Here is a 41,646-nt window from a genome sequence, read left to right as displayed (position 1 = left end):
GTAATATTCATACATTACAAACAAATCGTTCAAAGATGTCTGGGTATCATTTGAATAGTTTTCACATACCTTCCAATCGTCCATAAATTGGTCTTCCTTCTGCTTTTTCAATTCTCCGTCACCAATATATTTTTTTTGAATCTGACCTATTAAGAAACTCTTAATTAAGTCCGCATTGGACAAATCCAATCCTCTATCGTTTAGGACTTGAAATAATTTAATAGCAAATGCCACTGACTGACAATCAATCCTAATAATTTTTACACTATTAAAAAGATAATTTATCAATCCACCCGCATCATCTTTACCTAAATCTTTTAATTTGTTGGTAAAGAAATGTGCTGTATTTATAAACTTATGTTTTGGTTCGTCCTTTCTTAAATCTTGTTTTGTTGGTTTTTTTAGATTGGTGGTGTCACCATTTAATACAATAGAATCAAAATCACTTTGATGGTTAGAATGGGTGCGTAACCTCAATCTTTCAAATCTATCATTAAATCTAATTGAACTACCTATAACTTTATTGTCAATAGCAAATGGGTCAGAATCTAATAAATCTTCATTTATGTTTGGGAACAAATCTCTGTAAACGCAAAGTAAGATGGTTAATGTTGTTAACCTTTGTTGACCATCTACAATATCTAAATAACTTGTGCTGTCCTCCGATTTAGCAGTAATTACCGAACCCAAAAAATAATTTGGGTCATTCTCTTTAGCTTCCAATAAATCATCCCATAACTTTTCAAGTTGGTCATCACCCCAAGAATAGGGTCTTTGGTATCTTGGTATTTGATATAAACTATCCGTATTCCCGAATAATTGTTTAATGGTTAAACTACTTGGTCTAAAAATATCTTCCATAATTTTTACTCAATTTCAATTTTATCAATTTCTTTCATCAATCTGTCGGTCTCGGTTAACGCAACGATAATCTTCATATAATGTCTTATGTCGTCTATTTGAAGTTCTCTATCTTTTCGGTCTTTTAACCATTTTTGTGCCGGTTGATAACCTCCAATATAAAAGTTCCACGCAACTTCCGGGACATCCTCAAAACATTGTGTTTCGTTGATGTAAACATTACTATTTTCATATTTGGTTTTACCGACAACATTAGTTCCGGTGTGTGGATATTTGGAGATTGGTTTGTCCACCACCGCACTTTCTAATAAATGGATTTGTCTAATCTCACCACCCAACTTAACCAATTTCCAAAATGTATCTTTATTTTTTGGATAGGGAACTCGCGGAAAATCTATTTTTAGAAACTCCTTATATTTCTCTCGGTAGGTTGGACAATGTAATACAGCATAGATGTAATCCAAAATATCAATTGGAGCAAAAGTATCTTTGGTCATCTCTTTCTCGGTAGTAAAGGTTAACCCAATTTTTCCGGATATTTCTTTAACAATATCAGTATTAAGATTAGGAGTTCTTTCTGATGATATGTCTATGGTTTGTTGTCCGTTTTTGTCGGGGTATTTGTATAATGGAAAAGTTGAGGTTATTTCACTTGTTCTATTAGAAACATACGAACTTTCTATTATTTTATTAGATATAAAGGCGTGAAAATAATTATCTCCTGTTTTGAATTGTTTACAAAGTGACAATCCCAAATTCTCTCCTTTGAGAAAATTATACATAATTTTTTCTCTTGCTCGTTCAACAATTTTCATATCGTAGTAAATATACCTATCGTCAAACAAACGATAAGAAATTGATTTTATCAATGATTTATCGGCTTCAATTGAGTAGAAATTTTCAACATTTGAAATTAAATCATCTTTTTTGTAATTTATTAAAATCGCATCTTTAGCCGTTGCTATTCCTACATTATTTATGGAAAATAAATCGCTAATTAAAAAACCTTTAGAATACTGATTCTGAGCCTCAAAATCTTTATTAACAAAGAAAAAATTAGGAGAAACATTGGGAAGTTCTTTATATTTTATTGAGCCAATAGTGTTTTCAGTCAATAAATTATATTTGAACTCTCGTTTGCCATATAAATCAAAATGAAATACTTTCCCTAATTCACTTGGTTTTTTCTTTCCGGTTTTTACAAACAAGTTTATAGAAACTCCCTGCATAATATCAAATACATTTACATCAGGACTTCCGTCAGGTGCGGTTTCTTTTTTCTTGCTATTTCCGTGAAGGTCTATTGTGTATATCTTATCATAGGTTTTAAGTAAGTTCCAACGCATCCCTCTAAAAGTAGGATTATCTAAAAACCCGTGTGGGTTAATAAATGCCAAAACTCCTTGTCCGTTTTTTTCAATGTAATGTTGTCCATATCTTAAAAACTTTACATAGTCATCATTTATCCATTTTGGGTTTCTTTCCTGAAGTTTTTGAACTCCACCCGGCTCTTTTTTATAATCTTCCATCAACTTCATAATCCACTCTCCCTTATTAGCACTTTCTCCACTATAAGGTGGATTCCCAATAATACACATAACAGGTGTGTCCCTTTTTACCTCATTGGCTTGGTCTGCTTCATCAGAAAGTAAATTTCCCCATAAAGTTCCTGAATCAGGGTGTGGTTCTTCTAATGAGTTGGTAAGAAAAACTCGTAGTCGTTGGTCTTTTGTTGGAACATAACCTGTTTCGGTTAACAACATATCTAATTTTAGATGTGCCATCGCATAGGATGCCATCAACAACTCAAATCCGTTGACACGAGGAATCAAATCATCCTCCACATACTTACTCCAAATCCCTTGCATACCTTCATACTTCTTATGAATATGTTTGATGGTCTCCGCAAGAAAAGTTCCTGTTCCGGTTGCAGGGTCTAATATCTGAACCTTGTGAACTTCTTTTTCAATTTGTTTCCCTTGATAATTAACTTTGATTTTCTTCTTACTTGAATCAGCCAATCCTTCCGGTAAATCAAATTCTGTTTTTAGTATATCATCCACAGCACGCACAATAAAATTAACTACCGGTTGAGGTGTATACCAAACCCCTCTTGCTTTGCGAAGTGCTGGATTGTATGCCCCCAAGAATGTTTCATAAAAGTGAACTACGGGGTCTTCTTGTTTGGTTGACTTACCAAAGTTTTTCATAATGGTAGCAACATCAGAAGCAAGAAAAACATTCACTAATTCATCAATTATCCATACCAACCTTGTATCTAAATCTTCATCGGCAATATCCTTAAATAACTTTCTTAAAAATGGGTTACTCTTTGGAATTAACTTGACCGCTTCTTCCCTTGAAAAGTTTTGTAGTGTTGGGTCGTGGTAACGAGCCGCAAACATTCCATAGGCAATTGTTTGTGAATATAGGTCAGAGAAGGATTTATTATCAATATCAGATATCAACATCTTTTGAAAAGATAACATTTGTCTTTTCAAATTTGACAAATTTTCATTTTCATCATCCTCATTCAATGACTTTTCAATAATGTCAGCCATTAAACGAGCCTTACCCGCCATCATCTCCGCAAGTCGTGTTGGGGACTTTATAGATTGTGAAATAGTTTCACAAAAATTCTTAAACAATTGGGTAAATTGGTCATAGTTTTCAGGTTGTGGAACGATAGAACCATTTTCAACTTTACCAATGGATATTTTAGTTGTAAAAATACCATCTCTATAAAAATGAAAATCTATATAATCGGTTATAATCAAGTTAGCAAGACCTGTTTTATATCGGTCAAATTGTTCTTGATTACCGGTTTTCTTTTTTCCTTCAAGGTCTTTGTCACCAACATCTTTAGCTTCAATAAATCCAACAGGTATATCGCCACGAGTGATAATATAATCGGGTGCACCACAAGATTGTCTTTTAGGTTCGTTAGTCGCACGAATATCGGTAACTAAAGATTCTAACAAGTGCTGTAAATCACCACGAAATGTATGCTCCGTTGCATTTCCTAACCTAAATCGTTGATTTATGGTTTCAATATATTGATGTAAAGTCATAATTGTAATACTAAAAAGACAAATATAATACAAAAAAAACTTTTAATTATTTGACTTTTTTATCTTAATCATCTACTTATTGTAAAGAGAGAAATACTTCATACGAGATAGTCATCATAAAGTGGTCGGTTATTTTAATCATTAAGATTAAAAATCCTTTACAAATAGTATCTCAAAGTCATTTTGTATCAAATAAACTTTAATAATTAAAGATAGATTTATTATGCTAACTAATGAATGGTATACAAAGATTGAAATATTAAAATTATATCCTATTTCATCATCAACTTACAAACAAAGAATTAAAAATATTGACCCCACCAAAACTAAATTTATAACATCTAAATCAGGTTCACCAACTCGTTACATACATCATTCTGTGTTAGATGAATTATTTAGAAAAAGAAGACGATTGAGTAAAAAGGAACATAACCAAACAATTAAATGGGTTAGAAATCATTATTGGAGTTATTTTGGAGATGTAGTGCCCGGAAGTTCAAATGTAGATGACCTAAAAAATAAGATGAGACATTTATTTGGTGAACTTAAAAACTTACAGATGGAAAAGAATCAATTAACTCTATTCTATGCAATTGAAAAGAATACGGAAGACAAATACTACCACACACACTTTTTAATTGATTGTGCAGAAGATATGCTCGTTGCAGAGGACATTGTAGACAAACTTGAACTTATATGTGACCCCAATTCATATAAAGAGGGACGAATTTACCTCAAAGAGTATGACTTGACTTATGAAAAGGGTGGTGCAATATATAACTCAAAGGAGAAGAGATATTTTTATGAGGTGTTGGGGTGAACTAAACATAAATAACATAATATCAATGACTTAAAAAAGACCAATTGAACCTTTATATTTTTTTGCTAAATTGCGAGGATTATTAAAAATACAATTATGGGTTTATTGGTTACACTTAACGAAGAGGGTTTTCAAACCTTAAAAAAAGATAGGGAAGTTATTATAAACAAAATTAAAGAACTTGAGTTGGTTCTAAACGAACTTGACCCGGCATATAAAATACTTCAACCATTTTACGAACCGAAGATTGATATTTCATTAAGTGACATACAGGAGGAAAATGTTTATGTGGGAAGTGTGTTTGTTGTTCCCGGTGACAAAGCGGTGAAAAGACGAATAAAATTCGTCATAAACTCTGTTAGTCAATACAAAGACATAAATGACGAAAGATTATTGGAGGATGCCAAAAAAATCGCAAGAGATGAACTAATTAAATTCTACCCAACATATTTTGAATAGATTATGAGATTAGAAATAAAACAAATTTCAGAAGTTCGCCCAAATCCATTCATAGAGGAGTTTTACGGCAAATTTTCGTTGCAAAAGTTTGAAGACATTCAATTATATAAAAACATTGAAGAAAGAGGTATTGACCAACCAATAAAAATAACAAAATCAGGTCTTATTATATCCGGTAACAGAAGATATTATTGTGCTAAATTTTCCACTCGTTTTGACACCATTCCTGTCTTAATAGAAGATATTGAGGATTATGAGGTGACCGAGTATATGATTGTTTCACTACAACTTCAAAGAACAAAAACAGAGATTCAGGTAGCGAAAGAGTATATGATAATCGGGGAGTATTATAATATTAGTAGAGGTAAAGGAGATAAAGAAGGAAAACAAAAAAGAGATGAGTTATTAGCTAACACCAATTGTAAAGGTAGCACAATAAAAAGAGTATTGACATCCTTTAAGTTAGTAAAAGAATTGGACAACAAAATAGATGATGATTCTGCTTGGGAAAAATTAGAAGAATTAAATAAATCAAAATCTATTTCCGCAATTGAAACTTATCTAAAAAATATTGTTGGTGAAAAGAAGAATGAAAAAAAAGTAAAAAAACTTAAATTAAATAATCACGATTCATTTAAGATATATACAAGAAGTTGTGAGGACTTATCTGATATTGTTGAAGACCAAACAATTGATTGTGTCTGTTCGTCACCACCCTATCCAAATTCCATCAGAACATATTCGGAAGATGGAAAGAGTGTAAAAAAGGGAGTTAAAAAAAGTAATCTTAAACAATTAGGACAAGAAGATACAATCAAAGAATACATAGACAAAATGGTTGTATATGTTAGAGAATGTATAAGAACATTAAAACCCACCGGTAGTATATGGATTAACATTATGGATGTCCGAAAAAATGGAAATTACTTAAATGTCCCGGAGAAACTATTGTTAGCCCTTGAGAAAGAACATTTAATTACTGCACAGAAGGTGATTTGGTTCAAGAATAACCCTCCATACGACAATAACAATTTATTTCAACCATCTATGGAACATATATTTCATTTTGTTCTTGATGCTAAAAAATATAAGTGGAGAGATAATTGGTTTAATGAAGCAGACGAATTTTTAGGACGAATTACCTATGGAAATAAAGATAAAAAAAGAAAATTCAGGAATGTATTTTTCTATGAAACTAACAAGGATGAAAGAAATGAGAATGACGGAGCCGGTATGGTTAATAGTTTGATTGAAACCAATGTAATCAATAATTCCTATCTAAAAAAGTTACTTTCAAGTAAAGGACTGACACTCCTCCACAATGCTTTGTTTGATTTTGAGATTCCAATGATTTGTATTTTATCAACAACCGATAAGGGGGACTCGGTTATGGATATCTTTAGTGGTCTTGGAACATCGGGTTTGATAGCATATTGTGCCCAATGTAAATATTTTGGAATAGAGCAATCAGGTGTGTATTCAGCACAATCATATATAAGGTTTGAGGACTTTTTAGAAAAAAATCCCAAAATTCAAAGAATTGAGAATATTGAGTAGTTACTGACCACACCCGCAATCCTTAATCTTTATCTTTAAGTTTTTCTTTAATGATAAATTTATTTCATTGGCATCCTTCATATCAGACAGAAACTTATTATCGTCATTAAGTTCTAACGAAGTGGTTATTGCTTTAATTAGGTAGTTAATAATATCCTCGTTGTTATTGTAATCTTTTATGTTTATCGTAAAAGATAGGTTGGAGTTTTTTTGTTTTTTCATTTTGGTTTTATTTATAAATATTACAAACCAAAAACTACTCCTAAACAAGTCAAAAATATTTCCATTATTTGAATTTATAGTGATGTAAATAAAAATATCATTATCCAATATTGAATGCCTTAATTGTTGAAGATTTCAAAAAATTTAATTTTTTTTTAGTTTTTTTACAATAAAGTGTATATTGCAATCAATTCTAAATAAATTTTTTATGAAAAAACTATGTCTATTTTTTTGTATTGTTTTTTTAACAATATCTTGTCAAAAATCCGGAGAAACTTTAGAAGGCAAATTATATAATTCAGGATATATCTATATTCAATTTCAAATGAACGGACAATATGAAACATTTCAAAAAGCTTCACGAGATGATTTTGCAAGAGGTTGTCAAGGAGAGGGAACTTGGACTTTTCAAGGTAACAAAATTACTATAAACCCTAACAATAGTGGATGTGATTTCAATAGAAATATTGCAGGGCAATACACATTAGAAGACAATAAATTATCAAACTCAACAAACACTTTTTTCAGTAGTTATGGTAAATAAAATAATGAAAATATTCTTTTTATGTTTTACATTCTTATTTTTTAGTTGTAAAAATAAAATTAGTTCCGCACAGGAAGGAATGGATTTGATTCGTAACACCGAATGGGAACATCCCTATGATTTATCTGAAATGGGGTTGGGAAGTGTTAGCACTTACACTTTTTTTAGTTCAGACAACCTATGCTATACATATGACAAAAAAGGCGGTTATAAAAATCTTCCCAAATCTGATGGCTTAAAATATGAAATCTATTTTGAAGAGGGAAAACATAATGTGGTTCAAATTTGTGTCAATGGATGTAATAATCCGAATACATATTATTTAGAATCCGGAGACAAATTAGTTTATGTTCAATTTGGGGAAACATTAAGAACAGAACCATTAAAAAAAGTAAATTAAATATATATAAGATATGGAAAACAAAGAAAATGGAAATTCAATAACAAGATGGTGGTCTGGCGCAAGCCCAAAACAAAAAAAAAGTGTTAGTATTTTTGGCGTTTTATTTCTATTGTTAATTATAGGAGCTATGGCTGATAATAAAGAAAAACAAGGTGCTTGTGATTGTGTAGATTTACTTTTGAAAAAAGACAATCCTAATTCATATACAGGTATGACTAATGAAGAGTATAGAAAATGGGACAAATGCTACAAAATATATGCGGGTGCTGCTGGTGCAATTATTCAATGTGAGAAGAATAAAAACAATAAATAATACTAAACCTGTTCTTAAATAATTTTAATTGTTAAACCATTAAAAATATTATAAAAACACTTTTACTTAAAAACCGGAGTAAGGAAATAGAGTAAGGAAAAGTGATAAAAACGAACAATATCCAATAATGTGTGCCGTAATTATTGAGGATTTCAAAGGTTTAATTATTTTCATAACCCTGAGGTCGGGAGTTCAAATCTCCCTCTCGCTACTGGATTTTATTAACAGTCTGATTTCATCAGGCTGTTTTTTTTTGGATATAACCACGCAACTCTCAATTATTTACTCTCCTTACGTCGATGAAAAGTTAAAAACAGAAATTCATTTTTATTTGTAAGAATTTTATTATTTATTTTTCATTTAAATGCTTTTTATCGATTTTTAATGCTTTTTATCGATAATTTAGAAAGCCGTTTCTATATTTGTGGTGTCAAATCAAAATGAAAACAAAAAACTAACGTCTACTGTCATGAAAACAATACTATTCCTGACGTTTAAAAGGTTAACCCTTTTGATAGCATTACTAGTCACAACACTAGTGATAGCACAGACTAGAACAGATATTATTAACACCACTGGTAGCGGGTCTTTTACCGTACCACCAGGGGTTACTTCGGTAACAATAGAATCCTGGGGTGCAGGTGGTGGTGGTGGAAATAGCAACAGCTCTAGTACCAATGGAGGTACAGGTGGTGGCGGAGGTGCTTATGCCCGAGGGGTTCACACCGTAACTCCAAATACTACCTATTTCTATTTTGTAGGAAGCGGTGGCGCGGGTGCACTAGCAAATTCTACTGCAAATGCGGGGAATGGTCAAAATTCTTGGTTCAATGCTACAGGAACTAATGCTGTACCTACCAATAATACTTCAGGAACTCTCGGCAATGGAGGAGGCAGAGGAAATAACAATACAACAACTGCTCCATCCAACCGTGGATTAGCATCGAGTAGTTTCGGTAACCAAGCCACATCTAACGGTAATAATGGTGCTGCAGGTTCAGGTAGTGGCGGAGGAAATGGAGGAAACGGGGCTAACAGCGGTGGTGCTGGTGGTGCTGGATCAACAGATGATAATGGAAGTGATGGCGCTATACCCGGTGGCGGTGGCGGTGGAAGTAATGATAATGCTTCTTACCGGGGTGGAAATGGTGGCAACGGACAAATACGAATTACCTATGCGACCCCAAATTTGGTTGTACGAGGAAATGGAAATGTAATTGCTAATGGGGCTAGTATCCCTGCCATTGCCAATCATACTTTTTTTGGTAGTACCGATATAGTAAATGGAACTCTAAGCCGAACCTACACCATTCAGAATACAGCGAGTCAAGCTGGACTAATCATTTCAGGGTTGACTATTACTGGAGTGAATGCCGGTGATTTTTCAGTAACAACAGCACCAACCACAATAGTGAATAGCGGGAATAGTACAACATTTACAATTACGTTCAACCCTAGCGCTTTTGGAGTTCGCAACGCAACTGTAACGTTCAACACGAACGACCCAAACTTTACTTCCTTTAGTTATAATATTCAAGGAAACGGAATGAACGATGCTGATGGAGACATAATCGATGCTGGAAGTGATTTAGATGACGATAATGATGGCATTCGCGATATTGATGAATGTAGAGCCTGCACTATGGACCCTTTTCAAAATGGGAGTTTTGAGACGCCTGTTATAGCTGCCAACTCATTTTCTTTTGTACCCACTGCTAATGTAACAGGATGGCAAACCAGTGCTGAAAATGTGATAGAAATATGGAGTACCGGATTTAACGGTGTACCTGCTGCAGCTGGAAATCAATTTGCGGAGTTAAATGCCAATGTCCCTGGTGTACTATACCAAACTTTTTGTTTGAATGGCGCGGGTGGAACAATTAACTGGTCAATTCGTCACCGTGGTCGAAGCGGAACTGATACGGCTTTCGTGAAATTTGGCTCTTCGTTGGCCAATGCCCTAGCCTCTTCACCCATTGTTACAATGGTTTCGGGAAACACCTCATGGGCAACCTACTCGGGGACCTACATTATTCCATCGGGCATGCGCCAAATTGTTTTAACTTTCCAAGCGGGTCCAACCGCTTCTGGCGATCAATCGGTAGGAAACTTCATTGACGATATTCTAATTACTATTAACCAAACTTGTATTGACTCCGACGGAGATGGAGTAGCTGATTTGAATGATTTAGATTCCGACAATGATGGTATTCCTGATATTGAAGAAAATCGATTCCATAATTTGAGTAACCAAACAGGGACTATGGACAAAACAGACTCTGCCCGATGGATGGATGCTAACAACAATGGAATTAACGATTACATTGAATCAATGATTTCAGGCAGTACCTATGTGGTATTAAATTCAGATGGCGATTCAGTACCTAACTATATTGATTTGGATAGCGATAACGACTCACTATTTGACACCGATGAAGCGGGCATCCTTTTTGGAGATGGTGATATCGACGGCAATGGAAGTGGAGATTATACCGATGCCGATGGGGATGGAATCATGGACATCCATGATAATCTAACCGGATTTGGGGTAAGTGCCAAAGCGTATGCCCAAGATACTGACAATAATGGAGTCGGGGACTATTTGCAATTGGACTCTAATGCAGATAGTGTATTTGATATCACCCATGGAATTTATGCCTCTTTAGATACCAATATTGATGGCCGAATTGATGGATGGGCCGATGGCGATACGGATGGTCTTATAGATACTTTCGACACTAACTCTAGTCTTTGGGGTTCACCGCGCAATTTGGACCAAAAGCTGTATTTATCTTTTGATGGACGAAATGATTTTGCAGAAGACACGCCAATTTTAGGGGGTCTATCTAACCTAACCTTAATGGCATGGATATCCTTAAATCCTGCTTTCTCTGGAACAGGGGTAGTTGTAGGTCAAAATAACTGTTACATTCGAGTGAGTGCTACCCGACAATTACAAGTGGTTATTAACGGAAATGCTTATGCGTATACTAATGTTGCAACTTTAGACACAAGTCGTTGGTATCATGTAGGTATTACATTGGGCGCTGGCACCTTAACTATTTTTGTGAATGGCGACCCCCAAACCTTCAGTGTTTCAGGCTCCATCAATGCCGATACGAGCAATTTGACTTTGGGTAGAAATCCAGGAGCAAGCAATATGTTTTTCTTTGGAAAAATGGATGAAGTAAGGGTATTTAACACCAACTTATCCACTTCCCAATTCCAACGCATCATCAACCAAGAAATTTTTAACAATAGTTCACAAGTTCGTGGAACATTTATCCCTTTAAATGTAGGATCACTCAACTATGCCACTTTGCTTCGTTACTATCGAATGGATACTTATCGTGGGGATATTGCCGACAACTATACAACACCAACCATAGACACAGGATCAGGTTTACGCTTATTCAATGTAAAAGCTGTTGCACCACAAGAAGCTCCTATGCCCTATGTGACCATTCGTTCTGGAAGTTTAGCGACAGCTGTTAATGACCCTTCTCGCGATATTAATGGTAATGATGTACTCAATTTTGATTGGAATATCGTGGATGTGCGACACAATATCACAGAGACTACCAATAGTACTGACCTTGGAATGGTCATCAATCCCGGAGTACGTATGACCATGAACAACGATACGCGTTTGCAAAATGCTTGGTATTTAAAAATTGATGGCGTTTTGGATTTAGAAGGACGCTCGCAATTGATTCAAACCAATGCAAGTGAACTAGATGTTACTAGTGCCGGTGCCATTGAACGCGACCAACAAGGAACGAGCAATCAATTTAATTACAATTATTGGAGTTCGCCGGTGAGCGCTATCAATACCACTTTCAACAACGGTACTTTTACCGTAAACAGTATATTGAAAGACGGGACCACGGCTACCCCACAAAATATTACATGGACCAATGGCTTAAATGGCTCACCTACAGCACCGATTACCCTAAGTAACTACTGGATATTCAAGTTTCAAAACCTAACTAATAGTTATGCCAACTGGCAATCGGTAGGTGCCAACGGATCATTGAATACCGGAGAAGGATTTACCTTAAAAGGAAGTGGCGCGGTAAGTGCAAATCAAAACCTAACCTTTGTAGGGAAACCCAATAATGGAACCATTACAATTCCTATTGCACCAAGTAATTTAAATCTAACAGGAAACCCGTATCCTTCGGCTATTGATGCTAATTTGTTTATATCAACCAACAGTAGTAGCACAACGGGAACGCTTTATTTCTGGGAACATGCCGGAAGTAATAACACCCACAACTTAACAGGTTATCAAGGAGGATATTCAGTACGCAATATGACGGGGGGTGTTGGGCCTTTAGCACCTGCAGGCATCAATGGAGTTGGTACAAGTACCAAAATTCCAGGAAGAATTATTCCTGTAGGACAAGGTTTCTTTGTGGCAGGATCGACAACAGGTGGAAATATTACCTTCCAAAATAGTCACCGTACTTTCATAAGAGAGGACAATGCAACTTCCAATACATTATTCCGTCATGGAAATGCAACGCAAAACTATGTTGGAAATAATGAAGAAGACACCGTTGTAGCCGATCAATACGCACGTTTGCGTTTGGGAATGACCTCCAAAGACAATTACCACCGTAATATCTTACTAGGTTTTATGGAAGATTTAGCTTCTCATGATTATGATTATGGGTATGACGCTGAAACTATTGACAACCAAAACAACGATGTATATTTTGTAGCCCACAACAAACGTTTGGTGATACAAGGAGTGGATTATTTTGATATCAATACGATGTATCCTCTGGGAGTAAAAGCCTATGTAACGGGTGAAATCAAATTTATGATTGATGCAGTTGAGAATCTACCTACTACCCAACGTTATTATATCTTGGACAATCAAGATGGTGTTTTCCATGACATTACCGACCAACCCTTTGTAGTGGAAGTGCCACAAGGCAATACGGATAATCGTTTTGTGTTGACCTTCAAAAACACCACAGCTTTAAATACCGATGATCATGCGCTACAAAATGGAGTGCAAATGGTTTATACCAACAACAACACACAATTGACAATTAAAAATTATGTAGTAGACGCTACAATACATACTGTGGTCCTTTATAATATGCTGGGACAAGAAGTAATGTCATACAAGGTGACGGGACAAGATCAAACCCAAATCCAAATTCCTGTTCGCGGAATCAGCGCAGGAACGTACATTGCCAAAGCCATTTCAGACCAAGGAACCACCTCGAAAAAGATTGTTTTTAATTAGGGTTTAAACAATTTTGATTTGACGACGCGAAAAGCCACACCTGATCAGTGTGGCTTTTCCATTTTAAAATAAAAAAATCACGTCAATACAACGTGATTTTTAATATAAAGATAATGCGGTTTATAAAGTCGTAAGTTGCTCCCATGAACAGGCTAACACTTCTCCCGTAGCTATATTTTTAACGGAATATATCGCATTTTCAATCGATCGAATGACATAAAGAACTCCGCGCTTTTCAGCATATTTGAATTGCTTATCCCACTTGGCTGCATCCGGATATAGTTCAGCACTAATTCCTTGTCGACGCAAAGCGGTAATGGCGTGCATCGCTTCTTCGACCTCCTTGTTGCCTAAGTTTAAAAATAAAAAATGGGGAGCCGTACGAAGCGTTTCTGGAAAGAGATTCAATTCTTCCAAGACCAAATAAATTCGGTCTAACCCAAAAGAAATCCCAACGCCACTGACATTTTTCAATCCGAAAATTCCAGTCAAATCGTCATAGCGACCACCACCACCGATGGAACCCATTTGAACCCCTTTGGGAGCGGCCACCTCAACAATAGCACCGGTATAATAGTTTAAACCACGGGCCAAGGTTACATCCAATTCTAATGTAGCTTGCTGTAATCCTAACTTTTCAACTTGTTCGCCAATAAAACGCAGCTCCTCTACGCCTTTTAATCCAATTTCAGACATTTGTAATAGCGTTTCTAGTTGGGTCAATTTCTCCGAAAATGTACCCGTAAACGAGAACAGCGGTTGTACTTTATCGAGCGCAGCGGCGGGAATACCCTTGGCCAACATCTCGTCTTTCACTCCGGTCTCTCCTATTTTATCTAATTTGTCTAGAGCTACCGTAAAATCAATCAATTTATCGGAAGCGCCGATCACTTCGGCAATTCCCGACAACACTTTGCGGTTGTTGAGTTTTAAGGTCACCCCTTGCAAACCCAAATCGTGAAATACCGCATCATACAGTTGCAACAACTCTACTTCTTGCCACAAGGAGGTCGAACCTACCACATCGGCATCGCATTGGTAAAACTCGCGAAAACGTCCTTTTTGCGGTTTATCAGCACGCCATACGGGTTGGATTTGGTATCGCTTGAAGGGTAATGCCAACTCGTTTTGGTGCATGACCACATAGCGCGCAAAAGGCACGGTTAAGTCATAACGCAAGGCCTTATCGGAAATTTTGGCGGTAAACTGATTGAGTTCTACCCGTTGCTCGAGCGAAATAGTTTCTGCCGAATTCGATAGTAAAGCCTCTAAAGATTCGGGGAGTTGAATTCGATTTTTATCGTAGAAATAATTTCCGCTGTTGAGAATTTTAAAAATCAAGCGATCGCCTTCGTCGCCATATTTGCCCATAAGGGTTGATGCATTTTCAAACGAAGGTGTTTCAATGGGTTGGTAACCAAAACATTCAAAATGACGTCGCATGACATTCATAATGTAATTGCGTTTGGTCACTTCATTGGATGAAAGATCGCGTGTTCCCGTGGGAAGTCCAGGTTTTTGTGCCATAAGGGTAGGTTATTTTCATAGAAACCGTTGCAAATATCGGACATTTCGCAAACGTAAACCAAGGACTGTTTCAACATTTTTGGGAATGCTCATCGGGGCACCGATGCGTTAGGGATTGCGGCATTGTTGAAGCTCGCCCGAGGTAACGAGGGCAGCGACTGCCAAAAGCCCGGCCAACGCCCAAAAAATCTGAATCATTCCTGTAACAAAATGGCAGCCTCGTCTACTTATGGAATACCATGAATGGAGTTTTTCGCGAAAATATAAAGATTGCATTGGGGGCTATTCGCTCGCAATTGTTACGCACCGTGCTGACGATTTTGATCATTGCCTTAGGGATTATGGCTTTAGTGGGCATTTTGACCGTGGTGGCCGCTTTGGACAATACATTGAATTCGAAATTTGCCGCCATGGGATCGAATACGTTTAATATCAACCAATACGAATTTACTTCGCGACGGCGTGGTGGCGGTGAAATCGAGAAAATAAATCCGATCATCTCCTACCCCAATGCCAAAGCTTTTAAAGAAAAATACGACTATCCAGCAACCCAAACGTCTATTTATTTTACAGCGACAGCCAAGGCGGAGGTGAAATATGAAAACGAAAAAACCGAGCCAGCCATTTCGGTTTTGGGTGTGGATGAGTTTTATGTTCCCAACACGGGTTCGGAAGTGATTCAAGGACGGAATTTCAATGTTTTTGATATCACCAACAATGCATATGTATGCTTGCTAGGCAATGATTTTGTGAAAGAAGGGTTACTGAAAGACGTGACCAATCCGATTGACAAAATCATTACCATTCGCGGGGCTAAGTTTCGCGTCATTGGGATTCTCAAAGAAAAAGGGTCTACGTTTGGCAACAATCAGGACCAACGCGTGATGATCCCGATACAGATCGCCCGATCGCTGTTTTCGGCACCTAATATCAATTATACCTTGAGTACGATGGTAATGCGCCAAGAAATTTTGGATGCGGCCATTGACCACGCGCGTTTAACGATGCGACGTGTACGTCATTTGAATCCGGTGGAGGACAATAATTTTGGAATTTCACGCAGTGATGATTTGGTGCAACGTATTGCTGAGACGACAGGAACCTTGAATATCTCGGCTTTTGTGATTGGTTTGGTGACCATTTTGGGATCGTCGATTGCCTTGATGAACATCATGATTGTTTCGGTCACCGAGCGTACGCGTGAAATTGGCGTACGGAAATCGCTTGGGGCCAAACGAAGTACGATTGCCTGGCAATTTTTTATGGAAACCCTTGTCATTGGGCAGTTGGGTGGATTAGTAGGAATGCTTTTGGGTATAGGAATTGGCTATCTTTTTGCTTCCTTCTTTGATTTTGCATTTACGATTCCATGGATGGCCATGATTGCAGCCTTTATTACCAGCTTTATTGTAGCGATTGTTTCCGGATTGTATCCGGCTTTGAAAGCCTCCAAACTCGATCCAGTAGAGGCGCTTCGTTACGAATAGTCAGCGTTCGCAACGCAGCATCCGATCATTTCCAAACAAATCCTTACGTAAGATAACCGACGTAAATCCGAGTTGCTCCATAAGTTGCTTGGTTTCGACTCCTAAGTATTGATTTATTTCAAAGTATAGCTTCCCTCCTTTTTTTAAATGGTTGAGCGCAAACTGTCCAATATGACGGTAAAATAATAAGGCATCTTCATCTTCGACAAATAAGGCCAAATGGGGTTCGTGTTTTAATACATTAGGTTGAATCTCGTGTTTTTCCAACTGCCGAACATAAGGAGGATTGGACACAATAATATCAAAAAATTGATTGTTGAATCGAGTCGCCATGGCAGTAGAATCCAAAGCATTTTCATGCATGAACTGCACGTTTACCGCATTGTACTTGGCGTTTCGTTGGGCAATGGCCAATGCTTCGGAAGAAATATCAATGGCTGCGACGCTTGCCTTCGGACGATTTTTGGCAATGGCAATAGGAATACACCCAGTTCCCGTACCGATATCGAGTATTGCGCTGGTACAATTGGGGGCATCATTGAGTATCCATGCCACTAGTTCCTCCGTTTCGGGACGCGGAATTAAAGTAGCGGGCGTCACTTCAAATTGTAAATCATAAAAAAAGGTGGTTCCAATAATATACTGTATGGGTTCAAACTGTTGTAAGGCTTGGAATGCCGCTTGCCAACGTTCGGGTTGCGTTGTAGTTAAATCGGGAGTTAGCACCAAATCAATACGTTTTTTAGACTCATAAGCTTCGAGCAATAATTCAAAGAAACGACGCGCTTCTTCAGCATCATACAGCAAACTCAGTTGCGCTTCAAATTGTGCTTTCAATTGACGTAATTCCATAATTAAAGTGATTTTATCATCCATACAGGACAGCTGATGTGGCCGGTACTTCCCATGGGTGCATCCAAATAGGTAAATCCCATTTTTTGGTATACGTGTTGAGCAGCTTTCATTTGGGGTAGCGTTTCTAAATAACAGTATTGAAAGCCCCGTTGAGCCGCCGCTTCTAAACATTGTTGAATCATTTGTTGGCCCACGCCTTTACCGCGAACTTCAGGAAGGAAATACATTTTTTGCAATTCGCAAGTCTCCAAGGCTCCTTCATCGAGAGGGGCTATTCCGCCACCGCCCAGTATACGGCCTTCGGATTCTATAACAAAGTACACGGACTTGGGAGCTTGATACGATTCGAATAAGTAATCCAACTGTGGATCGGCGTAGGCAGTTCCGGTGCGTGGATAACCTTCCTGTTCAAAAACGGCACGAATCACGTTCGCAATAGGTGCGTTATCGTCGGGTTGAATTTTACGTATCGATATGGATTTCATTTGCGGGGTAATCGTATTTTTGTGGGGTGAAGATACATGAAAAATACATGCAACGGTGCTTGCAATTGGCAGAAAATGGCGTGGGGACCACCTATCCGAATCCAATGGTGGGCAGCGTGATTGTGCATAACGACAGGATTATTGGCGAAGGTTGGCATCGCAAAGCAGGTGAACCTCATGCCGAAGTGATGGCGGTACGGTCGGTTAAAAATCCGAAACTCTTGAAGGAAGCTACAATTTATGTGAGTTTGGAACCGTGTAGTCACTTTGGAAAAACGCCTCCTTGTAGTGATTTAATTTTGGAAAAAGGGATCCCGACCGTGGTGGTGGGGACTGTAGATCCTTTTGCAGCCGTGGCGGGTCGTGGGATTCAAAAACTCCGTGAAGCAGGACGAACTGTGGTGGTAGGGGTGTTGGAACGCGAATGCCAATGGCTGAATCGTCGTTTTTTTACCTTTCACAACGAGCAGCGTCCCTATATTATATTGAAGTGGGCTCAAACGGCCGACGGTTTTATAGCGCCTTTGCAAAAAGAGACCCAAAAGCCCGTTTGGATTTCGAATACCTATGCCCGCCAAAAAGTGCATCAATGGCGCAGTGAAGAGCAAGCGATTTTGGTGGGAACTAAAACGGTATTGGATGACAATCCACAGTTGGACACCCGTGACTGGCATGGAAATGCTCCGACTCGTATCGTTTTGGATCGCGAGGGAAAAATCGACCGTTCCTATCGCATTATGGATGGAACACAACCTACTTTGGTGATCACGGAGGCTAAAAAAAGTTTGTTGGACAACCGAGTTGCGTATCAAAATTGTATATTTGATAGTTCACTCCCCCAACAAATTGCTAGAATTTTATACCAAAAAGGACTGCAATCAATAATAATAGAAGGGGGTTCAAAAACCCTACAGCTTTTTATTGATGCGGGGGTATGGGATGAAGCTCGGGTTTTTGAAAGTGCGGAACTATGGGGTCAAGGCATCCCTGCACCACGTTTTGAAGCCCATTCCGCTCGAAGTGAAAAAATAGAGGACAATAACCTAAATTGGTATTACCGTTATGATTAACGCAATCATTTTTGACTTTGGCGATATCTTCATCAATTTGGAGAAAGAAGCGCAAATTGAAGCATTTAAAAAACTAGGGTTAGACGCACCCAATGACGACTTAATTGCACAAAATGATTTGTTTGAAAAAGGAAAAATCACCGAACAGCAGTTTTTGGAATCCTTTCAGCGCTTCATTCCCAAAGCCACTTTGTTGGAAATTCGAGAAGCTTGGAATACGATTATTGGGGAATTTCCTTTGGAACGATTGGAGTTTTTACAAATGATTTCAAAAAAGTACCGGTTGTTTTTGCTGACCAATACCGATGAAATTCACATCAGTCGGTTTGAACATAAAGTGGGGATGTCTTTTTACACCGATTTTTACAATTGTTTTGAAAAGGTGTTCTATTCCTACGAAATGGGCATGCGCAAACCCGAACCCGAAATATTTACGCATATCCTGAACAAATATGACCTGTCGCCCAAACGCACTTTGTTTATCGATGACAAAAAGGTCAATACCGACGCCGCAGAAGCCCTGGGATTGTATGTATGGAACTTACAAGTAGGTCAAGAAGATGTGACCGAGTTGTTTCAGCATAAGGAGTTTCCGTTGTAGGGATTAGTGATTAGTGATTAGTGACTAGTGACTAGACATTGGATTTTAAACATTAAAAAATTTCTTTTTTATTAATGTTTACACTTCATTAAACCCATTCCACTTTTACACACTGCCTCATTACCTCATTGACTCATTTACAAATTGCTTCATTTGCACATAACCCGCGTTAGGGAATGAGGGAATGTTGGAGCTCGCCTAAGGCACGAGGGCAGCGACTCCCGAAAGCCCGGGCCGGAGGTAACGCCCAAAATCGAAAGAATCTTATTATTTTTACGGTCTAAATTTTTTTGATCTTTGAAGGATACCTATCGTACTATTGCCGCGTCGACTATACCGGTTCTTTTTAAAGAAAAACAGAGTAAGTTTTTGGGCTATGCGTTTCCCGTTGCAACTGAAGCAGACGTAAAAATGCATTTGGAACGGCTTCGAAAGGAACATGTGGGAGCGGTTCATTTTTGTTATGCGTATCAATTGGGAGCAGAGACAATACAGTATCGCGCCAACGATGATGGAGAACCTTCTAACTCAGCTGGGATGCCTATTTATGGACAGTTGTTGTCGTTTGATCTTACCAATGTTTTGGTTGTGGTGGTTCGGTATTATGGGGGCATTAAATTGGGCGTTGGGGGACTCATCGCAGCGTACCGAACGACAGCACAACTCGCCTTGGAAACGGCACGTATTGAAGAACGCACAATTGATGTTCAATTTAAAATTAGTTTCGACTATCCGATGCTCAACAAAGTCATGCGTTTGGTCAAAGAACAGCAATTATCAATTATCCATCAGTCGCATGCATTGCAATGTGAACTAATTGTAGCAACCCGTAAAAAGAATGTTGAAAAATTACAGGGAGCGCTTGCGGCTTGGCATGAAATTTTATGGGAATTGATCGATTAAGAAATGGGTTCAATAATAGCCAAAACTTCGGCGGGTGGCACCACGGGACGACCCGTTTTCACATCAACAAAAACCAAGATAAAATGTGCAGTTGTTAATAACTCATCGGATTCACTGCGAATTTCGCAATCAAATTCAATCTTCACTCCTTTATATTGCCGTAATCGCGTAATGACTGTGAGAAGATCGTCGTAGCGCGCTGGTTTTTTATAGTTAATGTGCATGGAAACAATGGGCAAAGCCACACCGCTCTCTTCCAGTGCTTTATAAGAAATCCCTTGATTTCTAAGCCATTCCACGCGACCGATTTCAAAATACGGGACATAACTCCCATGATATACTACGCCCATTTGATCGGTTTCACTGTAACGAACGCGAATTTGTATTTCGTTTAATTTCATCTATATTTTTATGCTGTTAATCTATGATTTCAATTTTCTTTACAACAATATTTTCAAAAAATCAATAGGCTTTAATTTTTTTTTAACCAAAATTGTTCACATATTTGTTAACCCAAAATCAGGGAATATTTTCCCACTTTTCCTCAGCAACAGAACCTTTAACTAAAGTATTAATTTTAACAGATTTATGAGTAAAACTGCGCAATCAGTATGGGAAAATTGTCTGTCTTTTATCAAGGACAATATTCAAGAGCAAGCTTACAAAACTTGGTTTGAACCGATCAAATCCGTTGAACTTACTGATAATGCGTTGTACATTCAAGTTCCTAGTAAATTCTTTTACGAATGGCTAGAGGAACACTATGTAAAGCTGTTAAAAGTTGCCCTTACCCGTGAGCTTGGGAAAAACGCAAAGTTACTGTATAAAATTAAGATGGAAAACACCTACGGCAACAAACAGCCGTTTACAGAACAGTTGCCTAGCGCTCACCGCAGCCCGATTAAATCGCAGAATGTGGATGCTCCGTATAAAAACTTGAATCCTGAACTCAAAAATCCGTTTGTGATTCCGGGCATTCGCAATGTAAAAATCGAGTCGCAATTAAATCCGAATTACAGTTTTGACAACTTTTTGGAGGGCGATTCCAATCGTTTGGCGCGCTCGGCTGGTTTGGCAGTTGCCAACAAACCTGGGGGAACATCTTTCAATCCCTTGTTAATTTTCGGTGGTGTTGGATTGGGAAAAACCCATTTGGCCCATGCGATTGGCGTAGAAATCAAGGACAAGTATCCAGAAAAAACAGTATTATACATTTCGGCCGAAGTGTTCACCCAACAATATATTGATTCGGTAAAAAAGAACAACCGTAATGATTTTATCCATTTTTATCAATTAATTGATGTTTTAATCATTGATGATGTTCAATTTTTATCGGGTAAATCGGGAACACAAGATGTGTTTTTCCATATTTTCAACTACTTGCACCAGAATGGCAAACAAGTGATTTTGACTTCGGACAAGGCGCCTGTCGATATGCAAGATATTGAGCAACGCTTGTTGTCGCGATTTAAGTGGGGACTCTCTGCAGAGCTTCACCAACCCGATTATGAAACGCGTGTTTCGATTTTGCGCAACATTTTATACCGCGACGGCGTAGAAATGCCCAATGAGATCGTGGAATACGTTGCCCAAAATATTAAATCCAACGTACGTGAATTGGAAGGGGCCATTATTTCACTCATCGCACAATCGTCTTTCAACAAAAAAGAGGTTACCCTCGACTTGGCGAAAAGCATTGTAGAGAAGTTTGTGAAAAATGTGAAACGCGAGATTTCTATCGACTATATCCAAAAAGTAGTTTCCGATTATTTCCAACTCGACATTGACACGTTACAGTCCAAAACACGTAAACGTCACGTGGTGCAAGCGCGCCAATTAGCCATGTTTTTTGCTAAAAAATTTACTAAGGCTTCGTTAGCTAACATTGGAGCTCAAATCGGAGATCGCGATCACGCTACGGTTTTACATGCCTGTAAAACAGTCGACAACCTTGTGGCTACCGACAAACAGTTTAAAAAGTTTGTGGAAGATATCAACAAAAAGTTGTCGTTGTAGTTGGGTTTCGTACTTTTGTGCGAAACTCTTAGCCTAGTATCATGTCCGTAAAAATTTTGATGGTTTGCTTAGGAAACATCTGTCGTTCTCCATTAGCAGAGGGTCTTTTAGCCTCTAAATTACCGCAAGATCTATTCTTCGTGGACTCGGCGGGTACGGGAAATTATCATGTGGGACGTCAACCCGATGCGCGATCCATAGCCACTGCTGAGAAAAATGGGATCTCTATTGCGCAACAACGCGCCCGACAATTTACCTCTCGCGACTTTGACATCTTTGATTTTATTTTCGTTATGGACAATTCCAATTACGACGATGTGATTGCCTTGGCAAAAAACGAATCCCACAAACAAAAAGTCGATTTGATTCTCAACACCTTGTTTCCCGGCGACAATGTCGATGTTCCCGATCCGTACTACGGTTTGCAAAATGGTTTCGATATGGTGTATGAAATGCTTGACGAAGCCACAGACATTATTGCGCAACGTTTATTGGAAAAATCGAGCTAATGGAATCAAATCCCAAAGGCAAACTCTACCTCATCCCTATTCCCCTCGGCGACAACAACCCCATGGAAGTATTGCCTTTCACGGTACAACGGGTAATAGAAACCTTAGATCATTATGTGGTTGAAAACGAGAAAACAGCCCGGCGATTTATCAAAAAAATTGCCCCTGAAAAATCGCAACCTTCTTTACACCTTCGCACCTTAAACAAACATACTGAAGTTCAAGAACACCGCAGCATGATTCAACCTTGTTTGGAAGGAATATCCGTAGGTTTGATGAGTGAAGCCGGTTGCCCAGGCGTAGCAGATCCAGGGGCGGTAATCGTGAAATTAGCGCATGAATTAGGCATACAAGTGATTCCCTTGGTGGGACCATCCTCAATTTTACTTGCTTTAATGTCCAGTGGTATGAATGGCCAAAGTTTTGCTTTCAACGGGTATTTACCGATTGATAAAAGTGAAAAGAAAACTACCTTAAAAAACTGGGAACGTCTTTCTCTGGAACGCAATCAGTCGCAATTGTTTATCGAAACACCGTATCGAAACAACAAACTCATGGAAGATTTAATACAAACCTTGCATCCCAACACCTTACTTTGTGTAGCAACTGATATTACGCTTCCTACCGAATACATCAAAACTTTACGAATCGCGGACTGGAAACGAAGTAAAGTAGACTTAGACAAACGACCGACGTTATTCATACTTCATAAAAACACATAAAAAAACCTCCCTTTTGGAGGTTTGTTTTTTAATCTACTTTCGGATTTTTCTCGGCTTTAATCTGGTGAGTTTCATATCCTGCAAACCGTTTCATATAAGTCTTCACCGAGGTTCCATAGCCATCGCGGCATTTGCGTTTCCCTTGCGATTCTAAGAAACGACGTACCGAACCTGGCCCTCCCAAATGAGCTGCCGCTAAAATACCTGACTCGGTAATATAGACCCCATCAATGGTTTTTCCACGATAGTATTTGATTTCCTCTTGCAATATCCATTTGTGTTTTTTCAATAAGACTACAAAGGCTTTTTCCTGCATTTCAGGACTACGCATAAATACAGAAGGATTATGAACCCCAATAGCGGCTAATGTTTGTTTCCCAAATTGATATTTTCCCATAAATCCTTTAGAATTTACCTTTCGGTAATTGCCTTGTGATTCCTTAAAAGCAAGTGCTTCACGGAAACCAATAAAATATTTTCCCGTAAAAGGGATGGCATTGTGGGTATAATCTGAGGGGTTTAAAGAAGGATATTGATACAACAACTCCTCGTCTTCACTAATGTGAAACCAATCGTGTTCTTCAACATCGAGCGGTTTAAATGCGGAACTAATAAATCCAATAACAAGTAAAATGGTAAGGTAATACGTCCATTTTCTGATCATAAAGTGTGTTTTCCAAGCCCTGTCACCACTTGATTAGCGGGGGCAAATATATGAACTTTTTTAATATAAAACTTGAATATCAGGCAGTTAATTAATCCTTAAAAGTAAATCCAATGCCCAATCCACTTTCCGGAGGCTTGATATTCAAGGGTTGGCGCTGGAATTTTCACCACATTAAAGAGTGAAAAAAGGGTCTTTAAAAGTCTATTATTTGTGCGTATTTTGGTTAGATTAATATCCAAACTAAGATAAAACTGCCGCTGACGCATATCATTGGCTCCTTCTAAAAGCGCTACTGACTCACTCCGTCCGGCGAGCATTCCGTCGGCTCCATATCCAAAGGCAATGTTAAGCCAAGGTGGAATTTTTGTGGATTTAAAAAAATCGGCTAGCGTAAACGACAACCAGTACGTTTGTCCATTATAATCTTTGAGCAGTTGCTCTTGAAAACTTGCTCCTAAAATAGTGGGGCGTTGCGACGCAAAATGGGTTTGTTGGAAGGAAAACTTGGGAACAATTCGCTGCTCCTTCCACAGCAATTCTTGCCCCACATACAAAGCCGTTCCTGACGTATTGGCAATAACATCACCCCAGGAGGCACCCCATTCGGCAGAAAACCCATCAAAAACCTCCACAACCGTCATAAAAGCTAAAGCGGAGGCAGAACCATAGAGCAACTGACTTTTGGACGACATGCCTGCCCAGCGAAACGATTCGGCGCCCAATCGACTTAAATGGTAACAGGAAAACACATGACCTGCTTTATCCATTTGTAGCCAATCATCATTGTCATTTATGAAATGAAATTGCGATTGGGGATACGCTTTGTACCATAATTGATGGAGACCAACCAATGCCGACGTTGCTAATCCAGCGGTAGAAAGAACAACGGCATTTCTACGCGGAATATGTAAGGTGTCCGATGGTTTTAGAAATGAAAACGGTTCCTGTTGTGCATAAAGACTCCCTGAAAAGAGTCCAATAAATAAAAGCAACCACCGAAACATTCCTAGCGAATTGTACCCGTTGAATTAATCCAGTCGGCGTAACGTTTTGCATTGACTTGATGCTCTGCATAGGAAGACGCAAATTCATGATAACCAAAACGATCGACACTTGCACAGAAGAAGATAAAATTGTGTTTTTCAGGATGTAAGACCGCATCAATGGCGGAGATGTCAGGCATGGCAATCGGGCCAGGAGGTAATCCTGGAAACACATAGGTATTGTAGGGTGAGTCTAACGATAAATCGGCAAATAAAACCCTTTTAATCACTTGCGTAAAATCATTGGACTGTAACTTCAACGCATAAATAACTGTGGGATCCGCTTGCAATGGCATTCCTTGATTAAGACGATTCAAATAGGCACCAGCAACGCGAGGACGTTCATCTTTTTTAACGGTTTCTTTGTGTACAATGGAGGCAAGCGTAATCACTTCAACTGGAGACATCCCAAGTTTTTCAGCCTTAGCTACCCGATCGGCATTCCAAAAACGCTTGTATTCTTGGAGCATTTTATCGCGAAATTTCTCCGCCGAAACATTCCAATAAAATTCATACGAATTGGGAATGAACATCGCCATCACATTTTCTTTGGTAAAACCATTTTCTTTTAAAAATACACTATCCCGAAACACCTTCATAAGTTGGGTCGTATCGGGTTCAATCTGCTGACTAAAACGCACACACAAATCCTCCAAACGTTCTTGGTTGTTGAAGGTTAGTTTTACGGGTCTGTTGTGACGTAAAGCGGCCACCAAACCGAAGTTCCCCATTCCTTTCTCCAATAAAAACCGGCCGGGCTTCACATTTTTGTCGTAACGACGAAGCGCCGCCATATTTTCAAAACCGCCCATACCGTTGATGTAGGGCGCCATTATTTTTTTGACATCTTCAAAGGTAGACCCTGTAGGAATAGTAACCCATTTCTCATTTTCATTGAAAGTAGTATTGGAAGCAAAAAAACGCAGGTAACCCGCTATTCCTATAAGCAAAGCCAAACCTCCAAGGATGTAAAGTAGTTTTTTCTTATTCGCAAACATGTTCGTTGTTTTTGTTTTGAATCAATTGATAAAGTGCTTCATCCAAATACTGCCCGTTTCGATAAATCCAATCTTTTTTCAGGCCAATTTTTTGAAAGCCAAATGTAGTAAAAAGAGCTATGCTTGCGGTATTTTCTACGCTAATATTTGCATAGACTTGATGCAATTGTAGGTAATGAAAAGCATACTTGATCAATAACTCCAAGGCTTCTTTTCCTAGGCCCTTACCGCGATCATCTTCATTTTTGATAAGGATGCCAATTCCTGCACGTCGATGCACTGGGTCAAAATCGAAAAGATCAATCAAGCCAATAGCCGTCTCCGATTCCTGCAAACAAATGGCTAAACGAAGCTGTTTGACTTCAAAAATATCTTGATGCGCGTTTTCTAAATATTGCCGAATCAAAAACCGACTATAGGGCGTGAGGGTATGACTCACCTCCCAAATGGATTCGTCATTTTCAATAGCATATAAAAATTCTAAATCCTCAGGCTCTAAGGCACGTAGATAAACTGAATGTCCGCGTAATGTTTGCATCAGAGTTCTATTTTTCCTTCAAAAACAAAAGCAGCCGGTCCGATTAAATGCACTTGGGTGTATTTTCCATCCACTACCGTAAAGGAAACTTGTAGCTTCCCTCCTTCTACTTCTAAATCAATCCAAAAGGCATTCGTTTTTCCCAGCGCTTGCATGGCAATGGCAACGGCTGTAGCACCCGTTCCGCAAGACAGCGTTTCATCTTCTACTCCCCGTTCATAGGTTCGCAATCGAAAATGATTATCGCTCAATGGTTGCACAAAATTGACATTACTGCCCGCCTGTCCGTACAATTTTGAATACCGAATGGCTGCCCCTTCTTTTTTTACATCAAGCTGATTCAAATCGTCGACCAAGGTTACATGATGCGGCGAACCCGTGTTGAGAAAAACATAATCGGGTTGAAACGAAATTTCGTTTACATCTATCATTTGTAGTGAGACCACATCTGAATCGGAAATCGTTGCATGATGCAAACCATCAACAGCCAAAAAAGTAGCTTTCTCTTGTATAATGCCCAACTTTTTGGCAAAAGCGGTCAAACAACGCCCTCCGTTTCCACACATGCTACTCTCTTGTCCGTCGGCATTGTAATACACCATTTTAAAATCGACCTTTTCGGCAGACGAGTCGGTCAAATTTTCACTTTCTAACAGAATCAACCCATCGGCTCCAATGCCAAAGCGACGGTCGCACATATATTGGATGGTTTTGGTATCATTTTTGGGAAACGTGAGTTGACGGTTGTCAATCATTATAAAGTCGTTTCCTGTGCCGTGGTATTTGTAAAAGGGAATAGTCATTTTTATACGAACCTAAAGTACAAAGTTACAAATATTAAAGGCACGCCAAACAATGTTAAACGAGCGTTAAAGGAAAAATGACCACGTAATAATTTTATAATTTTGAGGTTAAATTGTATATAAAAATTTGATGTATGAAACGATATAGTGTGTTATTATTCCTAGCCTTTTTTAGTGGAGCGACCACTTTGGTAGGGTATAAACTATTTTTTGAATCCAATCGCAATGGGAATTCGATTGTGACTATGGCGCCTCAATATGGAGCACGAAATGTGGCCTTGGGAGCTGAAAATATAGATTTCACATCGGCTGCCGATCAAGCGGTACATACCGTAGTTCACGTTAAAAATGTTTCGGTTCGTACTGTTTACGACCCGATTCGTGAATTTTTTTATGGCTCGCGCGGCGGCATTCAACAAGAGCAAATCGGCACCGGTTCGGGCGTAATTATTTCGCAAGATGGTTATATTGTGACCAATAACCATGTCATCAAAGACGCCAATCAACTTGAGGTGACCTTAAACAATAAAAAGGTATACAAGGCGAAGTTAATTGGAACCGATTCTAAAATGGACATCGCTTTGTTAAAAATTGATGCCGATGAGAAACTCCCCTATGCTACCTTTGCTGATTCAGATCAAGTTCGTGTAGGGGAATGGGTGTTGGCGGTAGGAAATCCGTACAATCTAACCTCAACCGTAACAGCGGGTATTGTATCGGCAAAAGCGCGTAATTTGGACACCAATGGCATTCAATCCTTTATTCAAACAGATGCTGCGGTGAATCCTGGAAATAGTGGCGGTGCTTTGGTCAATACGCGTGGCGAGTTGATTGGAATCAATACGATGATTTCGTCCCCTACAGGAAGTTATGCGGGATACTCTTTTGCCGTACCTTCCAACATTACCCGAAAAATCATTGAAGACATCATGGAATTTGGGAATGTACAACGCGGTGTTTTGGGCGCCGTTGGAAATGAACTGAATGGGGTTCGTGCCAAAGAGTTGGGCATCAAGCAAACAGAAGGTTATTACATTACCAATGTGATTGAAAATTCGGGGGCGTCCAAAGCAGGCATCAAAAAAGGCGATGTTATTGTAAAATTGGACAACCAAAAGATAACTACGTATCCTGAGTTGACGGGTTATTTGAATACCAAACGACCCAACGACAAAATCAATGTTACGGTTATTCGAGAAGGTCAAACAAAGGTTATTCCAGTTACCTTAGTTAAAAACGATGTAATCAATACAGAATTTAGAGGTTTGGAATTGGAAAATCTATCGGCAGCCGATAAAAAAAGATACAACATTGAATCGGGAGTGCGGATTAAAAATGTGACCAATGAGCGATTACTACCGTACAAAGACGAACTGATTGGTAGTATTATTTTGAGTATTGATAATACGAACGCGGCCGATGTAGAGGCAGTATCCAAAATGCTCGGAAACAAAGATGACCGCGAAGGCGCTAGTATCCGTTTACTTACCAAAAATGGTCAGATTTTACGCTTTATTATTTAACAAAAATCTCGAAGACAAAACAATAGCCATTCGAATGTACGGGTGGCTATTTTTTTTGAAAAAAATGTTTCAAATAATTTTACGAAAACGTTATCGTTAATTACTTTTGCACCAAATTCAAAAAAACACAACTCCACTTTATCTTTTCAATCATGACAACAAACCAACAGTACGAAAAGGAACTTGCTTTTCAAGTTGACCGAAGAAAAGCAGCCATCGACATCATCAAAATTGTGAGTGATTTATGGTATGATAAATCCATAGAGTTAATCTTCTTCCGCAATCCTTTGTTGAATCGAAATGTTAGCGATGTAATGAACTTGCATGAATATGCGGGGGAATTCATTCAAAAACCGATTAATGTTTTTGATACTGTTGAAATTGCAAAAGCCTTATCTAATCTTGATTTACCGCCATCGCGAATTGACATTGGGAAGCTTACTTTCGAATTTCATTTAGAGACTAATACCGTTCACGATCCACGTGCTTTTGTGATTGATCGTCTAAAAGACTCCAAAAAATCACAGGAAATCAAACCTAAAGATGTGGTGTTGTATGGTTTTGGCCGTATTGGTCGTTTACTCGCTCGAGAAATGATGAGTAAAATTGGTAAAGGCGAGCAATTGCGTTTACGCGCCATCGTAACCCGTGATCGCAACGATGCGCAGTCGTTGGAAAAAAGAGCTTCATTGTTGCGTTATGACTCAGTACATGGCGATTTTGAAGGATCTGTTTCTGCCGATATCGATAATAATGCACTTGTTATCAATGGAACAACGGTACATATCATCACAGCCTCAGGTCCCGAGGAAATTGATTATACCCAATTCGGGATTGAAGATGCTTTAGTCATTGATAATACGGGGGCGTTTACTACAGAGGAAGCGTTAAAAAGACATTTGATATCCAAAGGCGTTGAAAAAGTATTGCTTACAGCGCCTGGAAAAGGTGTGCCCAATATTGTTCACGGAGTAAATCACAACGATTACAATCCGGATGAAGTTAAAATTTATTCCGCAGCGTCGTGTACCACTAATGCAATCACACCCGTTTTGAAAGCCATTGAAGATACCCTTGGTGTAGTGAAAGGACATTTAGAAACAATACATGCCTACACCAACGATCAGAATTTGGTAGATAACATGCACAAAAAATACCGTCGCGGAAGAGCAGCGGCTCTCAATATGGTGATTACCGAAACGGGAGCAGGAAGTGCTGTCGCAAAAGCCTTACCGAGTTTGGCTGAAAAACTGACTTCCAATGCGATTCGCGTTCCCGTGCCCAATGGCTCGTTGGTCGTATTGAATTTGGAAGTGGGAAAAACCACTACCGTTGAAGAAGTCAACAATATCATGCGGAAGTATGCCTTAGAAGGCGAATTAGTGGAGCAAATTAAATACTCGCTCAATAACGAATTGGTGTCTTCTGATATTGTAGGCACTTCAGCCCCATCAATTTATGACAGCAACGCTACAATCGTTTCAGGAGATGGAAAAAATATTGTGTTGTATGTGTGGTATGACAACGAATATGGATACAGTCATCAGGTTATACGCCTAGCAAAATACATTTCTAAAGTACGACGCTATACGTACTATTAATAGTTATTAATTCGTAAAAAAAAGTCCAGTGCTCCTTAAGCACTGGACTTTTTTTTGAAATAATCCGAAAAATACTACAATTCAACGCATTGTTGTTTCTTTTTTTATAAATTTTCTTACATTCGCTTTTAGATAGACCCCAAACTACTAATGTATGAAACAATGCACCACCCTAATGCTGCTGTTGTTTGCTTCATTGGCAACAGCACAAAACTCAGGTAATGAGCATAGCGTTAAAATGTATCGGTACGGCTATAATGGCATGGAATTGATAGCCACATCATCCAAAGAGACCATTATAGTGAGCACGTACAATTCAAAACTCAGCATCAAAGAAGACATTGCACAAAAGGTTTTCCACTATTATTGGGATAATTTACGCAATCATGTTTCCGAACCTGTAACAGTAACTATTGAAGGAGAAAATGCAAAAGTAACGGGTAAATGTGTAGTAATTAAAAAAGGAAAACTTACGGCAGTCGAGTTTCACTTTGAGAAAATCGAATGGCCAAATGGCATCATCGAAGTGCACCGAATGTATCAAGATTAAAAAATAGTCTACATATTTTTTTAAACTCCTCCAAGCGGGGAGTTTTTTATTACAGCAAAATATAAAGTAAGTATTTTATTACATTTATATACAATAATTACTTTTTATCGATTTTATTTTACTTTTATCGATTTTGTTCGTATACTTGATTCAAGAATGTGAACACGTTTAACAATTCAGCCCCAAATCGAATTGTAACTTAACCTACGAATCTATGCGATACATTATCATTCTTATTATGGGGATGATGAGTATGGGACAACGTTTTGCACAAGGGAACACAATCAAACCTTATGCTTATGGCAAAAATGGTATGGAATATATCGTTCGTTACCAAAGTGGTCATACTGTAATTGTAAGTACATTTCATGCTCGAGCAGATTTGGTGGAACCTATTTCCAAAGCGATGTTTCAATACTTTACCCAAAACAAACCCATCTCTGGAGCTTGGATTACGCTTGAAGTTGAGGGCGCTAAAGTATCGGGGAGTTGTATCATCAAAGAAATCGATCGGTTGACATCTGTGGAATTTCATTATGATACTGTAGTACGGAGCAATGGAATAACCGAGGTGTATAGACCCGTTCGTCCCGACGTCCCCACGAGTAGAGCACAAAGTGCTATTGCCATTGAACAATAATGCTCATATTATATTTTGTTTTAGGTTATTACGAAAAACGCCCCTTGTGCAAGGGGCGTTTTTTTATTGCAAATGTATTACTAACCGTTTAGGCTTTCCCAGCGGCAGCAATAAGATTCAAGGCTGAACCCGCTTTAAACCATTCGATTTGACCCTCATTGTAACTGTGATTAGCCAAGATCGTTTCTTTAGACCCATCAGCATGAACCACTTCAATTGATAAGGGCTTTCCTGGCGCGAATGCTGTCAAGTCCACAAAGTTGAATGTATCGTCTTCTAGGATTTTATCGTAATCAGCTTCGTTGGCAAAAGTTAGCGCCAACATCCCTTGCTTCTTAAGATTGGTTTCGTGAATTCGAGCAAATGATTTTACCAAAACAGCCGAAACCCCTAAGTGTCTTGGTTCCATAGCTGCATGTTCACGCGATGATCCCTCACCATAGTTTTGGTCTCCAACTACAATCGATGGAATACCGGCAGCTTTGTATGCACGTTGTACTTTTGGCACTTCATCATAGGCGCCAGTTAACTGATTTTTCACAGAATTTGCTTTTCCATTGAAAGCATTTTCAGCACCAATTAACATATTATTAGAAATATTATCCAAGTGACCACGGAAACGCAACCAAGGACCCGCCATCGAAATGTGGTCGGTGGTACATTTTCCAAACGCTTTAATCAACAACTTAGCTCCTGTAATGTTTTGTCCATTCCAAGGAGTAAAGGGATCCAATAATTGTAAACGCTCTGAAGTAGGCGAAACCACAACTTCAACAGCACTTCCGTCAGACGCAGGCGCTTGGTATCCTGCATCCTCTACATCAAAACCACGGTTGGGTAATTCATCACCCACAGGTGGATTTAATTTAATCGCTTCTCCGTTATCATTCAATAACGTATCGGTAATCGGATTAAAGTCCAAACGACCTGAAATAGCCAATGCCGCCACCATCTCAGGTGAAGTTACGAAAGCATGGGTGTTTGGATTTCCATCGGCACGTTTAGAAAAGTTACGGTTGAACGAATGCACAATGGTGTTTTTCTCGCCTTTATCAGCACCTTCACGATCCCACTGACCGATACAAGGACCACACGCATTCGTAAATACTTTGGTTCCCATTTTTTCAAAAGCAGCCAAAATACCATCACGCTCGATTGTAAAACGAATCTGCTCTGAACCTGGATTAATACCAAACTCGGCTTTTGGAGTAACATTATTCGCCACAGCTTGTTCAACAATAGAAACAGCACGTGACATATCTTCGTAAGAAGAGTTCGTACAAGATCCAATTAACCCCCACTCTACTTTCAATGGCCAACCATTTTTAGCGGCCTCATCTTTCATTTTTGAAACAGGTGTTCCGCGATCGGGCGTGAAGGGTCCGTTGATATGGGGCTCTAATTCCGAAAGATTAATTTCTATCAATTGGTCGAAATACGACTCAGGATTAGCATATACTTCAGGATCGGCTGTCAAATACGAAGCTACTTGATCGGCAGCATCAACTACATCTTGGCGACCCGTAGCAATCAAATAACGACGCATTGAATCATCATATCCAAAAGTCGAAGTAGTAGCTCCGATTTCGGCACCCATATTACAAATAGTTCCTTTACCTGTACAAGACATTGCTAAGGCTCCTTCGCCGAAATATTCAACAATAGCTCCCGTTCCACCTTTTACCGTTAGAATATCGGCCACTTTCAAAATTACATCTTTAGGAGCGGTCCAACCGTTCAATTTACCGGTAAGTTTTACCCCGATCAATTTAGGGAACTTCAATTCCCAAGACATGCCTGACATTACATCTACGGCATCAGCACCTCCTACACCAATAGCCAACATTCCTAAACCTCCTGCATTTACCGTATGTGAATCGGTACCAATCATCATACCGCCTGGAAAAGCATAATTTTCTAAAACGATCTGGTGAATAATTCCCGAACCTGGCTTCCAGAATCCGATACCGTATTTATTTGAAACGGAAGATAAGAAATCAAATACTTCTTTGGATTGAGAATTGGCTACCGCTAAGTCCGTTTTTGCACCCACTTTGGCTTGGATCAAGTGGTCACAGTGAACCGTTGTTGGAACGGCTACTTTTGATTTCCCTGCATGCATGAATTGTAACAATGCCATTTGTGCGGTTGCATCTTGACAGGCTACCCGGTCTGGTGCAAAATCAACATAATCTTTTCCTCTTGAAAAAGCTTGCGAAGGAGTTCCTTCCCATAAGTGAGCATATAAAATCTTTTCCGAAAGTGTAAGCGGACGACCTACCAATTCACGTGCTTTATCCACACGTTGCGGCATGTTGGCATACACCTTTTTTATCATTTCAATATCAAAAGCCATACATAAAGGTTTATTTGTTTGCAACGCAAATTTACGAAATCGATATTCTTTAAAAAATTTTTAATCAAATATCTTTATCGGAAGAAATAATTTGCTAAAACCATAGTATTGCTATATGATTTTTATTAAAAAGGGAATAATTGAAATAAAAATTAAAATAAGTTGATTTTTTTAACTAAAAAAATAGAGTGAAGAAGAACCGTTATAAATTCATTTCCTTTTTTAGGGCTTTATAAACCAAGGAAAGACCCGAAAACAAAGTGATTAAAACAAGAATTAATATAAAATAGAGCATTGCATTCAAACCTTGCCCCTCCGAACGATTGGTCCAAATTTGAAAAAACACATAGGTGTAATAGCCTGAGAAAACGAAAGCACTACCCGCTAGAAGAAATTGAAGCATGCGCTTTTTCCAAAAAATACTGATGCCTATAATGAGTCCGACTAGCAAGGCAGGATAATAAACGGTTCCAGAACCCAAGTAATGCTCTAGAAACCAAAAAAGAGCCACTCCAAAAAGCAGGAATTCTGGAATCAATGCAACGAACTTTCGTCCCATTACAACAGTTTTTGAATAATCATTTCTTCAGTAATTCCCTCCGCATCGGCTTTATAATTCTTAATGATACGGTGACGTAAAATACCTTCTGCCACCGCTTGAACATTCTCACGATCAGGGGAAAACTTTCCTTGAAATGCGGCATGGGCTTTGGCCGCTAAGATTAAATTTTGAGAAGCCCGAGGACCTGCGCCCCAATCCAAATAATTCTTCACATAGGCGTCGGCCATAGTGCCACCGGGGCGGGTTTTATTGACCAAACTCACCGCATACTCAATCACATTATCCGCCACAGGAATACGGCGAATTAATTGTTGAAAATCGATAATCTCTTGAGCGGTAAATAAGGCATTGATTTCGGGCTTTTGGTCGTTGGTGGTGGACTTAACCACTTGAACTTCTTCCTCAAAAGTGGGATATTCTAGTTTGATCGCAAACATAAATCGGTCCAATTGCGCCTCAGGCAAAGGATAGGTTCCTTCTTGCTCGATGGGATTTTGGGTTGCCAACACAAAATAGGGCAAGTCCAATTTATGGTTAACCCCCGCAATAGTTACCGCACGCTCTTGCATCGCTTCTAAAAGTGCCGCTTGCGTCTTGGGTGGGGTTCGGTTAATTTCATCTGCCAAAATAATATTGGAGAAAACAGGACCTTTGATAAACTTAAATTGTCGGTTTTCATCCAAAATTTCACTTCCTAAAATATCAGAAGGCATCAAATCGGGTGTAAATTGTATCCGTTTAAAATGCAAGCCCAACGCCTGAGCGATGGTATTCACCATTAATGTTTTGGCCAAACCGGGAACCCCAACGAGTAAAGCATGCCCCCCTGAAAAGATACTAAGTAAAATTTGATCAACAACAGCATCTTGGCCGACAATCGCTTTTCCAATTTCGGTTTTTAACTGATTCCGTTTTTCGACAAGATTTTGAATAGCCGTTACATCTGACATAGGAATGCGTTTAAATTATTGTTTTAACCAATTGTTGGTGAATTTACAGTCGCGGTATTCCGCATTGATTTTGATATACGTTTCTTTGATTTTTTCATCAAACCACTTGGCGATCGCTTTTAACTGCTTTTCTTTTAGCGCAAGCTCACGAATCTTCGTGTAATCTTTACTAAAATCAGCCAAATGCTCCTCCATTTTGGAAGTAACTGACATAATGATGTAACGTTTTCCGTTGCGTCCGTCATCGTCAAATAATACTTGTGTCATTTCGCCCCCCTTCAAATTGGACACTTGTCCGTACATTTCGGGATCCATTTTGGTCAATTCAAAGTGGGTATCTTGCGTTTTGGGATTGATTAAAACGCCACCGTTGGCACGCGTCTCTTTTTCATCCGAAAACTTACGAGCCGCTTCCTCAAAAGTCAGCTCTTTATCGGCAATACGCTTCCGCACTAACTCTGCTTTTTCACGCGCCTCTTTGAGCGAAGCACTCGTTACTTTGGGTTTTAATAAAATATGGCGAATCTCTAAATCTTGACCGCGAATTTTTTCCAAGAAAATGATATGGTATCCAAATTCAGTTTCAAAAGGCTCCGAAATTTCCCCTTCCTGAAGTGAGAAGGCTACATCTTTAAACTCTTTGACAAAAGGTGTCTTTTTATTCATTTTATAATACCCTCCCGTCGAACGTGATCCTGGATCTTCTGTATATAAAACAGCTTTGGTAGTAAAACTTGCTCCGTTGAGGACTTCGTTTTTAATTTCCTTCAAGCGATCAATGACCACCTTTTTCTCTTCGTCACTTACTTTGGGATTGATGACAATTCGTGCGACTTCAACTTCAGCGCCAATAAGAGGCAGATCATCTTTGGAAAGACTTTTGAAAAAGGTGCGGGTTTCTTCTGGAGTAATTTCAACAGCACTTACAATTTTTTTAGTCATTTCTGAAGCCAACTGTTGCTGCTTAAGAATGTCAAACAATTCGGTACGGAACTCATCTTCATTGTCTTTCTTAAAGTATTTGACCACCGCATCCATGGATTTTAACTGTTCAACCATGTAGTCAATTTGTTGATTCATCCGTTCTTTGACATCTTCATCTTTCACTTGAATAGAATCTTGAATGGCTTGATGTGCATACAATTTTTCTTCCATCAATTTCCCAAGAATCTGACAGCGGGTAATATCCTTGGTGGATTGCCCTTGACTCTCAATTTCAAGATAGGTCTTGTCAATTTCAGAATCCAAAATATTATAATCACCCACTGTGGCGACAATACCATCGATACGTTTTTTTCGAATTTGTTTTTCTGTAGGTTTTTCAGGCTGCTTTTCGGGTATAATTTCCTGAGCAGACATAGCTACTACTGAAAAAAGGAAAACACTGAGGATTCGAAAGAAGGAAAGAGTATTATTCATGGATGTTTATTTCTTTATTTGTTGTTTTACCCGTTCAAAAACGTCATTATTCACCTTAATGGTAAACTCTTTCTTCAGTTCATTAATCCAATTTTGCTCGAGGTATTGTTGGTATTCGTTGGTCACGCGGCCTTTACATTCTTCCAACGTCTTAATCCCCGCAGGAATGACTTTTCGGATGCGTGTTACATAATAATATTCTCCTTTTTGAGAGACTTCGGTTACTTTAAGATCGGGACTCACATTTTTGGGAAGGGCATCAACCCCATCTTCATAAATCCCATCATACATCATTACATTTAACTTATCGGCCGTATTGAACTTGTCTTTAATCGCTTGTGCAGTGGCTCCTTTTTTTAACATCCCCATGACTTTTTTTATTACATCGGGTTGTGTAGAAGAAAATACTTCCGCATCATAACGCGTTTTCCAAACATATTTCTGCTTGTTGTTTTCGTAAAAAGCGGTTAGCCCTATAGTATCCGTTTTGGATCGTTGCCAAATCTCTTTTTCCATCAAATCAAATAAGAGTAATCCATCACGGTATTCATTCATAATTGCCGCAAATTCGGGATGGTCATTTTCTAAATTCTCGTTGTTATAAGTGGCACGCTGTTCATCCGCAAAACGATCAAAATAATAGTCGGCCAACTTCGTCACAGGCTTCAACCCAGCCGCATTTTTTTGTTGTGTGTAGAGGTAGTCCAAAAAGTTGCCCCCAGTAATTGCTTTTGTCCCCACGGTAAAAAGCGCACCTTGATACTTTGTCAAATCGGCAGGCATTTTCCACTCCCCTTTATAAAAACTATCATCAAGGGTTTTGACCAGTTCTTTATATAATTTATTATCCCGCTTCATCGGGTACTTTTGACGTAATTTTACCGCTAAAGCATCGCTTATTTTACGCGAGCGATCATCACGCGCTATTTTTGTTTCCAACTCAGCCTTCATTTCATCTTTACTGCGTAACGGATACTTTTCGTTGAATTTAACGATATGCCAACCGTATGCGGTTTCAAATGGCTTGGACAACGGCTGCTCTTTACTCAAAGAAAATGCTTCATTTTCAAAAAATTCAGAACTCAACTGACCCGAAGCAAATTTATTCAACAGACCGCCTTTGGTTGAGGATGATTTGTCTTCAGATAATTGTTTAGCCAACTCCTCGAAACTTTCACCTTGTTGTATTTTTTGATAAATCTCATCGATTTTAGTTTTGGCTTTTAAGGGATCCTCTCCCTCTTTCGGTTTGAGTACCATAATATGGGAAACCGAAATTTCTCCACGGTTATTTCGAATATCGTTTACTTTGATCAAGTGATACCCAAAACGAGAGCGTACCGGCAAGGATACTTTACCCAAAGATGTTTTGTACGCCCCGTTTTCGAAGGCATAAACCATTCGAAAGGCGGTAAAATAGCCTAAATTCCCTTTGTTTTCTTTCGCAGAAGGATCCTGAGAAGTTTCCTCAGCCACCGCACCAAAATCCTCACCTCCTTTGACAATACGATCACGAATGGCCATTGCTTTTTGATAAGTAGCTAGGGTATCGGCAGGGGCCGCGTTTTCATCTACCATCAATAAAATATGAGAAGCATTAACTTCTTTTTGCAAGCGCTCATACCCTTCATCCATCAAAGCTTGCGTAACTTTTGAATCCATTAAATAGGTCTTCGAAAGTTGCGTACGGTATGACTTTAATTCGTTTTGATAGGCACTTCCTTGTTGCAATCCTAATTTAAAAGCCTTGTTCACTTTCAACTTATATCCGATGTATAAGTCCAAATATTGATTCAAATCTTTTTGAGACTCATCTTTTACCAAATCTAAATTCTTACGGTATACACGTAAGAACTCGTCAGTGTAATACGGTTGTTCATTAATAGTAAAAAGAACTTCTTTGGCTGTATTTTGCTGCTGAGAATGTACCGATAAAACGGCAAAAAACACCAATAGTAGAGAGCTTATTTTCATTCGCATCATAGAAATTATTATTTTTTGTAAGCGCTTAAGAGCGTAAATTAGAATCAACAAAAGTAACAAAACAGCACTATTACACAAGGTTGTACCCGACTATTAACAAAAATTTATTAACACTATTTCAAGGGTGTTTTTCCACTTGGTTTGCATAACGTTTTGGCAAAGAAACACTATTTTTGCTGCCAATTTTAAAGTTATGAATTTTACACAGGAAATAGCGCGTAGACGAACGTTTGGGATTATTTCTCACCCTGATGCAGGGAAAACAACCCTAACCGAAAAACTTTTACTTTTTGGAGGAGCTATTCAAGAGGCTGGAGCAGTGAAAAGCAATAAAATAAAAAAAGGAGCCACCAGTGACTTTATGGAAATTGAGCGCCAAAGAGGAATCTCTGTGGCTACTTCGGTTTTAGCTTTTAACTATAAGGATAAAAAAATTAACATTCTAGATACCCCCGGGCACAAAGATTTTGCGGAGGATACCTTTCGAACGCTAACCGCAGTAGACAGTGTAATCGTGGTCATTGATGTGGCAAAAGGAGTTGAAGAACAAACAGAAAAATTGGTTTCCGTATGTCGCATGCGTAAAATCCCGATTATAGTGTTCATCAATAAATTGGATCGTGAAGGTAAAGATGCCTTTGATTTGATGGATGAAGTTGAGAAAAAACTCGGACTTCAAGTTACCCCAATGAGTTTTCCAATTGGAATGGGTTATGATTTTCAAGGGATTTATAATTTGTGGGAAAAGAATATCAATCTATTCAGTGGCGATAGCCGTAAAAATATAGAAGATGTTATTGAAATAAACGACATAAAAAGCAACGAACTCGATCAGGTGGTTGGTGAAAAAGCGGCTGCCAAATTACGTGACGAACTGGAACTGATTCAAGAAGTCTATCCCGAATTCAATCGTGAGGCCTATCTCGAAGGAAATTTGCAACCTGTCTTCTTTGGATCCGCGCTCAACAACTTTGGCGTGCGTGAGTTGTTGGACTGTTTTATTGAAATTGCACCGAGTCCAAGACCTAAAGAATCTGATACACGATTGGTGCAACCCGATGAAGAAAAGTTATCGGGATTTGTGTTTAAAATTCATGCCAATATGGACCCAAAGCATCGAGACCGATTGGCTTTTGTGAAGATTGTATCGGGCACCTTTGAACGCAACAAACCCTACACCCATGTTCGGCTGGAAAAAACATTGAAATTTTCGAGTCCAAATGCTTTTTTTGCTGAACGAAAAGAAATTATAGATATCTCCTATCCAGGGGATATCGTGGGCTTACATGATACCGGGAACTTCAAGATTGGCGATACATTGACAGAAGGTGAAATGATGAATTTCAAAGGAATTCCAAGTTTTTCGCCTGAGCATTTTCGTTACATCAACAATGCCGACCCCATGAAGGCAAAACAATTAGAAAAAGGGATCGACCAGTTAATGGATGAGGGGGTAGCGCAGTTGTTTACGTTGGAAATGAATAACCGTAAAGTTATTGGAACAGTTGGAGCCTTACAATATGAAGTTATTCAATACCGTTTGGAACATGAATACGGTGCCAAATGTTCGTACGAGAACTTCCCGGTTCATAAAGCATGTTGGGTGAAACCCGAAGATGCTAAAAATGAGGAGTTTGCCGAATTTAAACGCATCAAACAAAAATTTCTAGCGCAGGACAAATACGGACAATTAGTGTTTTTAGCTGATTCTGATTTTACGATACAAATGACACAAAGTAAATATCCTAGTGTGAAATTATTTTTCACATCGGAATCTGAATAACTAAAGGATTACTTTAATCGCTACTTAGTCCGTTTTAAACGATTTTTTGCCTATTTTAGATGTATTTTAAAAAATGATTCTATCTTTGTGCCATCAAAATCTGAAAAGATGAAAAATAAGTTAGTTTATTTAACCGTTTTAGGAATAGTTTTATTTAATACTATGACTACTTTTGCCCAAGAACCTGGAGATGAAGGTGACGGTGGCTTAGAGGGTAATGACCCTGCCCCTGCCCCTATAGATACAAAGTTATATATGTTGACGTTTGTAGCTTTGGTGTATGGATATTATCTTTTAAAAGGAAATAAAAGAAAAGCATAAAGAATTATACAGATAAAAAAAGGAGTTGTTTTTAAACAGCTCTTTTTTTTTGTGCCTTCAATACGACAAACTAATTTCTAAAACAACAAAAAATATAGCAATAAAAAAGGCCGCTCATTGAGCGGCCTAATTTATGAAGGTAATCTTTGGAATTAACGTTTCACCACGCGAAGTGTTTTCACATTCGTTCCTTGGGTTAAAATCACATTGTACACTCCCGC

General features: G+C 38.7%; 36 protein-coding genes. 20 read left to right on the top strand and 16 right to left on the bottom strand.

Going from position 1 to position 41,646, the window contains the following annotated elements; all coding sequences use genetic code 11:
- A partial coding sequence (locus tag Q0037_RS10975; protein ID WP_297518294.1) for a DUF262 domain-containing protein occupies positions 1–861 on the bottom strand: 861 nt, incomplete at its 3' end.
- 5 nt (positions 862–866) lie between these two features.
- Positions 867–3,932: a type ISP restriction/modification enzyme gene (locus tag Q0037_RS10970; protein ID WP_297518292.1), complete on the bottom strand. Its 3,066-nt coding sequence runs from the start codon at positions 3,930–3,932 to the stop codon at positions 867–869.
- Between the two features lie 223 nt (positions 3,933–4,155).
- On the opposite strand from Q0037_RS10970, the gene Q0037_RS10965 reads away from it, so the two are divergent.
- The 7 genes from Q0037_RS10965 to Q0037_RS10935 all read left to right on the top strand — a co-directional run bounded on the left by Q0037_RS10965 (position 4,156) and on the right by Q0037_RS10935 (position 13,513).
- The gene (locus Q0037_RS10965; protein WP_297518289.1) at positions 4,156–4,752 is read left to right on the top strand and encodes a hypothetical protein; all 597 of its coding nucleotides are present in this window, start codon (positions 4,156–4,158) and stop codon (positions 4,750–4,752) included.
- Between the two features lie 96 nt (positions 4,753–4,848).
- Entirely contained in the window at positions 4,849–5,211 is a 363-nt protein-coding gene (locus Q0037_RS10960) for a hypothetical protein (protein WP_297518286.1), read from the top strand.
- 3 nt (positions 5,212–5,214) lie between these two features.
- Positions 5,215–6,768 (top strand): DNA modification methylase, encoded by a 1,554-nt coding sequence (locus tag Q0037_RS10955; RefSeq protein ID WP_297518283.1) that lies wholly within the window; start codon positions 5,215–5,217, stop codon positions 6,766–6,768.
- 430 nt (positions 6,769–7,198) lie between these two features.
- On the top strand, positions 7,199–7,534 hold the full coding sequence (locus Q0037_RS10950; RefSeq protein WP_297518280.1) for a hypothetical protein: 336 nt from the start codon (positions 7,199–7,201) through the stop codon (positions 7,532–7,534).
- 4 nt (positions 7,535–7,538) lie between these two features.
- Entirely contained in the window at positions 7,539–7,934 is a 396-nt protein-coding gene (locus Q0037_RS10945; RefSeq protein ID WP_297518277.1) for a hypothetical protein, read from the top strand.
- 13 nt (positions 7,935–7,947) lie between these two features.
- Positions 7,948–8,250: a hypothetical protein gene (locus tag Q0037_RS10940; RefSeq protein WP_297518274.1), complete on the top strand. Its 303-nt coding sequence runs from the start codon at positions 7,948–7,950 to the stop codon at positions 8,248–8,250.
- Positions 8,251–8,719: 469 nt separating this feature from the next.
- The gene (locus tag Q0037_RS10935; RefSeq protein WP_297518273.1) at positions 8,720–13,513 is read left to right on the top strand and encodes a LamG-like jellyroll fold domain-containing protein; all 4,794 of its coding nucleotides are present in this window, start codon (positions 8,720–8,722) and stop codon (positions 13,511–13,513) included.
- A gap of 120 nt (positions 13,514–13,633) precedes the next feature.
- On the opposite strand, the gene hisS is transcribed toward Q0037_RS10935, so the two are convergent.
- Positions 13,634–15,040: a histidine--tRNA ligase gene (gene hisS / locus Q0037_RS10930; RefSeq protein WP_297518270.1), complete on the bottom strand. Its 1,407-nt coding sequence runs from the start codon at positions 15,038–15,040 to the stop codon at positions 13,634–13,636.
- A gap of 239 nt (positions 15,041–15,279) precedes the next feature.
- Here hisS and Q0037_RS10925 point away from each other — a divergent pair, with 239 nt between their 5' ends.
- On the top strand, positions 15,280–16,527 hold the full coding sequence (locus Q0037_RS10925; protein ID WP_297518266.1) for an ABC transporter permease: 1,248 nt from the start codon (positions 15,280–15,282) through the stop codon (positions 16,525–16,527).
- On the opposite strand, the gene prmC is transcribed toward Q0037_RS10925, so the two are convergent.
- Positions 16,528–17,379, bottom strand: coding sequence for a peptide chain release factor N(5)-glutamine methyltransferase (gene prmC / locus Q0037_RS10920; protein ID WP_297518263.1), 852 nt, complete (start codon positions 17,377–17,379; stop codon positions 16,528–16,530).
- Positions 17,380–17,381: 2 nt separating this feature from the next.
- Positions 17,382–17,867 (bottom strand): GNAT family N-acetyltransferase, encoded by a 486-nt coding sequence (locus tag Q0037_RS10915; protein WP_297518260.1) that lies wholly within the window; start codon positions 17,865–17,867, stop codon positions 17,382–17,384.
- A gap of 26 nt (positions 17,868–17,893) precedes the next feature.
- On the opposite strand from Q0037_RS10915, the gene ribD reads away from it, so the two are divergent.
- From ribD to Q0037_RS10900, 3 genes are all read left to right on the top strand, one after another.
- Complete coding sequence (gene ribD / locus Q0037_RS10910) at positions 17,894–18,937, top strand: bifunctional diaminohydroxyphosphoribosylaminopyrimidine deaminase/5-amino-6-(5-phosphoribosylamino)uracil reductase RibD (protein ID WP_297518257.1); 1,044 nt, start codon at positions 17,894–17,896, stop codon at positions 18,935–18,937.
- A complete protein-coding gene (locus tag Q0037_RS10905) occupies positions 18,930–19,538 on the top strand; it encodes an HAD family phosphatase (protein WP_297518254.1) in 609 nt (202 codons plus the stop codon). The genes ribD and Q0037_RS10905 overlap by 8 nt, the downstream gene beginning before the upstream one ends.
- 297 nt (positions 19,539–19,835) lie before the next feature.
- Positions 19,836–20,441 carry a YigZ family protein gene (locus Q0037_RS10900; RefSeq protein ID WP_297518251.1) on the top strand — a complete coding sequence of 202 codons (606 nt, stop codon included), beginning with the start codon at positions 19,836–19,838 and terminating at the stop codon, positions 20,439–20,441.
- Here the strand turns inward: Q0037_RS10900 and Q0037_RS10895 are convergent.
- Complete coding sequence (locus tag Q0037_RS10895) at positions 20,438–20,842, bottom strand: thioesterase family protein (protein ID WP_297518249.1); 405 nt, start codon at positions 20,840–20,842, stop codon at positions 20,438–20,440. The two genes, Q0037_RS10900 and Q0037_RS10895, sit on opposite strands and share 4 nt — an antisense overlap.
- Before the next feature lie 187 nt (positions 20,843–21,029).
- Between Q0037_RS10895 and dnaA the strand changes: the two genes are divergently transcribed.
- From dnaA to Q0037_RS10880, 3 genes are read left to right on the top strand one after another with little or no spacing between them, the layout of a single operon-like run.
- Positions 21,030–22,457: a chromosomal replication initiator protein DnaA gene (gene dnaA, locus Q0037_RS10890; protein WP_073363332.1), complete on the top strand. Its 1,428-nt coding sequence runs from the start codon at positions 21,030–21,032 to the stop codon at positions 22,455–22,457.
- 41 nt (positions 22,458–22,498) lie between these two features.
- A complete protein-coding gene (locus Q0037_RS10885) occupies positions 22,499–22,966 on the top strand; it encodes a low molecular weight protein-tyrosine-phosphatase (protein ID WP_297518247.1) in 468 nt (155 codons plus the stop codon).
- The gene (locus Q0037_RS10880) at positions 22,966–23,688 is read left to right on the top strand and encodes an SAM-dependent methyltransferase (protein ID WP_297518244.1); all 723 of its coding nucleotides are present in this window, start codon (positions 22,966–22,968) and stop codon (positions 23,686–23,688) included. Before Q0037_RS10885 ends, Q0037_RS10880 begins: the two co-directional genes overlap by 1 nt.
- Positions 23,689–23,716: 28 nt before the next feature.
- Here Q0037_RS10880 and Q0037_RS10875 read toward each other — a convergent pair whose 3' ends face one another.
- From Q0037_RS10875 to dapF, 5 genes are all read right to left on the bottom strand, one after another.
- Positions 23,717–24,352, bottom strand: coding sequence for a peptidoglycan-binding protein LysM (locus Q0037_RS10875; protein WP_297518241.1), 636 nt, complete (start codon positions 24,350–24,352; stop codon positions 23,717–23,719).
- Positions 24,353–24,450: 98 nt separating this feature from the next.
- Entirely contained in the window at positions 24,451–25,359 is a 909-nt protein-coding gene (locus Q0037_RS10870) for a DUF2279 domain-containing protein (RefSeq protein WP_297518238.1), read from the bottom strand.
- 2 nt (positions 25,360–25,361) lie between these two features.
- Complete coding sequence (gene mltG, locus Q0037_RS10865; RefSeq protein ID WP_297518235.1) at positions 25,362–26,396, bottom strand: endolytic transglycosylase MltG; 1,035 nt, start codon at positions 26,394–26,396, stop codon at positions 25,362–25,364.
- On the bottom strand, positions 26,383–26,934 hold the full coding sequence (locus Q0037_RS10860; protein WP_297518232.1) for a GNAT family N-acetyltransferase: 552 nt from the start codon (positions 26,932–26,934) through the stop codon (positions 26,383–26,385). Before Q0037_RS10860 ends, mltG begins: the two co-directional genes overlap by 14 nt.
- Positions 26,934–27,737, bottom strand: a complete 804-nt coding sequence (gene dapF / locus Q0037_RS10855; protein ID WP_297518229.1) for a diaminopimelate epimerase — start codon at positions 27,735–27,737, stop codon at positions 26,934–26,936. The genes Q0037_RS10860 and dapF overlap by 1 nt, the downstream gene beginning before the upstream one ends.
- Before the next feature lie 134 nt (positions 27,738–27,871).
- On the opposite strand from dapF, the gene Q0037_RS10850 reads away from it, so the two are divergent.
- From Q0037_RS10850 to Q0037_RS10835, 4 genes are all read left to right on the top strand, one after another.
- Positions 27,872–29,260: a trypsin-like peptidase domain-containing protein gene (locus Q0037_RS10850; RefSeq protein WP_297518227.1), complete on the top strand. Its 1,389-nt coding sequence runs from the start codon at positions 27,872–27,874 to the stop codon at positions 29,258–29,260.
- Positions 29,261–29,412: 152 nt separating this feature from the next.
- Positions 29,413–30,861: a glyceraldehyde-3-phosphate dehydrogenase gene (locus Q0037_RS10845; protein ID WP_297518224.1), complete on the top strand. Its 1,449-nt coding sequence runs from the start codon at positions 29,413–29,415 to the stop codon at positions 30,859–30,861.
- A gap of 154 nt (positions 30,862–31,015) precedes the next feature.
- Positions 31,016–31,411 carry a hypothetical protein gene (locus Q0037_RS10840; protein WP_297518221.1) on the top strand — a complete coding sequence of 132 codons (396 nt, stop codon included), beginning with the start codon at positions 31,016–31,018 and terminating at the stop codon, positions 31,409–31,411.
- Between the two features lie 214 nt (positions 31,412–31,625).
- Complete coding sequence (locus Q0037_RS10835; protein ID WP_297518218.1) at positions 31,626–32,051, top strand: hypothetical protein; 426 nt, start codon at positions 31,626–31,628, stop codon at positions 32,049–32,051.
- 88 nt (positions 32,052–32,139) lie between these two features.
- Here the strand turns inward: Q0037_RS10835 and Q0037_RS10830 are convergent, their stop codons facing one another.
- The 5 genes from Q0037_RS10830 to Q0037_RS10810 form a co-directional block, all read right to left on the bottom strand.
- On the bottom strand, positions 32,140–34,407 hold the full coding sequence (locus tag Q0037_RS10830) for an aconitate hydratase (RefSeq protein ID WP_297518216.1): 2,268 nt from the start codon (positions 34,405–34,407) through the stop codon (positions 32,140–32,142).
- Between the two features lie 202 nt (positions 34,408–34,609).
- On the bottom strand, positions 34,610–34,966 hold the full coding sequence (locus Q0037_RS10825) for a hypothetical protein (RefSeq protein WP_297518214.1): 357 nt from the start codon (positions 34,964–34,966) through the stop codon (positions 34,610–34,612).
- Positions 34,966–35,919: a MoxR family ATPase gene (locus Q0037_RS10820; protein WP_297518211.1), complete on the bottom strand. Its 954-nt coding sequence runs from the start codon at positions 35,917–35,919 to the stop codon at positions 34,966–34,968. The genes Q0037_RS10825 and Q0037_RS10820 overlap by 1 nt, the downstream gene beginning before the upstream one ends.
- 15 nt (positions 35,920–35,934) lie before the next feature.
- Positions 35,935–37,338: a peptidylprolyl isomerase gene (locus Q0037_RS10815; RefSeq protein ID WP_297518208.1), complete on the bottom strand. Its 1,404-nt coding sequence runs from the start codon at positions 37,336–37,338 to the stop codon at positions 35,935–35,937.
- A gap of 6 nt (positions 37,339–37,344) precedes the next feature.
- Positions 37,345–39,321 carry a peptidylprolyl isomerase gene (locus tag Q0037_RS10810; protein ID WP_297518205.1) on the bottom strand — a complete coding sequence of 659 codons (1,977 nt, stop codon included), beginning with the start codon at positions 39,319–39,321 and terminating at the stop codon, positions 37,345–37,347.
- A 193-nt stretch (positions 39,322–39,514) separates the two neighbouring features.
- Here Q0037_RS10810 and Q0037_RS10805 point away from each other — a divergent pair, with 193 nt between their 5' ends.
- Together Q0037_RS10805 and Q0037_RS10800 are read left to right on the top strand one after the other, a co-directional pair.
- Entirely contained in the window at positions 39,515–41,104 is a 1,590-nt protein-coding gene (locus Q0037_RS10805; protein ID WP_297518204.1) for a peptide chain release factor 3, read from the top strand.
- 108 nt (positions 41,105–41,212) lie between these two features.
- Positions 41,213–41,425 carry a hypothetical protein gene (locus Q0037_RS10800; protein ID WP_297518201.1) on the top strand — a complete coding sequence of 71 codons (213 nt, stop codon included), beginning with the start codon at positions 41,213–41,215 and terminating at the stop codon, positions 41,423–41,425.
- Positions 41,426–41,646 lie beyond the last annotated feature (221 nt).

Origin of the sequence: Flavobacterium sp. (assembly GCF_027482425.1) — a bacterium.
Taxonomy (GTDB): Bacteria; Bacteroidota; Bacteroidia; order Flavobacteriales; family Flavobacteriaceae; genus Flavobacterium.
This window is presented reverse-complemented; position numbering and strand designations above follow the sequence as displayed.

Bases quoted from the DNA above. Each gene is read 5' to 3' on its own strand.
- Q0037_RS10845 (WP_297518224.1), top strand. From the start codon at position 29,413: ATGACAACAAACCAACAGTACGAAAAGGAACTTGCTTTTCAAGTTGAC.
- Q0037_RS10860 (WP_297518232.1), bottom strand. From the start codon at position 26,934: ATGCAAACATTACGCGGACATTCAGTTTATCTACGTGCCTTAGAGCCT.
- prmC (WP_297518263.1), bottom strand. From the start codon at position 17,379: ATGGAATTACGTCAATTGAAAGCACAATTTGAAGCGCAACTGAGTTTG.
- Q0037_RS10945 (WP_297518277.1), top strand. From the start codon at position 7,539: ATGAAAATATTCTTTTTATGTTTTACATTCTTATTTTTTAGTTGTAAA.
- Q0037_RS10810 (WP_297518205.1), bottom strand. From the start codon at position 39,321: ATGATGCGAATGAAAATAAGCTCTCTACTATTGGTGTTTTTTGCCGTT.
- Q0037_RS10825 (WP_297518214.1), bottom strand. From the start codon at position 34,966: ATGGGACGAAAGTTCGTTGCATTGATTCCAGAATTCCTGCTTTTTGGA.
- mltG (WP_297518235.1), bottom strand. From the start codon at position 26,396: ATGTTTGCGAATAAGAAAAAACTACTTTACATCCTTGGAGGTTTGGCT.
- Q0037_RS10935 (WP_297518273.1), top strand. From the start codon at position 8,720: ATGAAAACAATACTATTCCTGACGTTTAAAAGGTTAACCCTTTTGATA.
- Q0037_RS10835 (WP_297518218.1), top strand. From the start codon at position 31,626: ATGCGATACATTATCATTCTTATTATGGGGATGATGAGTATGGGACAA.
- Q0037_RS10960 (WP_297518286.1), top strand. From the start codon at position 4,849: ATGGGTTTATTGGTTACACTTAACGAAGAGGGTTTTCAAACCTTAAAA.
- Q0037_RS10800 (WP_297518201.1), top strand. From the start codon at position 41,213: ATGAAAAATAAGTTAGTTTATTTAACCGTTTTAGGAATAGTTTTATTT.
- Q0037_RS10850 (WP_297518227.1), top strand. From the start codon at position 27,872: ATGAAACGATATAGTGTGTTATTATTCCTAGCCTTTTTTAGTGGAGCG.
- Q0037_RS10820 (WP_297518211.1), bottom strand. From the start codon at position 35,919: ATGTCAGATGTAACGGCTATTCAAAATCTTGTCGAAAAACGGAATCAG.
- Q0037_RS10875 (WP_297518241.1), bottom strand. From the start codon at position 24,352: ATGATCAGAAAATGGACGTATTACCTTACCATTTTACTTGTTATTGGA.
- Q0037_RS10955 (WP_297518283.1), top strand. From the start codon at position 5,215: ATGAGATTAGAAATAAAACAAATTTCAGAAGTTCGCCCAAATCCATTC.
- Q0037_RS10880 (WP_297518244.1), top strand. From the start codon at position 22,966: ATGGAATCAAATCCCAAAGGCAAACTCTACCTCATCCCTATTCCCCTC.
- hisS (WP_297518270.1), bottom strand. From the start codon at position 15,040: ATGGCACAAAAACCTGGACTTCCCACGGGAACACGCGATCTTTCATCC.
- Q0037_RS10830 (WP_297518216.1), bottom strand. From the start codon at position 34,407: ATGGCTTTTGATATTGAAATGATAAAAAAGGTGTATGCCAACATGCCG.
- Q0037_RS10815 (WP_297518208.1), bottom strand. From the start codon at position 37,338: ATGAATAATACTCTTTCCTTCTTTCGAATCCTCAGTGTTTTCCTTTTT.
- Q0037_RS10915 (WP_297518260.1), bottom strand. From the start codon at position 17,867: ATGAAATCCATATCGATACGTAAAATTCAACCCGACGATAACGCACCT.
- Q0037_RS10885 (WP_297518247.1), top strand. From the start codon at position 22,499: ATGTCCGTAAAAATTTTGATGGTTTGCTTAGGAAACATCTGTCGTTCT.
- Q0037_RS10895 (WP_297518249.1), bottom strand. From the start codon at position 20,842: ATGAAATTAAACGAAATACAAATTCGCGTTCGTTACAGTGAAACCGAT.
- dnaA (WP_073363332.1), top strand. From the start codon at position 21,030: ATGAGTAAAACTGCGCAATCAGTATGGGAAAATTGTCTGTCTTTTATC.
- Q0037_RS10950 (WP_297518280.1), top strand. From the start codon at position 7,199: ATGAAAAAACTATGTCTATTTTTTTGTATTGTTTTTTTAACAATATCT.
- dapF (WP_297518229.1), bottom strand. From the start codon at position 27,737: ATGACTATTCCCTTTTACAAATACCACGGCACAGGAAACGACTTTATA.
- Q0037_RS10965 (WP_297518289.1), top strand. From the start codon at position 4,156: ATGCTAACTAATGAATGGTATACAAAGATTGAAATATTAAAATTATAT.
- Q0037_RS10940 (WP_297518274.1), top strand. From the start codon at position 7,948: ATGGAAAACAAAGAAAATGGAAATTCAATAACAAGATGGTGGTCTGGC.
- Q0037_RS10925 (WP_297518266.1), top strand. From the start codon at position 15,280: ATGAATGGAGTTTTTCGCGAAAATATAAAGATTGCATTGGGGGCTATT.
- Q0037_RS10970 (WP_297518292.1), bottom strand. From the start codon at position 3,932: ATGACTTTACATCAATATATTGAAACCATAAATCAACGATTTAGGTTA.
- Q0037_RS10905 (WP_297518254.1), top strand. From the start codon at position 18,930: ATGATTAACGCAATCATTTTTGACTTTGGCGATATCTTCATCAATTTG.
- Q0037_RS10870 (WP_297518238.1), bottom strand. From the start codon at position 25,359: ATGTTTCGGTGGTTGCTTTTATTTATTGGACTCTTTTCAGGGAGTCTT.
- Q0037_RS10840 (WP_297518221.1), top strand. From the start codon at position 31,016: ATGAAACAATGCACCACCCTAATGCTGCTGTTGTTTGCTTCATTGGCA.
- Q0037_RS10805 (WP_297518204.1), top strand. From the start codon at position 39,515: ATGAATTTTACACAGGAAATAGCGCGTAGACGAACGTTTGGGATTATT.